This is a genomic window from Streptomyces sp. NPDC093801, assembly GCF_040701585.1.
In the GTDB taxonomy this organism is placed as follows: domain Bacteria; phylum Actinomycetota; class Actinomycetes; order Streptomycetales; family Streptomycetaceae; genus Streptomyces.
In genome coordinates, this window is sequence record NZ_JBFBDP010000022.1 from 129,914 (window position 1) to 171,525 (window position 41,612).

Here is a 41,612-nt window from a genome sequence, read left to right on the forward strand (position 1 = left end):
GACCTCTCGCGTCTCCTTCGCCGCCGCCCTCGCCGCCGGCGCCGTCCTCGCCCTGTCCGGTACCGCCTTCGCGCACGTGAGCGTGCAGCCCGGCGAGGCCCCCAAGGGCGGCTACGCGACGATCAACTTCAAGGTCCCGAACGAGCGCGACAACGCCTCGACCACCCAGATCGAGGTCAACTTCCCGGTCGACCAGCCGCTGACCTCCGTCATGCCGCAGGACATCCCGGGCTGGACCTCCTCCGTCGAGAAGACCAAGCTCGACAAGCCGCTGAACGTGCACGGCAAGCAGGTGAACGAGGTCGTCACCAAGGTCACCTGGACCGGCGGCAAGATCGAGCCCGGCAAGTTCCAGCAGTTCCCGGTGTCCGTCGGCAAGCTCCCCGACACCGCCGACAAGATGGTCTTCAAGGCCATCCAGACCTACGACAACAACGAGGTCGTCCGCTGGATCGAGGAGTCCAAGGAAGGCGCCCCCGAGCCGCAGACCCCCGCCCCGGTGCTGAAGCTGACCGCCGCCAAGCCCGCGGACGGCCACGACGACGCCAAGCCGGCCGACGCCAAGGGCGCCGGCAAGGACGAGGCGGAGCACGACGAGGCCGCCCCCAAGAGCGGCTCCGACACCACCGCACGCGCCCTCGGCATCGCCGGCATCGTCATCGGCCTCGGCGGGGTGGCCTTCGGCATCGCCTCGCGCCGCCGCTCCGCCTGATCCAGCGGGCCCGCGGGCCTGTCGTCACGGGCCCGTCGGGCCCGTCCGCAGGCCGTTCCCGGCCCGTCAAGAACATCCGTAGCACCCCCGATCCCAGGGACATCTCCATATGCGCACCACACGTGTGACGGTCGCCGCCCTCGCGGCGGCGGCCGCACTCACCCTCACCGCCTGCGGCGGCGGACCGGCCAAGAACAACGGCTCGGTCACGCAGATCACCGGCGAGAAGAAGGCCGGAGCCGCGACCGTCCTCGACCGCCCCTTCGACAAGCCGGACCTCGTCCTCACGGACACCACCGGCAAGCCGTGGAACCTGCGCGAGCAGACCAAGGGCCGGCCGACGCTCATCTACTTCGGCTACACCAACTGCCCCGACGTGTGCCCGCTGACGATGAGCAACATCGCCGTCGCCAAGAAGGCGCTCCCCCAGGCGGACCGGGACAAGCTCCAGGTCGTCTTCGTCACCACGGACCCCGAACGGGACACCCCGGAGTCCCTCGGCGCCTGGCTCAGGGCCCAGGACCCGGCGTTCACCGGGCTCACCGGCGACTTCAGCACCATCCAGGCCGCCGCCCGCTCCCTCGGCATCGGTATCGAGGCCCCGAAGAAGGAGGCCGACGGCAGCGTCGTCTCCATGCACGGGGCCCAGGTCATCGCGTTCTCGCCCAAGACCGACGAGGGCTACGTCCTCTACGGCGAGGGCACGACCGTCGACGACTACACCAAGGACCTGCCGAAGATCATCAAGGGAGAGAACCCGTGAACGCCCGCACCACCCGCACCCTCGCCGTCGCCCTCTCCCTGACGGCCGCGCTCGCCATATCCGGCTGCTCCTCCTCGTCCTCCACGGATTCCTCCTCGGGCTCCGGCTCCTCGTCGAACGCGAGCGCCGGCACGCAGGCCGGGGAGTCGGCCAAGCCGAAGATGACCGTCAGCGGGGGCTACATGCCCGAACCGGTCAACGACAAGATGGCCGGCGCTTTCATGGTCATCAAGAACGACTCGAAGACCGCCGACAAGCTGGTCGGAGTCACCAGCCCGCTCTCGGACGATCTCCAGGTCCACGAGACCAAGGACCAGAAGATGCAGCAGGTCCAGTCCATGGACGTGCCCGCCGACGGAGAGCTGAAGCTGGAGCGCGGCGGCAACCACATCATGTTCATGGGCCTCAAGAACAAGCCGAACGTCGGCGACAAGGTCACCGTCGAGCTGCGTTTCGAGAAGGCCGATCCGGTCAAGGTCGAGCTGGACGTCAAGGAACGGACGTACAACGCCCAGAACTCCACCGCCCACTGACGGACCGAGGAACTGACACGCCATGACGGCCACCGCCTCCGCTCCCCCTCCCTTCCGCGTCCGCGCCACGGCTTCGCTGCCGCGGCTGGCGCTGGTTCTCGCAGCCCTGCTGGCAACCCTGTTCACCGCGGCCGCCCCGGCCACGGCGCACGCCGCACTCACCGCGAGCGACCCCAAGGACGGGGCGGTGGTCGCCACGGCGCCCGCCCAGGTGACCCTCTCCTTCTCGGAGGAGGTCGCCATGGGTGACGACTCGATCCGCGTCATGGACCCGCAGGGCAAGCGCGTCGACACCGGCGAGCTGCGGAACATGTGCAGCGGATCGGTCATCCGCTACGGCACCGCCCTGCACTCGGGGCTGCCCGACGGCACCTACACCGTCGCCTGGCAGGCCGTGTCGGCCGACAGCCACCCGGTCTCCGGCGCCTTCACCTTCTCCGTCGGCGCCCCCTCGGCCACCTCCGTGTCCCTGTCCGCCCAGAAGGTGGGCGGCGGCCCCGTCGGCATTGCGTACGGCATCGCCCGCTACGCCGCCTACGCCGGGTTCACCGTCCTCGTCGGCGCATCCGCCTTCATCCTGCTGTGCTGGCGCCGGGGGTCCGCCGAGCGCCCGCTGCAGAAGCTGGTGGTGCGCGGCTGGGTCACCCTCACCGCCGCCACCCTGGCGATGCTGGTGCTCCGCACCCCGTACACCGGGTCGGGCACGTTCGCGGACGCCTTCGACCTCGACGGCCTCAAGGCCGTTCTGGAGACCAAGACCGGCGCCTCCTTCGTGTCCCGGCTGCTGCTGCTCGGCGCGGCCGCGCTGTTCATCGCCGTCCTCTTCGGTGCCTACGCGCGCCGCCAGAAGAACGCCGGCGCGCAGACCCCCGAGGAGGCCAAGGACACCGGAGACCTGGCGTTCGGGCTCGGTATCGGCGGCACGGTCGTGGCTGCGGGCATCGCCGCCACCTGGGCACTCGCCGAGCACGCCTCCACCGGTATCCAGACCGGCATCGCGATGCCGGCCGACATCCTGCACCTGCTGGCCGTGGCCACCTGGCTCGGCGGTCTCGCCGCCCTGCTCGTCGCCCTCCGCACGGCGGCGGACATCGAGCGGTCCGCCGTCCAGCGCTTCTCCCGGGTCGCCTTCACCAGCGTCCTGGTCCTCACCGCCACCGGCGTCTACCAGTCCTGGCGGCAGCTCGGCAGCTGGTCGGCGCTGACCGGCACCAGCTACGGACGGCTGCTGCTGATCAAGGTCGCCCTGGTGGCCGTCCTGGTCGCCGTCGCCTCCTTCTCCCGCAAGTGGACCGCGAAGCTCGCCGACACCGTGGTGGAGGAGCGGGCCGCCGAGCCGGCCGTGGTGGGGGCGGGGAACGATGTTTCACGTGAAACGTCGACCGGGAGCACCCCGGCCGAGCGGGCCGAGGGCACCGGGCCGGCCGAGCCCGCCAAGGCCGCCGAGCCCACTGAGCCCGTCGACCCGAAGCGTGCCGCACAGCTCGCACGGCAGGCGGCGGCCCGCGAGAAGGCCCTGGAGAACCAGGTGCGCGACGCCGACCCCGGCCGCTCGGGCCTGCGCCGCTCCGTGCTCGCCGAGGCCGCGGTGGCCGTGGTCCTGCTGGCCGTCACCACCGTCCTGACCGGCACCGAGCCGGGCCGCGCATTGGAGCAGGAAGCCGGACGGGGCTCCGCCGCCACCGCCGTGCCCGACCGCGCGATCAAGATCACCCTGCCGTACGACACCGGCGGCCAGAACGGCAAGGGCAGCGTCCGGGTCGAGCTCGACCCGGGCCGGGTCGGCGCCAACACCCTCCACCTGTGGGCCGACGGCGCCGACGGGAAGCCGGCCGACCTGCCCGAGATCAAGATCTCCTTCACCCTCCCGGCCCAGGAGATCGGCCCGCTGCCGGTGACCCCGGACCGCGCCGCTCCCGGACACTGGACGGCGTCCGGGGTCCAGCTGCCGCTCGCGGGCGAATGGCGCATCGACGTGACCGTCCGCACCTCCGACATCGACCAGACGACCGTCCAGAAGAACGTGAAGATCGGCTGAACAGCGTGACCGACAGCACCACCGCGAGCAACCCCGACATCGAGATCTCCCGGCGCCGACTGCTGGGCACGGTCGGCGCCGCAGGCGCCGTCGGGCTCGCGCTCGGCGCCACCGGGGGCGCCCTCGTGCACTCGGCGGCCACCGACGCCCCGGCCGCCGCCCCCGGCGCGGCCGGGTCCCTGGCCTCCCTCGGCGCCACCGCGGTCGCCTTCGAAGGGGACCGCCAGGCGGGCATCACCACCCCGCTCCAGGCCAAGGGCCACGTCCTCGCCTTCGACCTGGCGCCGGGCGCCGGGCGCACGGAGGCGGCCGCGCTGATGCGCCGCTGGTCCGGGACGGCCCGGCGGCTGATGGCGGGGGAGACCGCCCCGACGGGGGACAGCGGCATCGCCCTCGACGCGGGCCCGTCCTCCCTCACCGTCACCTTCGGGTTCGGCCACTCCTTCTTCGACCGCACGGGCCTCGCCGCCCGCCGCCCGACCGCCCTCGACCCGCTGCCCGACTTCTCCTCGGACCGGCTCGACGCCCAGCGCAGCAACGGCGACCTGTGGGTGCAGATCGGCTCGAACGACGGCCTCGTCGCCTTCCACGCCCTGCGCGCCCTCCAGAAGGACGCCGGCGAGGCCGCCCGGGTGCGCTGGCAGATGAACGGCTTCAACCGCTCCCCCGGGGCCACCGCCTCCCCGATGACCGCCCGGAACCTCATGGGCCAGGTCGACGGCACCGGAAACCCGAAGCCCGCGGACCCCGACTTCGAGAAGCGGATCTTCGTGCCCGCCGCCGGGCCCGGCCCCGCCGAGCACGCCTGGATGGGCGGGGGCTCGTACGCGGTCGTCCGCCGGATCCGGATGCTGCTGGACGACTGGGACAAGCAGTCCCAGGCCCAGCAGGAGCAGGTCATCGGCCGCACCAAGGCCAACGGCGCGCCACTGACCGGCGGCGGCGAGACCACCCCGCTGGCCCTGGACAAGCTCGGCCCCGACGGCAAGCCGGTCATCCCGTCCAACGCGCACGCGCGGATCTCCGCCCCGGCGCAGAACGGCGGCGCCGCCATGCTGCGGCGGCCGTTCTCCTTCCACGACGGGATCGCCCCCGACGGCACCCCGGACGCCGGCCTGCTGTTCATCTGCTGGCAGGCCGATCCGCTGCGCGGCTTCGTCCCGGTCCAGCGCAAGCTCGACCGGGGCGACGCACTGTCGGAGTTCATCCGGCACGAGTCGAGCGGGCTGTACGCCGTACCGCCCGGCCCGCGGGCCGGGGAGTACGTCGGGCAGCGGCTGCTCGAAGGGTGAACAGCACCACGGCGGCGGCCCGCCCGGCATTAGGCTGACCGCATGTCGGCCACGCGCTTCACCTATCTCGGTCCCGAGGGCACGTTCACCGAAGCGGCCCTCCGCACCCTGCCGGAAGCCGCCACCCGGGAGCTCGTCCCGATGGTGTCGGTCCCGGCCGCCCTGGACGCCGTGCGGGCCGGCGAGGCCGCGGCCGCGCTGGTGCCGATCGAGAACTCCGTGGAGGGCGGGGTCACCGCCACCCTCGACGAGCTGGCCTCGGGCGAGCCGCTGATGATCTACCGCGAGGTGCTGCTGCCCATCGCGTTCGCGCTGCTGGTGCGGCCCGGGACCAAGCTGTCGGACATCAAGACCGTCACCGGGCACCCGGTCGCCCAGCCGCAGGTGCGCAACTGGCTGCGGACGCACCTGCCCGACGCCGTGTGGGAGTCGGCCGCCTCCAACGCCGACGGGGCGCGGCTGGTCCAGGAGGGCCGGTTCGACGCGGCCTTCGCGGGTGAGTTCGCGGCGGCCACGTACGGGCTGGAGGCGCTGGTCACCGAGATCCACGACGCGCAGAACGCGGAGACCCGGTTCGTACTCGTCGGGCGGCCCGCCCGGCCGGCCGCCCCCACGGGCGCCGACAAGACCTCCGTCGTGCTGTGGCTCGGCGACGACCACCCCGGCGCCCTGCTGGAGCTCCTCCAGGAGTTCGCCGTCCGCGGGGTGAACCTGATGCTGATCCAGTCCCGGCCGACGGGTGAGGGGATCGGCAACTACTGCTTCGCCGTGGACGCCGAGGGGCACATCTCCGACCGCCGGGTGAGCGAGGCCCTGATGGGGCTGCGGCGGACCTGTCCCCAGGTCCGGTTCCTGGGCTCCTACCCGCGCGCGGGGGTCGCTCTGAGTGAGGTGCGCGCCACGCGGCCGGGGACCTCGGACGGCGATTTCACGGAGGCCTCCGACTGGCTGGCCCGCTGCCTCGACGGCCGGGCGTAGAGAGTCCCCCGTTCCGTCCACTTGTCCACAGAGTTATCCACAGGGCGAGAAGGGAACCTGGGGACAAGTCGACAGGGCGGCACGACAAGGTCGACAAATCGGTCGGGCGACTCAGGTTTCGCGCTGGGAAGCGACAGGTGAACGACGTCACCCCTGTATCGCCGATCAACTCTTTGGAGCGAGTCATTCCCACCCGAATGAGTGTGTGAGGGTGGTTTGGACCCCAGACCGCCCGGCCCCCTCATGGATCCCTATTGATCTAATTCCGTGTCCACAGATGCGGCGCACAGCCTGTGGATAAAGGGGGCGGGGAGGGAATTCCTGTGGACAAGGCGAAGCCCACGACGCTGCGCAGACCCGGCCCGCCGCTCCCCACGGTGCCCCTTTTCAGCGAATCAGGCCGGTTTTATCGGCACCCCCGAGGGGCGTCATCCGGCCATCGGGGCAAGGGATTTGCTTTCGGCCCAATCGGGACATAATGACACGCAGCGTGATATCGGTGTGATCCTCGGAAGCCCAGACCGGTAGCCTGGAGGGGTGATTGACCTTCGGCTGCTCCGTGAAGACCCTGACCGTGTGCGCGCCTCGCAGCGAGCCCGCGGAGAGGACGTCGACCTCGTCGACGCACTGCTCTCCGCCGACGAGCGCCGCAGGTCTTCCGGCATGCGCTTCGACGAACTGCGCAATGAGCAGAAGTCCCTCGGCAAGCTCATCCCCAAGGCCACTCCCGAGGAGCGGGCCGAGCTGCTGGCCAGGGCCGAGCGGCTCAAGGCCGACGTCAAGGCGGCGGAGGCCGAGCAGAACGAGGCGGACGAGGCTGCCAAGCAGCTCCTGCTCAAGCTCGGCAACATCGTCCACGAGGACGTCCCCGTCGGCGGCGAGGAGGACTTCGCCGTCCTCGAGACGCACGGCACGATCCGCGACTTCGCCGCCGAGGGCTTCGAGCCCAAGGACCACCTGGAGCTCGGCGAGGCGCTGGGCGCCATCGACGTCGAGCGCGGCGCCAAGGTGTCCGGCTCGCGCTTCTACTACCTGACGGGCGTCGGCGCCCTGCTGGAGCTCGCCCTCGTCAACGCGGCGATCGCCCAGGCCACCGAGGCCGGTTTCATCCCGATGCTCACCCCGGCCCTGGTCCGCCCGCGCGCCATGGAGGGCACCGGCTTCCTCGGCCAGGCCGCGGAGAACGTGTACCACCTGGAGAAGGACGACTACTACCTGGTCGGCACCTCCGAGGTCCCGCTCGCCGCGTACCACATGGACGAGATCATCGAGGCCGACAAGCTGCCCCTGCGGTACGCCGGCTTCTCGCCGTGCTTCCGCCGCGAGGCCGGTACGTACGGCAAGGACACCCGCGGCATCTTCCGCGTCCACCAGTTCGACAAGGTCGAGATGTTCTCGTACGTCGCGCCGGAGGACGCCGAGGCCGAGCACAAGCGTCTCCTGGAGTGGGAGAAGCAGTGGCTGACCAGCCTGGAGCTGCCGTTCCAGGTCATCGACGTCGCCACGGGCGACCTGGGCGCCTCGGCCTCCCGCAAGTTCGACTGCGAGGCCTGGATCCCGACCCAGGGCAAGTACCGCGAGCTGACCTCCGCCTCGAACTGTGACGGCTTCCAGGCCCGCCGCCTGCAGATCCGCTACCGCGAGGACAAGAAGACCGCTCCGCTGTCCACGCTGAACGGCACCCTCTGCGCCGTCCCGCGCACCATCGTGGCCATCCTGGAGAACCACCAGCAGGCCGACGGCTCCGTGCGGGTCCCCCCGGTGCTCCGCCCGTACCTGGGCGGCCGTGAGGTCCTGGAGCCGATCGCCAAGTGAGCCCGGCCCCGTTCCCGTACAAGCTCGTCGCGACGGACCTCGACGGCACGCTCCTGCGTGACGACGACACCGTCTCGGAGCGCACCCGTGAGGCGCTCGCCGCGGCCACCGCGGCGGGCGCGGCGCACATCATCGTCACCGGCCGGGCCGTGCCCTGGACCCGGAGCGTGCTGGACGACCTCGGCTACAAGGGGATCGCCGTCTGCGGTCAGGGCGCCCAGGTCTACGACGCGGGGGCGCACCGGCTGCTGACCTCGGTGACGCTCGACCGGCAGCTGGCCGGTCTGGCGCTGTCGAAGATAGAGGCCGAGGTGGGCCCGCTGGCGCTGGCCGCCAGCCGGGACGGGGTGGACGGCGAGGTCCTGTTCGGCCCCGGCTACCAGGTGCAGGAGGGCCTCCCGGCGCTCTACCTGGAGGACACCACGGCCGTCTGGAGCGCGCCCCTCAACAAGCTGTACATCCAGCACCCGGGGATGGGCGACGACGAGCTGGTGAAGGTGGCCCGGGAGACCGTCGGCAGCCTGGTCGACATCGTGTTGGCCGGGCCGGGGATAGTGGAGATCCTGCCGCTGGGGCTGAGCAAGGCCACGGGGCTCTCGCTCGCCGCCCGGCGGCTGAAGGTGAAGGCCGCCGAGACGATCGCCTTCGGCGACATGCCCAACGACATCCCCATGTTCGGCTGGGCCGCGCACGGTGTCGCGATGGCCAACGCCCACGCCGACCTGAAGGCCGTGGCCGACGAGGTGACCACGTCGAACCGGGAGGACGGCATCGCGGTGGTCCTGGAGCGCCTGCTGGGCGCCGCCTGAGCGTTCCGCCGCGCAGAGGGTCCGGAACAGCCCGCGCCGTGAGGCGCGCTCGAAGTGGCTGTCCCGGACCTTTTGTTGCTCCCCGCAGTTCCCACTGTGCCGGGGCCGCACCCCCCTTACCAGCGAATTTCCGCGCACTCGTCCGGTCGGGACGACCGGCTCATGTTTCACGTGAAACACGGTCCCCCTGGGGCTCCGGGTGGAGGGTCAGCGGCCAGGCCAGCAGTCCGACGGCCAGGGAGATGGCGTGGCCGAGGTCGGTGAAGGTGCCGCCGGTGACGAGCGGAATCCCGAAGAAGGCCACGACCCCGGCCAGGTACAGCCATCTCCAGGGGTCCGGGAGCCGGTAGGTCAGGACGCCGGCGGAGGCCGCGAGCCCGTAGCTGACGCCGATGTCCACGACATGGGTCATGCTGTGCGGCGCACGGTTGTCCTGGATGGCCATCAGGAGGACCTTCTGGCTGGCGAGGGTGGCGACGACATGGGCGGTCGCGACGATCACCAGCCAGCGCAAGGTGCCGAGCCAGCGTTCCACGGTGGCGTGGAAGACCTCGAACAGCAGGGCGTAGAGGGGGAGCGAGGCCGGGTTCTCGATCCAGAAGGCGCTGCTGAGGAGGGCCCGGAAGGGGTACTTGACCAGCTGGTGGATGTTGCTGCTGTTGCGGTGGAGCAGCACGTGATCGAGCCGGTCCGGGGCGATCGCCACGACGACGCTGGTCAGGGCCACGATCAGCAGCCATATGTGCGTGCCGGGCGAGGAACGTATCCAGGCCCGCAGGGGCCTGGACGGCTCGGGTCCGGTGTGCTCGATCATGCCCCGATGATGCCCCGTACGGCCGTGCCCCGCCTGGCTGGTGGGCCGGGCGGGGCACGGTTCGGACCTCCGGCGGCGGCTACTCCTCGCCGGCCAGGGTGAGGCGGCGGAGCTTCTGGCCCGCGTACGCGGTGGCGCCGACGGTGACCGCGACGAGCAGGAGCACGGCGGTGGGCAGGCCGACGCTGGAGTCGACGTACCCCTGTCCGGCGATCTTCTCGGCCAGGGCCAGGGCCCACTGCTGGACGCTGAGGGTCTTGGCACCGGAGACGAGGCTGCCGAAGAGGGACTCCCAGATCAGGGCGTAGACCAGGCCGAAGACGACCGCGTGCCGGCTGACGGTGCCCAGCAGCAGGAAGAGGGCGCTGTAGGCGATCGAGGCGACGAGCGCCGCGACGGTGTAGGCCACGGCGATCTGCTGGCCGTTGCCGTTGAGGATGAAGCCCGCGATCAGTGTCGGGACGGCGGAGAAGGCCATCGTGACGGCGATCGCGACGATCAGCTTGGTCATGATGATCGTCGGGCGCTTCACCGGCTTGGAGAGCAGGTAGACGATCGAGCCGTCGTCGATCTCCGGGCCGATGGCCCCGGTGCCGGCGATGACGCCGATCAGCGGGACCATCGTGGCGAGCGCGAAGCCGCCGAGCAGTTCCGCGGCGACCTTGTCGTCCACCCCGGTGAAGAAGCGGACGGCGACGGAGATGACGATCAGCAGGGCGGGCAGCGCGAAGAGGATCGCGGCCCGGCGGCGGCCGAGCAGGGCCCGGTAGGTGAGCCGGGCGACGGTGGGCTCGTACATGGTGGTTGCCAGCTCCTTTCAGGCCGTGACGAGGTAGGAGAAGACCGACTCGAGGGACTCGTCGGAGGGCGAGACCGTCAGCAGCCGGATGCCGTGCGCCCGGGCGACCCGGGGCAGCAGCTCGGTGAACCGGCCGAAGTCGACGGCCTGGATGCGCAGGGCGCCCTCCTTGAGGTCTACCTCGATCCCGGCGGTCGACGGATCGGCGATCAGCGCCGCGGCGAGGGCCCGGTCGTCGGAGGAGCGGACGAGGTAGCGGTGCGGGCGGTCCGTCATCAGGCGGCGGATCTTGCGGAAGTCCCCGGACGCGGCGTGCCGGCCGGCGACGACCACCTCGATGTGCGAGGCGAGCTGCTCGACCTCCTCCAGGATGTGGGAGGAGAACAGGACGGTCCGGCCCTCGTCGCCCATCCGCCGCAGCAGGTCCATGAGCTGCATGCGCTGGCGCGGGTCCATGCCGTTGAAGGGCTCGTCGAGCAGCAGCACCGACGGCTCGTGGACCAGCGCGGAGGCCATCTTCACGCGCTGGCGCATGCCCTTGGAGTACGTGGCGATCTTGCGGTCCTGGGCGTACTCCATCTCGACGGTCGCCAGCGCCCGCTGGGCCGCCGCGTCGTCGAGCCCGTGGAGCTCGGCGTTGGCGACGACGAACTCCCGCCCGGTGAGGAAGTCGTACATCGCCTCGCGCTCGGGTACGACGCCGATCTGGCGGTAGACCTGCTCGTTGCGCCAGATCGGGGCGCCGTCGAGGGTGACGGTGCCGGTGGAGGGGGCGAGGAAGCCGCCCATCATGTTGATGAGGGTGGACTTGCCCGCGCCGTTGGGGCCGAGGAGGCCGGTGACGCCGGGGCCGATGCGCATGGTCACGTCGTTGACGGCGACGACGTTCCCGAACCAGCGAGAGGCGTGGTCGATGTCGATGGTGGTCACAGCCCGGCCTTCCGGTAGCGGGCCATCAGGGCGGCGTAGGAGCCGGCGATGAGGCCGAGGATGACGAGCAGGTAGACGACGCCGGTGCCGGCCGAGGGGCCCTCGCCGCCCGGGAAGGCGGAGGTCGCACCGAGGAACGCGGTCTGCACGCCGTCGATCAGGGTGATCGGGGAGAAGAGGCCCAGCCACTCGATGGGACCGGTGTTCCCCGTCCCGTAGGCGACCGCCTGCACCGTGGAGACGGCACCGTAGGGGATGAGCAGCATCGCGATGACCGCGGCCACGCCGAAGCCGCGACGGGGGGTGAGCGCGGCCATGACCAGGCCGAGTCCTGCGAAGAGCAGCGACAGCAGGAGTACCGACACCAGTGCCTGCCCGAATCCCTTGGTCTGGTGACCGAAGTCGAACTTCGCCAGCAGCGAGCCGATCCACATGATCAGCAGCGGGGTGGCGGTGAGGATGAAGAGGGCCGAGGCCATCGCGGCGTACTTGGCCACGACGTAGTCGACCCGTTCGATGGGCCGCGAGAAGTACAGCGGCACCGTCTTGAAGCGCAGGTCCCGCGAGACCGACTGGGGTGCCTGGGACGCGAGGTAGAGGCCGATGACCACCTGGGTGGTCAGGGCGTACGTCGTGTACTTGATCGGCAGGTCGGTGGAGCCGGGCACGGCGATGGCCACGGCGACGATGATCAGCGCGGGGACGCACATCACCGCGAAGAGGATCATCGGCAGGACCTTGGACTTGGCGGAGCGGCCCAGCCCGTACGCCCCGCGCAGCGACTGCGAGAAGAGCGAGGTGCGGGCGTAGGAGCGGCCGAGCCGGGGACCGTCGTAGGACCGGTAGCCGATGTTGTGGATCTGGGTGGAGGTCTCAGGCGCCATCGGTACCGGCTCCCCTCTGCTGGATCTGGATCCGCTGCGCGGACTGGTCGCTCTCGCGGAAGACCTCCGCGATGTGGTGGCGGCGCTGTTCCATGCGGACCAGGCCGACACCGAGGTCGGCGACGGTGTCGCGTACGACGTCGTAGGTGTCCTCGCCCGTCGCCTCGACGAGGAGGATGTGGCCGGCTCCGGGCAGGCCCTGCTCCTCGCCCGCGTGGAGGGTGATGCCCGCCGCCGTGAGCGCCTTGCGCAGGGCGGCCGTTCCGTCCGGGTGTGCGTCGGAGTCGGTGACCTCGACCGCCAGGGTGGTCGTGGTCTGGGTGAAGTCGCTGGTCGAGCTGGAGCGCAGCAGCTTGCCGCCGTCGATGACGACGACGTGGTCGCAGGTCCGCTCCAGCTCGCCGAGGAGGTGGGAGGTGACCAGGACGGAGATGCCGAAGTCGGTGTGGACGCGGCGGATCAGGCCGAGCATCTCGTCGCGGCCCACCGGGTCGAGGCCGTTGGTCGGCTCGTCGAGGAGGACCAGCTGCGGGTCGTGGACGAGCGCCTGGGCGAGCTTGACGCGCTGTTTCATGCCGGTGGAATAGCCGCCGATGGGGCGGTAGCGCTCCTCGTACAGCCCGACGTGGCGCAGGGTGTCGGCGGTCCGCTCGCGGGCGGCCGTCGGCGGCAGCCCGGACATGCGCGCCATGTGGACGACGAACTCGGTCGCCGAGACGTCGGGCGGCAGGGCGTCGTGCTCGGGCATGTAGCCGACGCGCTCGCGGATGGCACTGCCGTGCGTGGCGACGTCCAGTCCGAGTACGGCGGCGCGTCCCTCGGTGGCCGGGGACAGCCCGAGCAGGATCTTGATCAGCGTGGACTTGCCGGCTCCGTTGGCGCCCACGAGCCCGGTCACTCCGGGGCCGATGTCCAGGGAGAGCCGGTCGAGGGCGGTCACTCGGGGGTACCGCTTGCTCAGGCTTTCGGTCGCGATGACAGTCACGGGTCCGACGTTAGTGCCGGGGCCCGGCCGGGTCGTCAGACCTGGAGCGGGACCCTCTCTCCGCCTTGAGGACTACGCACCCTGACACGAGGCTGACGTCGCCGGGCGGTCCGCGGAGTTGTCCACAGGTCCGTGCACGACCCTTGACGTGATCTCCGGTCATTGTCACATTCATCAGTGTCAACTTTCGGCGCGTACGGCTGACGAGGACGGACGGCTGGCATGGCTGGGGACACGGACACGAGGGAACGCACCGCGCACGGCCCGGTGCGGCTCACCGCCGAGCTGCGCGGCTTCAGGGAGGTCCAGCGCCTCGCGTACGAGTGCGCCGAGACGGTGGCGGCGCAGCTGCGACCCGGGGTGACCGAGCGCGAGGCGGCCCGGATGCAGCGCGAGTGGCTGCGCGAGCGGGGGGTGCGGGACTGGTTCCACCTGCCCTTCGCGTGGTTCGGGGACCGCACCGCCTTCGCGGGCTTCAGGATCCCGCTCCAGTTCTTCCCCACCAACCGGAGGCTGGAGCCGGGGATGCCGTTCATCCTGGACATGGCGCCGGTCCACCGCGGTTACGCGGCCGACATCGGCTACTCGGGCAGCCTCGGCCTCAATCCGGTGCAGGACCGGCTGATGTCCGACCTGCGGCCGCACCGCGCGCTGATCCTGGAACAGGTGCGCGAGCGCCGCCCGCTGCGCGAGATCTACGAGAACGTCGAGCGGCTGATGACCCGCCAGGGGTACGCCAACCGGCACCGGGCCTATCCGTTCGGAGTGATCGCGCACAAGATCGACCGGGTCGGGGAGCGCCGCTGGTCCCCGACCGCGTTCGGGTTCGGCGTCCAGTCCCTCAAGGGGCTGGCCTCCGACGCCCTGCACGGCCACCGCGAGGGCTGGTCCCCGCTGTGGAGCCCCTACCGCTTCTCCGACCATCCGCCGCAGCCCGGCCTGTGGGCGGTGGAGCCGCACCTGGGCTTCCGGGGCACGGGGGCGAAGTTCGAGGAGATCCTGGTCGTCACCGACTCCCGGGATCCCGAGGAGAGCGCGTTCTGGCTGGACGACGACCTGCCGCACGTGCGGCGCTGGACCGAGGAGAAGGCGGCATGAGCGGGATGAGCGGTACGGCCCTGGCGGGCGCGCGCGAGCGCCGGGTGAGCACGGGCGGGATCGAGCTGTGCGTCGTCGAGCTCGGCGAGCCGGACCGGCCCACCGTGCTGCTGGTGCACGGCTACCCGGACAGCAAGGAGGTCTGGTCGGAGGTGGCCGAGCGGCTCGCGGCCCGGTTCCACGTGGTGTTGTACGACGTGCGCGGCCACGGCCGGTCCTCGGCCCCGGTCCCGCTGCGCGGGGGCTTCACCCTGGAGAAGCTGACCGACGACTTCCTGGCCGTGGCGGACGCCGTCAGCCCGGACCGGCCCGTGCACCTGGTGGGCCACGACTGGGGCTCCGTCCAGGGCTGGGAGTTCGCGACGGTCGCCCGCACCGAGGGCCGGATCGCCTCCTTCACCTCCATGTCCGGCCCCTCCCTCGACCACTTCGGGCACTGGATCAAGAAGCGGATGGCCCGGCCCACCCCGCGCCGGGCCGCCCAGCTGCTGAACCAGGGCTCGAAGTCCTGGTACGTGGGCATGCTGCACACCCCGGTGCTGCCGGAGCTCGCCTGGCGCGGCCCGCTGGGCAAGCGCTGGCCGAGGATCCTGGCCCGCCTGGAGGATGTCCCGGCCGGCCCCGCCTATCCGACGGCCTCGCTGCGCTCGGACGCGGCGCACGGTGCATGGCTCTACCGCGACAACGTCCGGCCGCGCCTGCGCCGGCCGCGCGCCGACGCGTTCGCGCACGTGCCGGTGCAGCTGATCACCCCGACCGGGGACGCCTTCCTCTCCGAGCGGCTCTACGACGACCTGGAGCGGTGGGCCCCGGACCTGGTGCGGCGCACCCTGCCGGCGAAGCACTGGATCCCCAGGACCCGGCCCGACCAGGTGGCCGCCTGGATCGGCGAGTTCGTCACCGCCCGGGAGGAGCCCACGGCCAAGGCCCCGGAGCGGAAGGCCCCGGGCAAGTACGCCGACCGGTTCGCGGGGCAGCTGGTACTCGTCACCGGCGCCGCCAGCGGCATCGGGCGGGCCACCGCCTTCGCGTTCGCCGAGGCCGGGGCCCGGGTCGTGGCCGTGGACCGGGACGGCGAGGGGGCCGCCCGCACCGCCGAGATGGCCCGGCTCGTCGGCGCCGCCGACGCCTGGGGGGAGTGCGTCGACGTCAGCGACGAGCAGGCGATGGAGAAGCTCGCGGCGAAGGTCGCCGCCGAGTACGGCATCGTCGACGTGCTGGTGAACAACGCCGGCATCGGGCTGTCGGGTTCCTTCCTCGACACCTCTTCCGAGGACTGGAAGAAGGTCCTCGACGTGAACCTGTGGGGGGTCATCCACGGCTGCCGGATCTTCGGGAGGCAGATGGCCGAGCGCGGTCAGGGCGGGCACATCGTCAACACCGCCTCCGCCGCCGCCTATCTCCCCTCGCGGACCCTGCCCGCGTACAGCACCTCCAAGGCCGCGGTGCTGATGCTGAGCGAGTGCCTGCGCGCGGAGCTCGCGTCCCGGTCGATCGGGGTCTCGGCGATATGCCCGGGCATCGTGAACACCAACATCACGGCCACCTCCCGGTTCGCGGGGGTGGACGCGGCCGAGGAGAAGCGCCGCCAGGAGCGGTCCTCGCGGCTGTACGGGCTGCGGAACTTCCCGCCGGAGAAGGTCGCCGACGCGGTCCTGCGGGCGGTGGTGGAGAACCGGGCGGTGGTGCCGGTGACCCCCGAGTCCAAGGGCGCGCTGTGGATGTCCCGGTTCATGCCGAACACGCTGCGCAGGATCGCGAGGCTGGAACCCCGGCTGTGAAGCGGGCTCCGGCCGGCCCGGCCCCGGCCGGCCGGAGTCCGGGTCCGCCGCGTACCGGGCCCGGCACGGACGTACCCCGCTCCATCCTGCGGTCGTACCATCCCTCGCAGGAGGGCTCGCTGCTCAACGCGGCCGAGTACCTGGCGGCGCCTCCTGCCGCCCGGACCGCGGCGGGCGCGGTCGGCCCAGCCGCCATGTCGTAGGGAGCCGGGATTGTCCGATCAGGCGCCAGCCGAGTACCGGATCGAGGATCTGGCCCACCACAGCGGGGCGACCGTGCGCACGATCCGTGCGTACCAGGACCGCGGCCTGCTGCCGAAGCCGGAGCGGAGGGGCCGGTCCAACGTGTACCGGGACACGCATCTGGCACGGTTGCGCCAGATCGCGGACCTGCTGGACCGCGGCTACACCCTGGCCTCCATCAAGGAGCTGCTGGAGGCCTGGGACGCCGGGCGCGGGCTGGGCGGCGTACTCGGCCTGGTCGCGGAGGTGCACGGGCCGTGGACCGACGAGGAGGCCGACCGGATCAGCCGGGAGGACCTCGACGCGCGGTTCGGCGGCCTGCCCGACGAGGGCGCGGTGGACGAGGCCTGCGACCTCGGGGTGCTGGAGCGGATCCCGGGCCGCCCGGACGAGTTCCTGGTGCCCTCCCCGCAGGAGTTGGCGGTCGCTGCCGAGCTGTACGCGGCCGGGGTGCCCCTCGGGGCGATCACCGGTCATCTGCGGGAACTGCGCGGGCAGGTGGAGCACATCGCCTCGCGCTTCCTGGAGTTCACCACCGAGCACGTCTTCGGCCGCTATCTCGGTCAGGTGCCGCCGACGGACTCGGACGCGGCGGAGGCGGCGACGATGGTGCGCAGGCTGCGGCCCCTGGCGCAGCAGACGGTCGATGCCGAACTGGCGCGGGCGATGCGGCTGTTCGCGACCCGGCACCTCCAGCGCCACCTGGGCGCCCCGGGCGCACTCCAGCCGACGGGGCCCGCACCGGTGGCGCTGCCCGCGGAGACGGTGCGGGCGGTGCAGGAACTGGTGGGCCCGGAGCACGTGGCGGAGTTCGTCCGGGCCGCGACGGAACGCGAGCTCCAGGCCCGGACGATGAACGATCTGGCCAGCAGGGGCGGCCGGTAATGCTCGATCGGTAGTCCACAGGCGACCCCCGGGGCGAATCGCTCAGATGGCGGCGAAACCCGCCGAAACGGTTGTGGACAACTCGCCTTTCCCTGTGGGCAACACGGAGGGTGCGTCAGACGATCACCTCGAACCCCGCACCGGGACGCGGCATATCGGCCAACGGGTTCTGCACGTCCGGCTGCCCGGAGGACGCCGGCCCGGACACCGCCCGGCCGCGCTCGCGCCCGTAGAGGAACGTGGCCAGGGCGAGGCCGAGGACACCGCCGGCCAGCTGCGCCGCGACGAACCCGGGCAGCGACTGCGGGGCGATGCCGGTGAAGGAGTCGCTGAAGGCGCGGCCGATCGTGCCGGCCGGGTTGGCGAAGGAACCCGACGAGGTGAACCAGATCGCGGCGGCGATGTACGCGGCGACCGCGACCGGGATGAGCCTCGGGCGGCCGATGCGGCCGAGCCCCTGGATGACCAGCACCAGTCCGGCGGTCGCGACGATCTCACCGATCAGCAGGTGGCCGCCGTCGCGGACCTGGGTGGAGAAGGTCCCGGGGGTGCGGCCGAACATCACCTCGGCCAGGACGGCGCCGCCGACGGCCCCGGCGGTCTGTGCGACGGCGTAGGCGAAGGCCTCCCGGGCGTCGAGCCCCTCGCCGCCGGTGCGCCGGGCCCACCAGGCGGTGAGGGTGACGACGGGGTTGAGATGGGCGCCGGACAGGGGGCCGAAGAGGGTGATGATCAGCCCCAGGCCGATGGCGGAGGCCAGCGAGTTCGCGACGAGGGCGACACCGGTGTCGCGGCTGAGGGACGCGGCCTGGATGCCGGACCCGATCACCACCACGAGCAGGCTCGCGGTGCCGATGAGCTCGGCAGCCGTGCGCCGCAGCAGTGAAGCCTTATTTGTCATAGTTTCTCCCTCTGGGTAGCCGTACAGCGGAAAATATATTCCGCATCTTGGAATGGCGATAGAGGGGCTGCGGGCGCTGCCGAGGGGGAAAATGCCTGTCGGAGACCCGATCGAGGCGGCACGCTGGGCACATGGACGAGAAACGTGCCGTGAAGGTGTCCAAATACGTCTCGAAACACCTGCGGCATCAGCCGGAACGCATCGGACTGACGCTCGACCCACAGGGCTGGGTGGAGATCGACGACCTGCTACGCGCGGCGGCGGCGCACAGGTTCCCCTTCAGCCGCGCCGAGCTGGACCACGTGGTCGCCGCCAACGACAAACAGCGGTTCGCCGTCGAGGGCACCCGGATCAGGGCCAGCCAGGGCCACACCGTCGCGGTGGACCTGGGCCTGCCGGAGGCGGAACCGCCCGCGTACCTCTACCACGGCACCGTCGCGCGGGCCCTGGACTCGATCCGCGCCGAGGGCCTGCGCCCGATGGCCCGCCACCACGTGCACCTGTCGCCCGACCGTGAGACGGCGACCCGCGTGGGGGCACGCCGGGGCCGCCCGGTGGTCCTCGCGGTGGACGCCGGCGCGATGCGCGCGGCCGGGCACGTCTTCCGGGTCAGCGCCAACGGAGTCTGGCTGGCGGACGCCGTACCGCCGGAGTTCCTGCGCTTCCAATAGCGGCGCGGGAACCCCGGTCGGAGGGCCGGGGCCGGTCGTCAGGCGCCCAGCTGGGAGAGCGCCTCGGTGGCGATCCGCTCGAAGACGCTCTCGTCGGCCGCGAAGTCGGAGTCCGGGATCGGGGCGTGGACGACCAGCTCGGTGAAGCCCAGCTCACGGTGGCGGCCGGCGAAGTCGACGAACGCGTCCACGGATTCCAGCATGCTGCTGCGCTCCGGGGTGAACCCCGTCAGCAGGACCCGCTCGATGGAACCGGGCTCCCGCCCGATCTCCGCCAGGGCCTTCTCCAGCTTGCCGACCTGACCGCGCAGAGCCTCCAGCGACTGCTCGGGCGTGCCTTCGAAGACCCTGGGGTCACCTGCGGTCACCCAGGCCTGGCCGTACCTGGCCGCCAGCTTCACACCGCGCGGGCCGGTCGCGGCGACGGCGAACGGCAGCCGCGGGCTCTGGACGCAGCCCGGGATGTTGCGGGCCTCCTCGGCGGAGTAGAAGGTGCCCTGGTGGGTCACCGCCGCCTCGGTCAGCAGACGGTCCAGGAGCGGGACGAACTCGGCGAAGCGGTCCGCGCGCTCACGCGGGCTCCACTCCTCCTGCCCCAGGGCCGTCGCGTCGAAGCCGTTGCCGCCCGCACCGATACCGAGGGTGATCCGGCCGCCGGAGATGTCGTCCAGGGACATCAGCTCCTTGGCCAGGGTCACCGGGTGCCGGAAGTTCGGCGAGGTGACCAGAGTGCCCAGGCGGATCCGGTCGGTGACGGCCGCAGCGGCGGTCAGGGTGGGCATCGCGCCGAACCAGGGGCCGTCGCGGAAGGTGCGCCAGGTCAGGTGGTCATAGGTGTAGGCGGTGTGGAACCCGAGCCGCTCGGCCCGCTCCCACTGGTCACGGCCGCCGTCGTGCCACGGACGTACCGGCAGGATCACGGTGCTCAAGCGAAGACTCATGGCGCCGAGCCTACGGTGCGAGCCGCTCCCGCGCTGTGAGCCACGTTTCACGTGAAACATCTCCTCCCGATCATGGTGAACGGGTGGGAACCCATGGGCGAAGATGGAGCGGTGACCTCGGCTCCCCAGCGCCCGGACGGGCCCTTCCCCGCACCCCGGCTCATCGCCACCGACCTCGACGGCACCCTGCTGCGCGACGACAAATCCGTCTCGCTGCGCACGGTGGCCGCGCTCGCCGCCGCCGAAGAGGCCGGAATCGAGGTCTTCTTCGTCACAGGCCGCCCGGCCCGGTGGATGGACGTGGTCAGCGATCACGTCCACGGGCACGGCCTGGCGATCTGCGCGAACGGCGCCGCCGTGGTCGACCTGCACGCCGGCCGGGAGTTCGTCCAGGTGCGGGCCCTGCCCCGGGCCACCGCGCTCACGGTCGTCGACACCCTGCGCGCGGCCGTCCCCGGCACCTCCTTCGCGGTCGAGATGACCACCGGCATCAACTACGAGCCGGCCTACCCGCCCTTCTTCCAGGACCCGGGTGCCACCGTTGCCACCGCCGAGAAGCTGCTGCGCGAGGAGGCGGACGAAAGCTCCGCACCGGTGCTCAAGCTGCTCGCACACCACGCCGAGCTGACCCCGGACGAGTTCCTCGCCCTGGCCCGCGCGGCCGCCGGAGCCTACGCCTCGATCACCCGCTCCAGCCCGACCGCCCTGCTCGAGATCAGCGCGCTCGGCGTGTCCAAGGCCAGCACCCTGGAGCTGTGCTGCGCCGAGCGCGGCATCTCCCCGGCCGAGGTCGTCGCCTTCGGCGACATGCCCAACGACGTCGAGATGCTCCGCTGGGCCGGCTCCTCGTACGCGATGGGCAACGCCCACCCGGACGTGATAGCGGCCGCCTCGGGCCGCACCGTGGACAACAACGAGGACGGGGTCGCCGTCGTCATCGAGCGCATCCTCGCCGAACGCGCCGCGCGCGCCTGAGCGGACCGCCCGGCCCGGCCCCGCAGAACGGACCGTCTAGAGCGGGGCCTCCCACACCAGGGCGGTCCCGCCGCCGTCCTCCCCGATCCCCGGCCCGTACCAGCTGGAGCCGCCCAGGGACTCGGCCCTGCGGCGCAGGTTGCGCAGACCGCTGCGGCGCCCGCCCTCCGGGATGCCCACCCCGTCGTCGGCGACCTCCAGCCGCACCCCGGGCCGGCCGTCGGAGAGGCTGACGGTGGAGTCGACCACCACCTCGATCCGGGACGCGTCCGCGTGCCGGAAGGCGTTCGACAGGGCCTCGCGCAGGGCGGCGATCAGGTTCTTGCCGACCAGCTCGCCCACGGCGGCGTCGATCGGCCCGACAAACCGGTGCGCGGGTTTGAAGCCCAGCGGGACGGCGGCCATGTTGATCTCCCGCAGCACACGGGTGCGCAGCCCCGACGGGGCCTCCGCCGGGCCCTGCTGGAGAGCGAAGATCGCGGTGCGGATCTCCTGGATCGTCACGTCCAGCTCGTCCACGGCCTTCCCCACCCCGTCGCGGACCTCCGGGACGATGGAGCGGCGCTGCGCGCCCTCCAGCATCATCCCGGTGGCGAACAGCCGCTGGATGACCAGGTCGTGCAGATCACGGGCGATCCGGTCGCGGTCCTCGAACACCGCGAGCCGCTCCCGGTCGCGCTGGGCCTCGGCCATCATCAGCGCGAGGGCCGCCTGGGAGGCGAACTGCGTGGCCAGGGTCCGCTCCGCCTCGGTGAAGGGCCTCGTGCCCCGGGCCCGCGGGGTGACCAGCGCCCCCAGCACCCGCCCGCCGCTGTGCAGCGGGAGCATCATGCAGGGCCCGTACTGGCTGGTGAGCCTGCTGATCATGCGGGGATCGACGGAGGCGTCCTCCACGAAGACCGGCTCACCCCGCAGGAGCTGGACCACCACCGGGCTCTCGGCGGGGATCACCACCCCGAGCGAGGTCGCCGGGTCGTCGGCGGAGACGGCGACGATCTCCATCCCGCCCTCCTCCGCCGGCAGCATCACGATCCCGGCGGCCGAGTCGGCGAGGTGGCGGGCCTGCTCGGCAACGACCGCCAGCGCGTCGTCCGCGTCCCCGCCCGACAGCAGGGCGGTGGTGACGGCGACCGAGCCGTCGATCCAGCGCTCCCGCTGGGTGGCGGCCTCGTACAGCCGGGCGTTGCCGATGGCGATACCCGCCTCCGTGGCCAGCACCCGGACCATGTGGACGTCGTAGTCGTTGAACTCGCCACCGCCGTTCTTCTCGGCGAGGTAGAGGTTGCCGAAGATCTCCCCCTGCACCCTGATCGGGACACCGAGGAAGGTCTTCATGGGCGGGTGGTGCGGGGGGAAGCCCGCCGAGCGCGGATCCTTCGTCAGATCGGCGAGACGCACCGTGTCGGGATGGGAGATCAGCGCGCCGAGCAGGCCCCGCTTGCCGTCCGGACGGTGGCCGATCCGCTGCGCCTGCTCGGCGCTGAGCCCGAAGGTCACGAAGTCCGAGAGCCCGGGGCCGTCCGTGTCGACGACACCGATCGCCGCATAGCGGGCGTCCGCGAGCTCGGCGGCCGTCTCGCAGATACGGTCGAGCGTGGAGTGCAGTTCGAGACCGGTCCCCACGGAGCGCATGGCCTCCAGCAGTTGCGGGACCCGAGCGGTCAGCTCGGTGGACAGCCCTTGGAGGCTGCGGGTGGCCCGGGTGGCGGCCTCCATCGGGTCCTGCGGGTGCCGGGCGGGCTCCGACGATTCCTGCGACTCCTGCACTGACATGCTCTTGAGCCTAGTTAGTCCCGTTTAGGAGGGAAAGTCAGCCCAGGGAGTCGGCCGGAATCGCACCTGCCCGCCGCTCCCGCTCCAACAGGCTGCGCAGCGGACCCTCGACGGCCGCCAGCTCGGCGTACGGCCCGCGCTGCACGACCGCGCCCCGGTCGAGCACGAGCACCTCGTCCACCGCGTCCAGCCCGGCGAGCCGGTGCGTGATCAGCACGGTGGCCCGCCCCTCGGTCGCCCTCAGCAGGTCCGCCGTCAGGGCGTCCGCGGTCGCCAGGTCCAGGTGCTCGGCCGGCTCGTCGAGGACGAGCACGGGGAAGTCCGCGAGCAGGGCCCGGGCCAGGGCGAGCCGCTGGCGCTGGCCGCCCGAGAGCCGCTGCCCGTGTTCGCCGACCAGGGTGTCGAGCCCGTCCGGCAACCCGTCGGCCCACTCCAGCAGCCGGGCCGCGGCGAGCGCCTCCCTCAGCTGCGCCTCGTCCGCGCCGGGCCGGGCCAGCCTCAGGTTCTCGCGGACCGAGCTGTCGAAGAGGTGCGCGTCCTGGGCGCACAGGCCCACGAAGCGGCGTACGGCGTCGCCGTCGCAGGCGCGGGCGTCCGTCCCGCCCAGGGTGTACGCGCCCTCGCGCGGGTCCAGGAGCCGCAGCAGGACCTGGGCCAGCGTGGTCTTGCCCGAGCCCGAGGGTCCGACGACGGCGATGCGCCGGCCCGCCTCCAGGGTCAGGTCCAGCCCGTGCAGCGCGTCCCGCTCCTGGCCCGCGTGACGGGCGGCGAGTGCCGTGAGCCGCAGCGGGAACGGCGAGGACGGCGGCTCCTGCGGCTCGGCCGGCTCGGCGACGGGCACGGGCGCGTCGATGACCTCGTACACCCGCTCGGCGCTACGGCGCACCCGCTGCCGGTACTGGACGGCCGCCGGCAGCCCGACGACCGCCTCGAACGCGGCGAGCGGGGTCAGGACCACCACCGCCATGGCCACGCCCGACAGCCGGCCGTCCGCTACGGCGCCGGCACCGGCGAACGCGGCGCACACCACGGTGAGCCCGCACACCAGGGCCGAGAGTCCGCCGCCCAGTCCGGCGGCCGCGGCGCCGCGCGAGGCGATCCGGGTGAGCGCCCCGTCGGCGTCCCGCGCCCTGGACTTCCGGTCGGCGAGGGCCCCGGCGACGGTGAGTTCGGCGGTGCCGGTCAGCAGGTCGGCCACCCGGGTGGCGAGCTCGCCCCGGGCGGGCGCGAGCCGCCGTTCCGCACTCCGCGAGCAGGCCCCGCTGACCAGCGGAACCCCGATCCCGGCCAGCAGCAGCCCCACCGCGAGCGCCGCGCCCGCCCCGGGCAGCAGCCAGGCCGTGAAGGCCACCGATCCGGTGCCGACGAGCACCGCGGTGCCCACCGGCAGCAGCCAGCGCAGCCAGTAGTCCTGGAGGGCGTCGGCGTCGGCCACCAGCCTGGACAGCAGGTCACCACGCCGCTGCTCGCGCAGTCCGGCGGGCGCGATCCGCTCCAGCCTCCGGTACACCGCGACCCGCAGGTCGGCCAGCATCCGCAGGACGGCGTCGTGCGACACCAGGCGCTCGGCATAGCGGAAGACGGCCCGCCCCAGGCCGAAGGCCCGGGTCGCCGTGACGGCCACCATCAGGTACAGCACGGGCGGCTGCTCGGACGCCCGGGAGATCAGCCATCCGGACACGGCCATCAGCCCGACGCTGCACCCGACGGCCAGCGCCCCGAGCAGCAGCCCGAGCCGGAACCGTCCCCGCCATGCCGCGGCCACGGCCCGCACCCGGCGCAACGGGTCACCACCGCCGGTCTCCGCGCCCCCGCCGCCGGCCCGTTCCCGGGCGGTCCCGAGAATCCACTCCCCGGGATCGGACATCCCGGCCGCGGTGCGCGGGGCCGCCGTGGCGACCGGGACCGGGGACGTGCTCTGCGCCGCCGCGTCCGGGGCACCCTCGCCCACCGCCACCACCCGGTCGGCGACCGCCAGCAGCGCCGGGCGGTGCACCACGAGGAGTACGGTCCGCCCGACCGCGAGACGCCGCACGGCGTCCACGACCGCGGCCTCGGTCTCCCCGTCCAGGGCGGCCGTCGGCTCGTCCAGCAGCAGCACCGGCCGGTTCGCGAGGAACGCCCGCGCCAGGGCCAGCCGCTGGCGCTGCCCCGCGGACAGGCCGGTGCCGCCCTCGCCGAGCAGGGTCCGCGTGCCGCGCGGCAGGGCGGAGACGAACTCCCAGGCCCCCGCGTCCCGCAGTGCCGCGTCCACCGCGTCGTCATCGGCCCCGGGCCGCGCCAGGCGGACGTTCTCGGCGATGGTTCCGGCGAACAGGTGCGGCCGCTGCGGCACCCAGGCGATCCGCTCCCGCCACTGTGCGAGGGAGAGCTCGGCCAGGTCCGTACCGCCGACGCGTACCCGCCCGGCCGTCGGCGTCACGAAGCCGAGCAGCACGTTCAGCAGGGTGGACTTGCCCGCCCCGCTCGGTCCGGTGAGGGCCACGCACTCGCCCGGCCCGACGACGAGCGACACCGGCCCGGGGGAGGAGGCGCTGCGGCCCTCGTGGCGGACCTCGACCGCGTCGAGCTCGATGACGGGTGCGGCGGCCGGGACGGCGGTCCCGGCGCCCGGGCCGGGGACCGGCGTCTCCAGGACGGTGAAGATCTCCTCCGCCGCGGCCAGTCCTTCGGCGGCCGCGTGGTACTGGGCCCCGACCTGCCGCAAGGGCAGATAGGCCTCCGGAGCCAGGATCAGGATGACGAGGCCCGTGTACAGGTCCAGCTCCCCGTGCACGAGCCGCATGCCGATGGTCACCGCGACGAGCGCCACCGACAGGGTGGCGAGCAGTTCGAGGGCGAAGGAGGAGAGGAAGGCGATGCGCAGCGTGCGCATCGTGGCCTGGCGATAGTCGTCGGTGATCTTGCGGATCGATTCGGCCTGCGCCTTGGCCCGCCCGAAGACCTTCAGCGTCGGAAGGCCCTCCACCACGTCGAGGAAGTGCCCCGAAAGCCGCGAGAGCAGCCGCCACTGGCGGTCCATCCGGCTCTGGGTGGCCATCCCGATGAGGATCATGAACAGCGGGATCAGCGGGAGGGTGACGACGATGATGGCCGCCGACACCCAGTCCTCGGTGACGATCCGGGCGAGGACCGCCACCGGCACCACCACTGCGAGCCCCAGCTGGGGCAGGTAGCGGGAGAAGTAGTCGTCGAGCGCGTCCACGCCCCGGGTGACGAGGGACACCAGGGATCCGGTCCGCTGCCCGCCGAGCCAACCCGGCCCGAGGTCCGCGGCCCGGTCGAGCAGCCGGCCGCGCAGCTCCGACTTGACCGCTGCGCCGGCCCGGTGCGCGGCCAGCTCGGTGAGCCAGGCCACCAGCCCGCGCCCGAGCGCCACTGCCGCGAGCAGCAGCAGTGGCGTCCGCAGGGCCCCCGCGCCGAGTCCCCGCTCGAAGGCTCCGACCACGATCTCGGCGATGAGCATCGCCTGGCCGACGACCAGCCCCGCCCCGGCGAGCCCGAGAGCCACCACCGCCCCCAGGAAGAGGCGGGTGGAGCGGGCGTACCGGAGCAGGCGCGGGTCGATCGGTTTCACGTGAAACATCCCCTCGGCAGGGTCGGGCGGGGGTCGCGCACGGCTCAGTGCGCGTCGGCGATGTGCTGCGTACCGATCCGCTTGCGGAACACCCAGTACGTCCAGCCCTGGTAGAGCATCACGAGCGGAGCGGCCACACCGGCGCACCAGGTCATGATCTTCAGGGTGTACGGGGTGGACGAGGCGTTGGTGACCGTGAGGCTCCACGCCTCGTTCAGCGAGGACGGCATGACGTTCGGGAACAGCGTGAGGAAGAGCATCGCGACGGCCGCCGCGATGGTGATCCCCGACAGGGCGAAGGACCAGCCCTCCCGGCCCGCCAGGTTGCAGCCGATGGCGGCAACCAGCGCGGCCACGGCGACGGCCATGGCGATCAGGCTCCGGCCGTCACCGCGCGAGACCTGGGTCCAGATGAGGAAGGCCAGGGCCAGCACGGCAGCCACCGCACCCAGCCGGGTCGCCAGCGCACGCGAGCGGTCCCGGATGTCACCGACGGTCTTGAGCGAGGCGAACACCGCACCGTGGAAGGTGAACAGGGTGAGGGTGACCAGCCCGCCGAGGAGCGCGTACACGTTGAGCAGGTCGAAGAGGCTTCCGACGTACTCCATGTGCTGGTCGATCTTCACTCCGCGGACGATGTTCGCGAAGGCCACACCCCACAGGAAGGCGGGGATCAGCGAGGCCCAGAAGATGGCGTGTTCCCAGTTGGTCTGCCACCGCTCCCCGGACCGCTTGTGCCGGTACTCGAAGGCGACACCCCGGACGATCAGGCAAACCAGGATGAGCAGCAGCGGCAGGTAGAAACCGGAGAAGAGGGTGGCGTACCACTCCGGGAAGGCGGCGAAGGTGGCGCCGCCCGCCGTGAGCAGCCAGACCTCGTTGCCGTCCCAGACGGGCCCGATCGTGTTGATCAGGACCCGCTTCTCGGTGCGGTCGCGCGCGAGGAGCTTGGTGAGTACGCCGATGCCGAAGTCGAAGCCCTCCAGGAAGAAGTAGCCGGTCCACAGGACGGCGATGAGTACGAACCAGACGTCGTGAAGCTGCATGGTGTGCTCCCTCCTGCCTCAGTACGAGAAGGCCATCGGCCGGTCGGCGTTCTTGTCGTCCCCGCCGATCCTGGCGGGCGGGTTGAGGTCGGCCTCCGTCAGCTCGGGCGGGCCGGCCTTGACGTACTTCACGAGGAGCCTGACCTCGATCACGGCGAGGACGGCGTAGAGCAGCGTGAAGCCGATCATCGAGGTGAGCACCTCGCCCTGCGAGACGTTCGGCGAGACCGCGTCCCGGGTGCGCAGGACTCCGTAGACCACCCAGGGCTGACGGCCCATCTCCGTGAAGATCCAGCCCCACGAGTTGGCGAGCAGCGGGAAGCACATGGTCCAGAGCGCGACGAGCCAGTAGAGCTGCGAGAACTTCGGGCTGAGCGCCTTCTTGAAGAGGACGAGATGGGGGACCTCGTCCTCTCCGGTGCGCAGCGCGGGCGGCAGCAGGAAGCGCTTGCGGGTCAGCCACAGCCCCAGCACGCCGATGCCGAGGGAGGCCATGCCGAAGCCGATCATCCAGCGGAAGCCCCAGTAGGCGACGGGGATGTTGGGCCGGTAGTCGCCGGGGCCGAACTTCTCCTGCTCGGCCTTGTTGACGTCGTTGATGCCCGGGACGAAGGAGTCGAAGTCGTTGTTGGCCAGGAACGACAGCAGGCCCGGGATCTCGATGGCCACCTTGTTGTGGCCCTTGTCGACGTCGCCGTAGGCGAAGACGGAGAAGGGCGCGGGGGCCTCGCCGTCCCACAGGGCCTCGGCGGCGGCCATCTTCATGGGCTGCTGCTTGAACATCACCTTGCCGAGCATGTCCCCGCTGAGGGCGGTGCCCATTCCGGCGATGATCATGACGACCAGGCCGACCCGCAGCGAGCTGCGCATCACGGGGATGTGCTTCTTGCGGGCGAGGTGGAAGGCGGAGATGCCCACCATGAAGGCGCCGCCGACCAGGAAGGCGGCCGTGATGGTGTGGAAGAACTGGGTGAGCGCGGTGTCCTGGGTGAGGACGCGCCAGAAGTCGGTGAGCTCGGCCCGGCCCCGCTCCTCGTTGATGCGGTAGCCGACCGGGTGCTGCATCCAGGAGTTCGCCGCGAGGATGAAGTACGCGGACAGAACGGTGCCGAGCGAGACCATCCATATGCAGGCCAGGTGGATCTTCTTCGGCAGCTTGTCCCAGCCGAAGATCCACAGACCGATGAAGGTCGACTCGAAGAAGAAGGCGATCAGCGCCTCGAAGGCCAGCGGCGCTCCGAAGATGTCTCCCACGAATCGCGAGTAGTCGGACCAGTTCATACCGAACTGGAACTCCTGGACGATGCCGGTGACGACACCCATCGCGATATTGATCAAGAAAAGCTTGCCCCAGAACTTCGTGGCCCTGAGGTATTTCTCCTTCTCGGTGCGCACCCAGGCGGTCTGCAGGCCGGCAGTCAGCGCGGCGAGCGAGATCGTGAGCGGCACGAAGAGGAAGTGGTAGACGGTGGTGATGCCGAACTGCCAGCGCGCCAATGTCTCAGGCGCCAAAGCTAGGTCCACGTCGTCTGCTCCTTGTCGTCGCCGTGGTCACAGCGGGCAGTCTGCCTGGCGGGTTCCCCCCATAACGGGAGGAAGCAGGACACGCTTGTGAACGCGTTCACATTCACAAGCATTATGTCCTACACGCTTTGGCCGGAAACAGGCGGGGTACCCCCTTGTGCTCCCCGAGCCCGGACCCCTAGCCAAGAAATTCAACAGATTGTTGAATAGCTCCATGAAGATTCGCATCTCATGGCCTGCGGGCCTGCTCACCGCGACCCTCGACGAGACCCCGACCGGCAAGGCGCTGGCCGCGGCCCTTCCGATCTCCGCCTCCGCGCACACCTGGGGCGAGGAGGTCTACTTCGACACGGGCGTGTCCGTGGACCTGGAGCACGACGCCCGGCAGGTCGTGGAGCCCGGCACGGTCGCCTTCTGGACCGAGGGCGACGCCCTCGCGCTGCCCTACGGCCCCACGCCCATCTCGCGCGGGGGCGAGAGCCGCCTGGCGAGCCCGTGCAACGTGCTCGGCTCGTTCGACGGCGACCCCCGCCTCCTGGCCACCGTCCGCGACGGCGACCCCATCCGCGTGGAACTGGTCTGACGACTACAGCTCCTTGAAGAAGGCCTCCGCCGTGTGCAGGAAGAGGTCGTTCGCCTCGGTCTCACCGATCGTGACCCGAAGGCCCTCGCCCGCGAAGGGCCGGACCACCACACCGGCCTTCTCGCAGGCCGCCGCGAACTCGGCGGTCCGCTCCCCCAGCCGCATCCAGACGAAGTTGGCCTGGGTGTCCGGCACCGTCCAGCCCTGCGCGAGCAGCGTCTCGTGCACACGGTTGCGCTCGCACACCAGCGCACCGACCCGGCCCATCAGCTCGTCCTCGGCGCGCAGCGAGGCGACCGCCGCGTCCTGTGCCAGCTGGCTGACACCGAAGGGCACCGCCGTCTTGCGCAGCGCCGCCGCGACCGGCTCGTGCGCCACCGCGAACCCGACGCGCAGTCCGGCCAGGCCGTAGGCCTTGGAGAACGTGCGCAGCACGGCGACGTTGGGGCGGTCGCGGTAGATCTCGATGCCGTCCGGCACGTCGGTGTCGCGGACGAACTCGCGGTAGGCCTCGTCCAGCACCACCAGGACGTCCGAGGGCACGCGGTCCAGGAACCGCTCCAGCTCGGCGCGGCGCACGGCGGTGCCGGTGGGGTTGTTGGGATTGCAAACGAAGATCAGCCGCGTCCGCTCGGTGATCGCGGCGGCCATCGCGTCCAGGTCGTGGACGTCCCCGTCGGTCAGCGGGACCTGCACGGACGTGGCGCCCGAGATCTGCGTGATGATCGGGTAGGCCTCGAAGGACCGCCAGGCGTACATGACCTCGTCACCCGGGCCGGCCGTCGACTGGATCAGGGACTGGGCCACGCCCACGGAGCCGGTGCCCGTGGCGATGTGCTCGGCGGGCACCCCGAAGCGCTCGGCCAGCTCGTTCACCAGGCCGGTGCACGCCATGTCCGGGTAGCGGTTGAAGCGGCCGGCGGCCTCGACCGCCGTCTCCAGGACCCCCGGAAGCGGCGGGTAGGGGTTCTCGTTCGAGGACAGCTTGAAAGCCACGGCCCCACCCTGTGCGGCGGGCTTGCCGGGCTTGTAGGTGGGGATGCCGTCCAGCTCGGCGCGCAGCTTCGGGCTCTTCTCGCTCACCGCAGGTCCTCCTCGACCGTCCCGTCGACGTCTCCGTCGACTCAATACTGCTCACCATATGAGGATTCCGCCGATCCGAGAATGGCGGGCGCCAGGAACACGGGGGGAGCGCGCGCATATATGCGCGCGCCGGTGGCCCGCGCCGTGGCGCGCGTCCCTCGTGCAGGTGAGTTGCGAGCGGCCAGTCGCCGCCCCGTTTTGGCATGCCCGTACCCGCCGACAGGCTCCACACTTGGCCCAAATCGCCAAATACCTTCAATTCCAAGGTCATTAGGGGTGGCGAACCAAGCAGAAACGTGCCTGTCAACCCGTGCATATGCACCTGAACCACCCTGCCGTCCGAGCCCTACTATCGGCTCGCCATGACAGCAGCAGGGAAGCATCACGTGAGCCGGGCCGAGACCACCCGGCGGGTCGGCGGCCGACAGGGCCGGGCCGGGATCAGGGACGTGGCCGCCGCCGCGGGGGTGTCCATCACCACCGTCTCCGACGCGCTCAATGGCAAGGGACGGCTGCCGGACGCCACCCGCCGCCACGTCCGCGAGGTGGCCGACCGGCTGGGCTACCGCCCCTCCGCCGCGGCCCGCACCCTCCGTACGGGAAAGTCGGGCCTCATCGGCCTGACCGTGACGACGTACGGGGATGAACCTTTCACCTTCACCGAATTCGCGTACTTCGCGGAGATGGCGCGGGCCGCCACCTCCGCCGCGCTCGCCCGCGGCTACGCCCTCGTCATCCTGCCGGCCACCTCACGGCACGACGTCTGGTCCAACGTGGCCCTCGACGGCACCGTGGTCATCGACCCCTCGGACCACGACCCCGTCGTCAGCGAGCTCGTCCGCCAGGGCCTGCCCGTGGTCTCCGACGGCCGGCCGGCCGGCACCCTCCCCGTCACCGCCTGGGTGGACAACGACCACGAGGCGGCCGTGCTGGGCCTGCTCGACCACCTCGCCGCCGCCGGCGCCCGCCGGATCGGGCTGCTGACCGGCACCACCACCGACACCTACACCCGGCTCTCCACGACCGCCTACCTCAGCTGGTGCGAGCGGGTCGGCCAGGACCCCGTCTACGAGTCCTACCCCGCGCACGACCCCTGCGCGGGCGCCGTCGCCGCCGACCGCCTCCTCGCCCGGCCCGACCGGCCCGACGCCGTCTACGGCCTCTTCGACCCGAACGGCACCGACCTGCTCGCCGCCGCCCGGCGCTACGGGCTGCGGGTCCCCGAGGACCTGCTGCTCGTCTGCTGCAGCGAGTCCACCGTCTACGCGAACACCGAGCCGCCCATCACCACGCTCTCCCTCAAACCGCGCCGCATCGGAACCGCCGTCGTGCAGCTGCTGATCGACGCGATCGAGGGGGTCGACACGGGACGCCCGGTCGAACAGGTCGTCCCGACCGAGCTGATCATCCGCACGTCCTCGCAGCGCAGGACCCCCCGGACCACCGTCAGCCCGCCCCGCTCACCGGCCCAGGACTGACCGCCGGACCCCCTTATTCGGCGGGTTCGGCGGTTCCGCCGAGGATTTCAACAACCCTCATATCGGGCCAAAAGGGCAGGAAGGTTTGGTTCCGCCCAGGATTCACCACCCCTGGTGCGTCACAGAGCGCGAGCCGCATTCCTATGATGGGCGCACGACATCACGGACCCTCCGCCCCGGAGGTGAGCAGGGTCCGCAGGTGTACGGCAGCGCGACGGTGGTGGAGGGGTCGATGACTCAGGGGGCCGGTCAGGGACCCGCGATGCGGACGGACACGCTGCGGGACTTCCGGGTGCCGGTCAACGAACCCGCGCCGTACGCCGCGTCCGCCGGCCTGCCCGGCGACGCGCCCGCGTACGGCGAGTACCCCGCGTACTACGCACCGGAGAGCGTTCCGCAGCAGCGCACGGCCTCCGCCCACACGGAGGTCCCCGCCGCAGCCGAGGACGACCTCGACGGCTACACCCCCACCCAGCGCGACCTGCCCGTCATCGGGCGCGGCGCGACGGGCGGGCCCGGGGACACCGTCCAGGTCCAGTACGTCCCGCAGGAGGCCCCGGGCACCGGCCCCGGCCCCCTCTACGTCGTGGGCGACGTCCACGGCTACCTCGACGAGCTCGTCCGCGAGCTCCAGGCGCAGAACCTCATCGACGCCGACTGCCACTGGTCCGCCGGGAACGCCAGGATCTGGTTCCTGGGCGACTTCACCGACCGCGGCCCCGACGGCATCGGCGTCATCGACCTCGTGATGCGCCTGTCCGCCGAGGCCGCCGCCGCCGGCGGCTACTGCAAGGCCCTGATGGGCAATCACGAACTGCTGCTCATCGGGGCGAAGCGGTTCGGCGACACCCCCGTCAACTCCGGTGCCGGCACGGCCACCTTCCAGGCCGCCTGGCTGCTCAACGGCGGACAGCGCACCGACATGGAGCGCCTGGAGGACGTCCACCTGCAGTGGATGTCCCGGCTGGACGCGGCCACCCTGGCGGACGGGCACCTGCTGCTCCACTCCGACACCACGGCCTACCTGGACTACGGCGACTCCATCGAGGACGTCAACGACACCATCCACGAGCTGCTCAACCGCAACGACGCCGACACCACCTGGGACCTGTTCCGCAAGTTCACCAAGCGCTTCGCCTTCCGCGACGAGGAGACGGGCCCGCAGGCCGTGCGCCAGCTGCTCGCCACCTACGGCGGCAGCCGCGTCGTCCACGGCCACAGCCCCATCCCGTACCTGCTCGGCGAGGTCGGCACCGAGGACGGCGACGAGGCCCACGGGCCGGAGTCCGTCGACGGACCGCACGTGTACGCGGGCGGACTGGCCATCGCGATGGACGGCGGCGTGACGATGGCGGGCAAACTGCTGGTCCAACAACTGCCGCTGCGCGACTGAGCGTTCACGGAGCGGGGTATTTCCCGAAAGTCCCTGTCACCCCATGGCCGGGGCGCTCTACCATCGCCCTGTCCGTAGCAGGCTCTCCTCCGTTTGGGCCGGCGCCCGGTTCTACGCGGGCATACCGGCTCGTACGGGGCATCGGGGGATGCACATGACCAGCGGTCCGCACCTGCTCATCGAAGACCGACCCGAATTCGACCGGCTCCTCGACGAGGCGCTGCACACGGCGGACGAACGGCCCGAGCTCGCCGGCCTCGGCGAACGGCTGAACGCCGAACAGCTGCGCACGATGGCCCTGAGCGCCATCGCGCTGCTGACCGCCGCGGCGGCCGCCGAGTACGCCCACTACGTGAAGGTACGGGAGGAACTGCGCGACGAGGCCCTGACGGGCCGCGGGAACACCGACGAGGAGGCCGACGGGGACGACGCCGGCCAGGGGGAGGGCGGCGCCGGCGTGAGCGCCGTGGTGGCCGTCCTCGCACCGGTCCTGGCGGGGACCGCCATGTTGATCTTCCTACTGGTGGGCTACTGCCTGAAGGCGGTCGATCCCGAACCCGCCTTCGCGCGCACGATGCTGACGGCGGGCTGGCTCTTCGGCGGGCTCACCGTGGTCTCGCTGGTCTTCGCCGTGGCCTCGCTGCTGGTGGCGGCCCTGCGCAACAGCTCCACGGAGGTGGCGGCGGCGGAGAGCGTGCCGATACCCGACGAGCTCGCGCGGGCCCGGGAGGCCTGGCGCAACGCGCTGCTGGAGCGGGGCATCATGCCGTTCCTGCGCGACGCGCTGGCCGATCCGACCGCCGGGACGGGCTACCCGGTGCCCCGTACACCGGGGGCCGGACGCATCCCCAACCTGGGGTACACCCGCCCCGACTTCAGCAGCCCGTCCGACGGGGCGCCCGGCCCGCGTCCGGGCTACTCCAGCCCTGACTTCACGAGCCCGGACTTCGGCGGCCCGGAGCACCGGCCGGAGTGACGGGTCACACCGTCACTTCCGCGGCGTGCCCGGGCGGGCGGTCCCGGCCTCGCGCTCCGGCCGGAGCGCGTGGAGCGGACGCCCCGGCTCGGCCCCGAAGGGCGGCTCGTTACCGGAGTTCCGCTGCACGGGGGTCGGGGGGTACGAGAGGTTCTGCGACCACGACGTCCCGCACACCAGGCTGCGGTTGCCCATGTTGTTGACCCTGGAGCAGGAGATCTCCCACAGCTGGTCCGTCGTGGTCAGGACCTCGACCGTGACGGAACCGCCCGAGTTCGAACGGTCCGCCACGGAGATGGCACAGGCGGTGGTCGGGAAGTTCGTGGTGGTGCTGGTCAGGTTCACCCAGGCGAACGTGCTCAGCGTGGGGCTGAGGCGGCGGATGCCCACGTAGGCGGTTCCGTTGCTCAGGATCGCCTTGACCTCTTCGGAGTTGTCCGGGTTGTAGGCATCGACGTCGCTGCAGGGGCCGGTGGCACCTGTGGCACCCGTGGCGCCCGTGGCACCCGTGGCACCGGTCGCGCCCGTGGCACCCGTGGCACCCGTGGCACCCGTGGCACCCGTGGCACCGGTCGCGCCCGTAGCGCCGGTCGCACCCGTCGCACCCGTCGCACCGGTCGCACCCGTCGTGCCCGTAGCGCCGGTCGCGCCGGTCGCGCCGGTCGCGCCGGTCGCACCAGTAGCTCCAGTCGCGCCCGTCGGCCCGGTCGGACCCGTGTCCCCCGTCGCACCCGTCGCACCCGTCGCACCCGTCGGGCCGGTGTCGCCCTTCGGGCCCTTCGGGCCCTTCGGACCCCGCGGACCCCGCGGGCCGCGACAGCCCTCGTCGTCCCGGTCACCGCCAACGGGGGCCCGGCCGGCCCGACGGGCCTCCGGCTGGTCGTCGTCATCGTCCCCGTGGTGGTGCGACTTCCGCTTGCAGTGGTCCTCGCCACCGCCGACGGCAGGGCCGGCCGCGGCCACCGCCGGTCCGGCCTGCTGCGCCACCGCGACCACGGGACTGACGAATCCCGCCAGAACGAGGGAGAGCGAGGCCAGGGCGCCTCCCGCCAGCCAGGCCCTGCTCCGCGGAAGAGGGCCGAGGGGGACGACCTTGACACGGTGCTCACGACTCATGGAGCGCTCCTTCAGCAAAGTGACTCGAACCGGAGCCGTCGGGATCCGGTCGCGGTTCGAGCCTCTCCCGGTGCGCCCGGATCGCCGCGCGACGCCCTTGGAGCCATTCGCACGATCAGCGCACCGGCTGACCCGATACCCCCAATCGGGCCAACTCGGACTTTCCCGGCGCGCCACCCACCGACGCCCGGCGCGTCCTCCCTAGAGTCCCCGACGATCCATCCGACCCGGCCGGCCGCCAGAACGCACGGCCCACACCAGCGGACGGGACCCGTGAGACCAAAAGTCTGTCTGAACATGATCGTCAAGGACGAGGCCCCCACCATCCGGAAATGCCTCGACTCGGTACGTCCCCTGATCGACACCTGGGTGATTGTGGACACCGGCTCGACGGACGGCACCCAGGACGTCATCAGGGACTGCTTCGGCGACCTCCCCGGAACCCTCCACGAACGCCCCTGGAAGGGGTTCGACGGCAGCCGGACGGAGGCGATCGAACTCGCCCGCGACCATGCCGACTACCTGCTGTTCATCGACGCCGACGACGCGATGGAGGTGGAGCCCGGGTTCCGGATGCCGGAGCTGACCCTCGACGCGTACCGGATCGCCCTGCATGACGGGCCGATCGTCCATTACCGGGCGGCGCTCGTCTCCACCCGTCTGCCCTGGCGGTACGTCGGTGTGCTCCACGAGTACATCGACTGCGGCGGCGAGTACAGCCTGGGAACGCTCAGCGGCGCCCACATCCTCAGCATCGGCGGGGGCGCCCGGCTCCGGGAAGGCGGCCAGCGGCAGAAGTACCTGCGCGATGCGGCCCTCCTCGAAGAGGGGCTGGCCAAGGAACCCGATAACGCCCGCTACATGTTCTACCTCGGCCAGAGCTGGCGGGACGCGGGCGAGCAGGAGAAGTCCCTCGCCGCCTACGACCGCCGGGCGGCCATGGTCGGCTTCTACGAGGAGACGTACCTCGCCCGGGTCTACGCCGCACGGGCCGCCGCGGGCCTGGGCCGGCCCGCGGCGGAGGTGATGGACCGCTACCTCCGCGCTTTCGAGAGCAGGCCCTCGCGCGCCGAGGCGATCGGGGACCTCGCGGGTCTCTGCCGCGTGGAGGAGCGGTGGCCGCTGGCCTATGTGTTCGCCAAGGAGGCGGCCCGGATCCCCTACCCGAAGGACGTCCTCTTCGTGGAGCACGCCTGGCACGAGTGGCGGGCGCTCGACGAACTCGCCATCGCCGCCTACTGGGTCGGCGAGTACCGCGAGTCACTGGAGTGCTGCGAGCGCCTGCTGAGCGAAGGAAGGCTGCCCGGCGAGCACCGCGAACGGGTCGCCGGGAACCTGGACTTCGCGCGGAACAAGCTGGAACCGGCGATGTTTCACGTGAAACGTCCGTCAGCCCCTCTCCCCGCCACCACCGGGAGCCGCCCGCCGGTGAAACGCCGCGCCAAGCGCCGGGTCTGACCCCTCCCTCCCGGAGGGACGGCTAGCCCGCGGCCCGGTCGCCGAGCGGGCGCCGCCGCTGGGTGGCGTCCGTGAGGGCCGGCGGGCGCCAGACGCCGTCCGGGTGGTAGAGGTTCACACCGGGGGGCACGACCTCGTCGATCCGGTCGAGCACCTCGTCGTCGAGGACCAGCCCGGCCCCCTTCACCAGGGAGTCGAACTGCTCCATCGTGCGCGGCCCGATGATCACCGAGGTGACCGCCGGATGCGCGACGGGGAACGCCACGGCCAGCTCCGGCAGCGTGCAGCCCAGGTCGTCGGCGATCGCGACGAGCTTCTCCACGGCCTCCAGCTTGGCCACGTTGCCGGGGATCGCCGGGTCGAAGCGGGCCGGGTGCAGCTTCGCCCGCCCGGCGGTCAGGTCGATCGGGCCGCCGAGCCGGTGCTTCCCGCTCAGGAAGCCCGAGGCGAGGGGGCTCCAGGTCAGCACACCCATCCCATAACGCCGGGCGACGGGCAGCACATCGGCCTCGATGCCGCGCGCGAGGATCGAGTACGGCGGCTGCTCGGTCCGGAACCGCGGCAGGGCCCGCCGCTCGGCGACGTGATGGGCCTCGACCAGTTCCTCGGCGGGAAAGGTCGAGCAGCCGAAGGACCTGATCTTCCCGTCCCTGACGAGGTCGCCGAGGACGGACAGCGTCTCCTCGACATCGGTCGAGTGGTCGGGCCGGTGCACCTGGTAGAGGTCGATCCAGTCGGTGTCCAACCGCCGCAGGCTGTCCTCGACGGCCCGCACGATCCAGCGCCGCGAGTTCCCGCTGCGGTTGCGGCCCTCTCCCATCTGGAAGTGGACCTTGGTGGCGAGCACCACGTCGTCACGCCGCCCCTTGAGCGCCTTGCCGACGATCACCTCGGACTCGCCCGCCGAGTACATGTCGGCCGTGTCCACGAAGTTGATGCCCTGATCGAGGGCGGCGTGGATGATCCGCTCGCACTCCGCGTGGTCCGGGTTCCCCACCGCCCCGAACATCATCGTGCCGAGGCAGTGGGCACTCACCTCTATGCCGGTCCCGCCCAGATTCCGGTATCGCATGGTCATGCGGCCGCACTCTAGGAGCTGGAGCGCACTCCAGCGCAAGACCCTTACGGCAGTCCGTCCGAACCATCCCGCGACTCCCCCCATGAGGTCGCGGGACGGTCCGCCCGGTCGGCTCAGTCCGCCAGCGGCAGGTAGACGCGGTTGCCGGAGGCGGCGAACTCGGCGGACTTCTCCGCCATGCCCGCCTCGATCTCCTCCGCCTTCAGGTCGCCGCCGTGCTCACGGCGGATGTCCTGGGAGATCTTCATCGAGCAGAACTTCGGACCGCACATGGAGCAGAAGTGCGCGGTCTTGGCCGGCTCGGCAGGCAACGTCTCGTCGTGGAACTCACGGGCCGTGTCGGGGTCGAGGGCCAGGTTGAACTGGTCCTCCCAGCGGAACTCGAACCGCGCGTCCGACAGGGCGTCGTCCCACTCCTGGGCACCCGGGTGGCCCTTGGCCAGGTCCGCCGCGTGGGCCGCGATCTTGTACGTGATGACACCGGTCTTCACGTCGTCTCGGTTGGGCAGGCCCAGGTGCTCCTTGGGCGTCACGTAGCAGAGCATCGCGGTGCCCCACCAGGCGATCATCGCGGCACCGATACCCGAGGTGATGTGGTCGTACGCGGGCGCGACGTCCGTGGTCAGCGGGCCGAGCGTGTAGAACGGCGCCTCCTCGCAGATCTCCTGCTGGAGGTCGATGTTCTCCTTGATCTTGTGCATCGGGACGTGGCCCGGACCCTCGATCATCGTCTGCACGTTGTGCCGCTTGGCGATCGTGTTCAGCTCGCCCAGCGTCTTCAGCTCCGCGAACTGCGCGGCGTCGTTGGCGTCCGCGATGGAGCCGGGGCGCAGGCCGTCGCCGAGCGAGTAGGTGACGTCGTACGCCGCGAGGATCTCGCAGAGCTCCTCGAAGTTCGTGTAGAGGAAGTTCTCCTTGTGGTGCGCCAGGCACCAGGCGGCCATGATCGAGCCGCCGCGGGAGACGATGCCGGTCTTGCGGCGGGCCGTCAGCGGCACGTACGGCAGCAGCACGCCGGCGTGGACCGTCATGTAGTCGACGCCCTGCTCGGCCTGCTCGATGACGGTGTCCTTGTAGATCTCCCAGGTCAGGTCCTCGGCACGGCCGTCGACCTTCTCCAGCGCCTGGTAGAGCGGCACGGTGCCGATCGGGACCGGGGAGTTGCGCAGGACCCACTCGCGCGTGGTGTGGATGTTGCGGCCGGTCGAGAGGTCCATGACCGTGTCGGCGCCCCACTGGGTGGCCCAGGTCATCTTGTCGACCTCCTCCTCGATGGAGGAGGTGACGGCCGAGTTGCCGATGTTGGCGTTGACCTTCACCAGGAACCGCTTGCCGATGATCATCGGCTCGATCTCCGGGTGGTTCACGTTGGCCGGGAGCACCGCGCGGCCCGCGGCGATCTCCTCGCGGACGACCTCGGGGGAGACGTTCTCGCGGATCGCGACGTACTCCATCTCCGGGGTGATCTCGCCCCGGCGGGCGTACGCGAGCTGCGTGACGGCCTGGCCGCCGCGGCCCCGGCGCGGCAGGCGCGGGCGGCCGGGGAAGACCGCGTCGAGGTTCTTGAGGCCACCGCGGGGCGAGGTGTGCTTGATGCCGTCGTCCTCGGGGCGCACGGGACGACCCGCGTACTCCTCGGTGTCACCGCGGCCGATGATCCAGTTCTCGCGCAGCGGCGGCAGGCCGCGGCGCACGTCGGTCTCGATCTGCGGGTCGGTGTACGGACCGGACGTGTCGTAGAGCGTGACGTCCTTGCCGTTGGTGAGGTGGACCTGGCGGACCGGCACCCGGATGTCCGGGCGGGAACCCGCCAGGTATCCCTTGTGCCAGCCGGGCTGGCGCTCGGTCTGGCCGTCGGCGTCCTGGCCGACGGCAGGCGTGCGTGCGTCCTGAATGGTCATGAGACCTGATCTCCCTACGCCGGCATTACCCGGTAACAGGTTCGGCGGTCGACGCAGCCTCCTCCCGCACGCAATCTGCTGCGCGTACGGTGATCAGCGCCCTCTCAGCCCGGTGCTCCGAGCTCCCGCGTTGTGCAAAGTAGCCCCCACGCTAGCGTCATCTGTGGCGTGCTGAACAGTGGGCCCCCTCATCTCTTGCGATGATCTGCCGGTGACGACCTCGCCGCAGCCCCCCAACCAGCCCACGGAAACCTGGGGCCACTCCGGCCACGCGCATGCGTCCCCCGGGCATGCGGCCGACGGCTCACAGGAGCCCTCCCACGGCCACGGGCATTCCGATGGACACGCGCACGGCCACGGCCACGGGCACGGGCACGGGCCGGCGGCTCCGGGATCCAAGCACCTGCGCAAGGTGATCTCCGCCGTGCTGATCCCCTTCGCCGTCGCCGTCTTCGCCGGCCTGGTGGTGCTCTGGCCCGGCGGCGCCCCCGGCCACGAACGCACCGGGGTGGGCTTCGACCGCCAGACGCAGCAGGCGAAGGTGGTCGCGATCTCCGAAGTCGACTGCAAGTCGGTGAACGCCTCGCAGGTCCCGCCCACCGGCAACGGCCCCGCCCCCGAGGGGCGCGAGGCGCAGCCCGGCGCCTGCAAGAGGGCCACCGTCGAAGTCGGCACCGGGGCGGACAAGGGGCGCGTCTTCTTCGAGATCATCCAGCCCGGTGCGCCCCGGCAGCTGGAGACGGGCCAGGAGGTGGTGGTCGCCTACGCGCCGAACGCTCCGCGCGATCTCCAGTACTCCGTGATCGACCTGAACCGCAAGTTCCCGATGATCCTGCTCGCGGCTGTCTTCGCGGTGGCGGTGGTCGTCGTCGGCCGGATGCGCGGGCTGTTCGCGCTCATCGCGCTCGTCGTGAGCTTCGGGGTGCTGACCCTCTTCATCCTCCCGGCGATCCTCCAGGGTTCGAACCCCCTGCTCGTCGCGGTCGTCGGCGCCAGCGCGATCATGCTGATCGCCCTCTACATGTGCCACGGACTGACCGCCCGCACCTCGGTCGCCGTCCTCGGCACCCTGGTCTCGCTGCTGCTGATCGGGCTGCTGGGTTCGCTGTTCATCGGCTGGGCGTTCCTGAGCGGGAACACGGACGACAACACCGGGCTGATCCACGGGCTCTACCCGAACATCGACATGAGCGGTCTGCTGCTCGCAGGCGTGATCATCGGATCGCTCGGCGTCCTCGACGACGTGACCGTCACCCAGACCTCCGCCGTCTGGGAACTGCACCAGGCGGACCCGGACATGGGTCCGCGCGCCCTGTACCGGGCGGCCATCCGGATCGGCCGGGACCACATCGCCTCCGTGGTCAACACCCTCGTCCTGGCCTACGCGGGCGCGGCGCTCCCCCTGTTGCTGCTGTTCTCCATCGCGAACAGCAGCATGGGAACGGTGGCCAACAGCGAGCTGGTGGCGGAGGAGATCGTACGGACCCTGGTGGGCTCGATCGGGCTCGTCGCCTCCGTCCCCGTGACCACGGCGCTGGCCGCTCTGGTGGTGTCCGCGGACCGGCCCGGCCCGGCGCCCGCGGGCGCCGTCCCCGCCCAGGCCGCGCCGCCGGCCCGCGGTGGGCGGGGCCGGCGGCGCAAGCGCTGAGGAGCGTGGGGGACGGGCTCCGAGGAACGGGTCCTCAGCTTGATCTTTATCCTCGCTGCTGTTTCAGGCGGATGTGTTCGGTGAGGGTTTCGGCTCGTTTCACGGTCTTCCCGGGTTCGTGTCGTGGGGCT

At 71.5% G+C, this 41,612-nt stretch carries 34 protein-coding genes and 1 riboswitch (1 of these 35 cut by a window edge); of the genes, 19 read left to right on the forward strand and 15 right to left on the reverse strand.

Annotation, left to right across the window (positions count from 1 at the left end; all coding sequences use genetic code 11):
- The 8 genes from AB0469_RS25540 to AB0469_RS25575 form a co-directional block, all read left to right on the forward strand.
- On the forward strand, positions 1-712 hold the 3' portion of the coding sequence (locus tag AB0469_RS25540) for a YcnI family protein (protein WP_366453762.1). Its footprint begins 5 nt before the window's first position; the window shows 712 of its 717 coding nt (coding positions 6-717); the start codon falls outside the window, past its left edge; the stop codon is at positions 710-712.
- A gap of 109 nt (positions 713-821) precedes the next feature.
- On the forward strand, positions 822-1,475 hold the full coding sequence (locus AB0469_RS25545) for an SCO family protein (protein ID WP_366453763.1): 654 nt from the start codon (positions 822-824) through the stop codon (positions 1,473-1,475).
- Positions 1,472-2,008, forward strand: a complete 537-nt coding sequence (locus AB0469_RS25550; protein ID WP_366453764.1) for a copper chaperone PCu(A)C — start codon at positions 1,472-1,474, stop codon at positions 2,006-2,008. The genes AB0469_RS25545 and AB0469_RS25550 overlap by 4 nt, the downstream gene beginning before the upstream one ends.
- 22 nt (positions 2,009-2,030) lie before the next feature.
- Positions 2,031-4,046, forward strand: a complete 2,016-nt coding sequence (locus AB0469_RS25555) for a copper resistance protein CopC (RefSeq protein WP_366453765.1) — start codon at positions 2,031-2,033, stop codon at positions 4,044-4,046.
- 5 nt (positions 4,047-4,051) lie between these two features.
- Entirely contained in the window at positions 4,052-5,338 is a 1,287-nt protein-coding gene (efeB, locus tag AB0469_RS25560) for an iron uptake transporter deferrochelatase/peroxidase subunit (protein ID WP_366453766.1), read from the forward strand.
- 42 nt (positions 5,339-5,380) lie between these two features.
- A complete protein-coding gene (gene pheA / locus AB0469_RS25565; protein WP_366453767.1) occupies positions 5,381-6,316 on the forward strand; it encodes a prephenate dehydratase in 936 nt (311 codons plus the stop codon).
- A gap of 537 nt (positions 6,317-6,853) precedes the next feature.
- Entirely contained in the window at positions 6,854-8,131 is a 1,278-nt protein-coding gene (gene serS, locus AB0469_RS25570; protein ID WP_366453768.1) for a serine--tRNA ligase, read from the forward strand.
- Positions 8,128-8,940 (forward strand): HAD family hydrolase, encoded by an 813-nt coding sequence (locus tag AB0469_RS25575; RefSeq protein ID WP_366453769.1) that lies wholly within the window; start codon positions 8,128-8,130, stop codon positions 8,938-8,940. The genes serS and AB0469_RS25575 overlap by 4 nt, the downstream gene beginning before the upstream one ends.
- A gap of 160 nt (positions 8,941-9,100) precedes the next feature.
- On the opposite strand, the gene AB0469_RS25580 is transcribed toward AB0469_RS25575, so the two are convergent.
- From AB0469_RS25580 to AB0469_RS25600, 5 genes are all read right to left on the reverse strand, one after another.
- On the reverse strand, positions 9,101-9,754 hold the full coding sequence (locus AB0469_RS25580) for a rhomboid-like protein (RefSeq protein WP_366453770.1): 654 nt from the start codon (positions 9,752-9,754) through the stop codon (positions 9,101-9,103).
- A 79-nt stretch (positions 9,755-9,833) separates the two neighbouring features.
- Positions 9,834-10,553, reverse strand: coding sequence for an ABC transporter permease subunit (locus AB0469_RS25585; RefSeq protein WP_042818919.1), 720 nt, complete (start codon positions 10,551-10,553; stop codon positions 9,834-9,836).
- An 18-nt stretch (positions 10,554-10,571) separates the two neighbouring features.
- Positions 10,572-11,483 carry an ABC transporter ATP-binding protein gene (locus AB0469_RS25590; RefSeq protein WP_042818920.1) on the reverse strand — a complete coding sequence of 304 codons (912 nt, stop codon included), beginning with the start codon at positions 11,481-11,483 and terminating at the stop codon, positions 10,572-10,574.
- Entirely contained in the window at positions 11,480-12,367 is an 888-nt protein-coding gene (locus AB0469_RS25595; RefSeq protein ID WP_366453771.1) for an ABC transporter permease, read from the reverse strand. Before AB0469_RS25595 ends, AB0469_RS25590 begins: the two co-directional genes overlap by 4 nt.
- A complete protein-coding gene (locus tag AB0469_RS25600) occupies positions 12,357-13,352 on the reverse strand; it encodes an ABC transporter ATP-binding protein (RefSeq protein ID WP_366453772.1) in 996 nt (331 codons plus the stop codon). Before AB0469_RS25600 ends, AB0469_RS25595 begins: the two co-directional genes overlap by 11 nt.
- Before the next feature lie 222 nt (positions 13,353-13,574).
- Here AB0469_RS25600 and AB0469_RS25605 point away from each other — a divergent pair, with 222 nt between their 5' ends.
- The 3 genes from AB0469_RS25605 (at position 13,575) to AB0469_RS25615 (ending at position 17,359) form a co-directional block, all read left to right on the forward strand.
- On the forward strand, positions 13,575-14,450 hold the full coding sequence (locus AB0469_RS25605; RefSeq protein ID WP_366453773.1) for a M24 family metallopeptidase: 876 nt from the start codon (positions 13,575-13,577) through the stop codon (positions 14,448-14,450).
- Positions 14,451-14,455: 5 nt separating this feature from the next.
- Complete coding sequence (locus AB0469_RS25610) at positions 14,456-16,231, forward strand: SDR family oxidoreductase (protein WP_366453794.1); 1,776 nt, start codon at positions 14,456-14,458, stop codon at positions 16,229-16,231.
- Positions 16,232-16,444: 213 nt separating this feature from the next.
- The gene (locus AB0469_RS25615; protein ID WP_366453774.1) at positions 16,445-17,359 is read left to right on the forward strand and encodes a MerR family transcriptional regulator; all 915 of its coding nucleotides are present in this window, start codon (positions 16,445-16,447) and stop codon (positions 17,357-17,359) included.
- A 115-nt stretch (positions 17,360-17,474) separates the two neighbouring features.
- On the opposite strand, the gene AB0469_RS25620 is transcribed toward AB0469_RS25615, so the two are convergent.
- Positions 17,475-18,260, reverse strand: coding sequence for an MIP/aquaporin family protein (locus AB0469_RS25620; RefSeq protein ID WP_366453775.1), 786 nt, complete (start codon positions 18,258-18,260; stop codon positions 17,475-17,477).
- 131 nt (positions 18,261-18,391) lie between these two features.
- On the opposite strand from AB0469_RS25620, the gene AB0469_RS25625 reads away from it, so the two are divergent.
- Positions 18,392-18,931 carry an RNA 2'-phosphotransferase gene (locus AB0469_RS25625; RefSeq protein WP_366453776.1) on the forward strand — a complete coding sequence of 180 codons (540 nt, stop codon included), beginning with the start codon at positions 18,392-18,394 and terminating at the stop codon, positions 18,929-18,931.
- Between the two features lie 38 nt (positions 18,932-18,969).
- On the opposite strand, the gene AB0469_RS25630 is transcribed toward AB0469_RS25625, so the two are convergent.
- Positions 18,970-19,872 carry an LLM class flavin-dependent oxidoreductase gene (locus AB0469_RS25630; protein WP_366453777.1) on the reverse strand — a complete coding sequence of 301 codons (903 nt, stop codon included), beginning with the start codon at positions 19,870-19,872 and terminating at the stop codon, positions 18,970-18,972.
- Between the two features lie 93 nt (positions 19,873-19,965).
- On the opposite strand from AB0469_RS25630, the gene AB0469_RS25635 reads away from it, so the two are divergent.
- The gene (locus tag AB0469_RS25635; protein ID WP_366453778.1) at positions 19,966-20,847 is read left to right on the forward strand and encodes a Cof-type HAD-IIB family hydrolase; all 882 of its coding nucleotides are present in this window, start codon (positions 19,966-19,968) and stop codon (positions 20,845-20,847) included.
- Between the two features lie 36 nt (positions 20,848-20,883).
- Here the strand turns inward: AB0469_RS25635 and AB0469_RS25640 are convergent, their stop codons facing one another.
- Genes AB0469_RS25640 through AB0469_RS25655 form a run of 4 tightly spaced genes read right to left on the reverse strand, consistent with a single transcriptional unit; the run spans position 20,884 to position 28,767 of the window.
- Entirely contained in the window at positions 20,884-22,620 is a 1,737-nt protein-coding gene (locus AB0469_RS25640) for a GAF domain-containing protein (protein ID WP_366453779.1), read from the reverse strand.
- A 37-nt stretch (positions 22,621-22,657) separates the two neighbouring features.
- Positions 22,658-26,197 (reverse strand): thiol reductant ABC exporter subunit CydD, encoded by a 3,540-nt coding sequence (cydD, locus tag AB0469_RS25645; protein WP_366453780.1) that lies wholly within the window; start codon positions 26,195-26,197, stop codon positions 22,658-22,660.
- 44 nt (positions 26,198-26,241) lie between these two features.
- On the reverse strand, positions 26,242-27,243 hold the full coding sequence (gene cydB, locus AB0469_RS25650; RefSeq protein WP_366453781.1) for a cytochrome d ubiquinol oxidase subunit II: 1,002 nt from the start codon (positions 27,241-27,243) through the stop codon (positions 26,242-26,244).
- An 18-nt stretch (positions 27,244-27,261) separates the two neighbouring features.
- Positions 27,262-28,767 carry a cytochrome ubiquinol oxidase subunit I gene (locus AB0469_RS25655; protein ID WP_366453782.1) on the reverse strand — a complete coding sequence of 502 codons (1,506 nt, stop codon included), beginning with the start codon at positions 28,765-28,767 and terminating at the stop codon, positions 27,262-27,264.
- 214 nt (positions 28,768-28,981) lie between these two features.
- On the opposite strand from AB0469_RS25655, the gene AB0469_RS25660 reads away from it, so the two are divergent.
- The gene (locus AB0469_RS25660; RefSeq protein WP_366453783.1) at positions 28,982-29,350 is read left to right on the forward strand and encodes a cyclophilin-like fold protein; all 369 of its coding nucleotides are present in this window, start codon (positions 28,982-28,984) and stop codon (positions 29,348-29,350) included.
- Between the two features lie 3 nt (positions 29,351-29,353).
- Here AB0469_RS25660 and hisC read toward each other — a convergent pair whose 3' ends face one another.
- The gene (gene hisC, locus AB0469_RS25665; RefSeq protein ID WP_366453784.1) at positions 29,354-30,433 is read right to left on the reverse strand and encodes a histidinol-phosphate transaminase; all 1,080 of its coding nucleotides are present in this window, start codon (positions 30,431-30,433) and stop codon (positions 29,354-29,356) included.
- A gap of 362 nt (positions 30,434-30,795) precedes the next feature.
- Here hisC and AB0469_RS25670 point away from each other — a divergent pair, with 362 nt between their 5' ends.
- From AB0469_RS25670 to AB0469_RS25680, 3 genes are all read left to right on the forward strand, one after another.
- Positions 30,796-31,911, forward strand: coding sequence for a LacI family DNA-binding transcriptional regulator (locus AB0469_RS25670; protein ID WP_042809192.1), 1,116 nt, complete (start codon positions 30,796-30,798; stop codon positions 31,909-31,911).
- Positions 31,912-32,128: 217 nt separating this feature from the next.
- Positions 32,129-33,304 (forward strand): metallophosphoesterase, encoded by a 1,176-nt coding sequence (locus AB0469_RS25675; RefSeq protein WP_366453795.1) that lies wholly within the window; start codon positions 32,129-32,131, stop codon positions 33,302-33,304.
- Between the two features lie 148 nt (positions 33,305-33,452).
- Complete coding sequence (locus AB0469_RS25680) at positions 33,453-34,280, forward strand: hypothetical protein (RefSeq protein ID WP_366453785.1); 828 nt, start codon at positions 33,453-33,455, stop codon at positions 34,278-34,280.
- A gap of 12 nt (positions 34,281-34,292) precedes the next feature.
- Here the strand turns inward: AB0469_RS25680 and AB0469_RS25685 are convergent, their stop codons facing one another.
- On the reverse strand, positions 34,293-35,396 hold the full coding sequence (locus AB0469_RS25685) for a hypothetical protein (protein WP_366453786.1): 1,104 nt from the start codon (positions 35,394-35,396) through the stop codon (positions 34,293-34,295).
- A gap of 297 nt (positions 35,397-35,693) precedes the next feature.
- Between AB0469_RS25685 and AB0469_RS25690 the strand changes: the two genes are divergently transcribed.
- Positions 35,694-36,854, forward strand: coding sequence for a glycosyltransferase (locus AB0469_RS25690; RefSeq protein ID WP_366453787.1), 1,161 nt, complete (start codon positions 35,694-35,696; stop codon positions 36,852-36,854).
- 22 nt (positions 36,855-36,876) lie between these two features.
- On the opposite strand, the gene AB0469_RS25695 is transcribed toward AB0469_RS25690, so the two are convergent.
- Together AB0469_RS25695 and thiC are read right to left on the reverse strand one after the other, a co-directional pair.
- A complete protein-coding gene (locus tag AB0469_RS25695) occupies positions 36,877-37,926 on the reverse strand; it encodes an aldo/keto reductase (protein ID WP_366453796.1) in 1,050 nt (349 codons plus the stop codon).
- A 119-nt stretch (positions 37,927-38,045) separates the two neighbouring features.
- Positions 38,046-39,833 carry a phosphomethylpyrimidine synthase ThiC gene (gene thiC / locus AB0469_RS25700; RefSeq protein ID WP_366453788.1) on the reverse strand — a complete coding sequence of 596 codons (1,788 nt, stop codon included), beginning with the start codon at positions 39,831-39,833 and terminating at the stop codon, positions 38,046-38,048.
- A riboswitch (TPP riboswitch) is annotated at positions 39,828-39,972 on the reverse strand. (Overlaps the previous gene by 6 nt.)
- Positions 39,973-40,011: 39 nt before the next feature.
- Between thiC and AB0469_RS25705 the strand changes: the two genes are divergently transcribed.
- The gene (locus AB0469_RS25705; protein ID WP_366453789.1) at positions 40,012-41,481 is read left to right on the forward strand and encodes a YibE/F family protein; all 1,470 of its coding nucleotides are present in this window, start codon (positions 40,012-40,014) and stop codon (positions 41,479-41,481) included.
- The last annotated feature ends 131 nt before the right edge of the window (positions 41,482-41,612 follow it).

Excerpts from the sequence above, each read along its gene's own strand:
- AB0469_RS25580 (WP_366453770.1), bottom strand. The coding sequence starts at position 9,754 with ATGATCGAGCACACCGGACCCGAGCCGTCCAGGCCCCTGCGGGCCTGG.
- AB0469_RS25690 (WP_366453787.1), top strand. The coding sequence starts at position 35,694 with ATGATCGTCAAGGACGAGGCCCCCACCATCCGGAAATGCCTCGACTCG.
- AB0469_RS25620 (WP_366453775.1), bottom strand. The coding sequence starts at position 18,260 with ATGACAAATAAGGCTTCACTGCTGCGGCGCACGGCTGCCGAGCTCATC.
- AB0469_RS25635 (WP_366453778.1), top strand. The coding sequence starts at position 19,966 with ATGGGCGAAGATGGAGCGGTGACCTCGGCTCCCCAGCGCCCGGACGGG.
- AB0469_RS25585 (WP_042818919.1), bottom strand. The coding sequence starts at position 10,553 with ATGTACGAGCCCACCGTCGCCCGGCTCACCTACCGGGCCCTGCTCGGC.
- AB0469_RS25610 (WP_366453794.1), top strand. The coding sequence starts at position 14,456 with ATGAGCGGTACGGCCCTGGCGGGCGCGCGCGAGCGCCGGGTGAGCACG.
- cydB (WP_366453781.1), bottom strand. The coding sequence starts at position 27,243 with ATGCAGCTTCACGACGTCTGGTTCGTACTCATCGCCGTCCTGTGGACC.
- AB0469_RS25555 (WP_366453765.1), top strand. The coding sequence starts at position 2,031 with ATGACGGCCACCGCCTCCGCTCCCCCTCCCTTCCGCGTCCGCGCCACG.
- AB0469_RS25685 (WP_366453786.1), bottom strand. The coding sequence starts at position 35,396 with ATGAGTCGTGAGCACCGTGTCAAGGTCGTCCCCCTCGGCCCTCTTCCG.
- AB0469_RS25605 (WP_366453773.1), top strand. The coding sequence starts at position 13,575 with ATGGCTGGGGACACGGACACGAGGGAACGCACCGCGCACGGCCCGGTG.
- AB0469_RS25625 (WP_366453776.1), top strand. The coding sequence starts at position 18,392 with ATGGACGAGAAACGTGCCGTGAAGGTGTCCAAATACGTCTCGAAACAC.
- thiC (WP_366453788.1), bottom strand. The coding sequence starts at position 39,833 with ATGACCATTCAGGACGCACGCACGCCTGCCGTCGGCCAGGACGCCGAC.
- AB0469_RS25660 (WP_366453783.1), top strand. The coding sequence starts at position 28,982 with ATGAAGATTCGCATCTCATGGCCTGCGGGCCTGCTCACCGCGACCCTC.
- AB0469_RS25545 (WP_366453763.1), top strand. The coding sequence starts at position 822 with ATGCGCACCACACGTGTGACGGTCGCCGCCCTCGCGGCGGCGGCCGCA.
- AB0469_RS25670 (WP_042809192.1), top strand. The coding sequence starts at position 30,796 with ATGACAGCAGCAGGGAAGCATCACGTGAGCCGGGCCGAGACCACCCGG.
- AB0469_RS25595 (WP_366453771.1), bottom strand. The coding sequence starts at position 12,367 with ATGGCGCCTGAGACCTCCACCCAGATCCACAACATCGGCTACCGGTCC.
- pheA (WP_366453767.1), top strand. The coding sequence starts at position 5,381 with ATGTCGGCCACGCGCTTCACCTATCTCGGTCCCGAGGGCACGTTCACC.
- AB0469_RS25680 (WP_366453785.1), top strand. The coding sequence starts at position 33,453 with ATGCACATGACCAGCGGTCCGCACCTGCTCATCGAAGACCGACCCGAA.
- AB0469_RS25630 (WP_366453777.1), bottom strand. The coding sequence starts at position 19,872 with ATGAGTCTTCGCTTGAGCACCGTGATCCTGCCGGTACGTCCGTGGCAC.
- AB0469_RS25695 (WP_366453796.1), bottom strand. The coding sequence starts at position 37,926 with ATGCGATACCGGAATCTGGGCGGGACCGGCATAGAGGTGAGTGCCCAC.
- AB0469_RS25640 (WP_366453779.1), bottom strand. The coding sequence starts at position 22,620 with ATGTCAGTGCAGGAGTCGCAGGAATCGTCGGAGCCCGCCCGGCACCCG.